General features: G+C 69.1%; 59 protein-coding genes and 1 riboswitch (1 of these 60 only partly in view). Of the genes, 24 read left to right on the top strand and 35 right to left on the bottom strand.

Annotated elements, in window-relative coordinates; all coding sequences use genetic code 11:
• Both ACQ7HM_RS06575 and ACQ7HM_RS06570 read left to right on the top strand, forming a co-directional pair.
• A protein-coding gene (locus ACQ7HM_RS06575; protein WP_434215403.1) for an FAD-dependent oxidoreductase crosses the window boundary here: on the top strand, positions 1–781 show its final stretch. Its footprint begins 842 nt before the window's first position; 781 of the gene's 1,623 nt are visible here — the last part of the coding sequence; its start codon lies off the left edge, out of view; the stop codon is at positions 779–781.
• A 41-nt stretch (positions 782–822) separates the two neighbouring features.
• Positions 823–1,611, top strand: a complete 789-nt coding sequence (locus tag ACQ7HM_RS06570) for an SDR family NAD(P)-dependent oxidoreductase (protein ID WP_434215402.1) — start codon at positions 823–825, stop codon at positions 1,609–1,611.
• 53 nt (positions 1,612–1,664) lie between these two features.
• Here the strand turns inward: ACQ7HM_RS06570 and ACQ7HM_RS06565 are convergent, their stop codons facing one another.
• The 6 genes from ACQ7HM_RS06565 to ACQ7HM_RS06540 are packed head-to-tail and all read right to left on the bottom strand — an operon-like array spanning position 1,665 to position 5,982.
• A complete protein-coding gene (locus tag ACQ7HM_RS06565) occupies positions 1,665–2,609 on the bottom strand; it encodes a Ku protein (RefSeq protein ID WP_434215401.1) in 945 nt (314 codons plus the stop codon).
• Positions 2,610–2,660: 51 nt separating this feature from the next.
• A complete protein-coding gene (locus tag ACQ7HM_RS06560) occupies positions 2,661–2,903 on the bottom strand; it encodes a ferredoxin (protein WP_434215400.1) in 243 nt (80 codons plus the stop codon).
• Positions 2,900–4,156, bottom strand: a complete 1,257-nt coding sequence (locus ACQ7HM_RS06555; RefSeq protein WP_434215399.1) for an NADH-ubiquinone oxidoreductase-F iron-sulfur binding region domain-containing protein — start codon at positions 4,154–4,156, stop codon at positions 2,900–2,902. The genes ACQ7HM_RS06560 and ACQ7HM_RS06555 overlap by 4 nt, the downstream gene beginning before the upstream one ends.
• Complete coding sequence (locus tag ACQ7HM_RS06550; protein WP_434215398.1) at positions 4,153–4,713, bottom strand: ferric reductase-like transmembrane domain-containing protein; 561 nt, start codon at positions 4,711–4,713, stop codon at positions 4,153–4,155. Before ACQ7HM_RS06550 ends, ACQ7HM_RS06555 begins: the two co-directional genes overlap by 4 nt.
• Complete coding sequence (locus ACQ7HM_RS06545) at positions 4,710–5,657, bottom strand: FAD:protein FMN transferase (RefSeq protein WP_434215397.1); 948 nt, start codon at positions 5,655–5,657, stop codon at positions 4,710–4,712. Before ACQ7HM_RS06545 ends, ACQ7HM_RS06550 begins: the two co-directional genes overlap by 4 nt.
• A 1-nt stretch (position 5,658) precedes the next feature.
• Positions 5,659–5,982 (bottom strand): hypothetical protein, encoded by a 324-nt coding sequence (locus ACQ7HM_RS06540; RefSeq protein ID WP_434215396.1) that lies wholly within the window; start codon positions 5,980–5,982, stop codon positions 5,659–5,661.
• A 188-nt stretch (positions 5,983–6,170) separates the two neighbouring features.
• Between ACQ7HM_RS06540 and ACQ7HM_RS06535 the strand changes: the two genes are divergently transcribed.
• The 3 genes from ACQ7HM_RS06535 (at position 6,171) to ACQ7HM_RS06525 (ending at position 8,511) form a co-directional block, all read left to right on the top strand.
• Complete coding sequence (locus ACQ7HM_RS06535) at positions 6,171–7,202, top strand: NADP-dependent oxidoreductase (protein WP_434215395.1); 1,032 nt, start codon at positions 6,171–6,173, stop codon at positions 7,200–7,202.
• 68 nt (positions 7,203–7,270) lie between these two features.
• Complete coding sequence (locus ACQ7HM_RS06530) at positions 7,271–7,993, top strand: VIT1/CCC1 transporter family protein (protein WP_434215394.1); 723 nt, start codon at positions 7,271–7,273, stop codon at positions 7,991–7,993.
• A 35-nt stretch (positions 7,994–8,028) separates the two neighbouring features.
• Positions 8,029–8,511, top strand: a complete 483-nt coding sequence (locus tag ACQ7HM_RS06525) for an SRPBCC family protein (protein WP_434215393.1) — start codon at positions 8,029–8,031, stop codon at positions 8,509–8,511.
• A gap of 17 nt (positions 8,512–8,528) precedes the next feature.
• Here ACQ7HM_RS06525 and ACQ7HM_RS06520 read toward each other — a convergent pair whose 3' ends face one another.
• A complete protein-coding gene (locus tag ACQ7HM_RS06520; RefSeq protein WP_434215392.1) occupies positions 8,529–8,768 on the bottom strand; it encodes a DUF6480 family protein in 240 nt (79 codons plus the stop codon).
• 261 nt (positions 8,769–9,029) lie between these two features.
• Here ACQ7HM_RS06520 and ACQ7HM_RS06515 point away from each other — a divergent pair, with 261 nt between their 5' ends.
• Complete coding sequence (locus ACQ7HM_RS06515) at positions 9,030–11,498, top strand: cytochrome P450/oxidoreductase (RefSeq protein ID WP_434215391.1); 2,469 nt, start codon at positions 9,030–9,032, stop codon at positions 11,496–11,498.
• A gap of 10 nt (positions 11,499–11,508) precedes the next feature.
• On the opposite strand, the gene ACQ7HM_RS06510 is transcribed toward ACQ7HM_RS06515, so the two are convergent.
• The 6 genes from ACQ7HM_RS06510 to ACQ7HM_RS06485 all read right to left on the bottom strand — a co-directional run bounded on the left by ACQ7HM_RS06510 (position 11,509) and on the right by ACQ7HM_RS06485 (position 16,825).
• The gene (locus ACQ7HM_RS06510; protein ID WP_434215390.1) at positions 11,509–12,066 is read right to left on the bottom strand and encodes a TetR family transcriptional regulator; all 558 of its coding nucleotides are present in this window, start codon (positions 12,064–12,066) and stop codon (positions 11,509–11,511) included.
• Between the two features lie 82 nt (positions 12,067–12,148).
• Positions 12,149–12,418 (bottom strand): metal-sensitive transcriptional regulator, encoded by a 270-nt coding sequence (locus ACQ7HM_RS06505; RefSeq protein WP_434215389.1) that lies wholly within the window; start codon positions 12,416–12,418, stop codon positions 12,149–12,151.
• A 73-nt stretch (positions 12,419–12,491) separates the two neighbouring features.
• On the bottom strand, positions 12,492–12,902 hold the full coding sequence (locus tag ACQ7HM_RS06500) for a DUF302 domain-containing protein (RefSeq protein ID WP_434215388.1): 411 nt from the start codon (positions 12,900–12,902) through the stop codon (positions 12,492–12,494).
• Positions 12,903–12,951: 49 nt separating this feature from the next.
• Positions 12,952–15,111 (bottom strand): MMPL family transporter, encoded by a 2,160-nt coding sequence (locus ACQ7HM_RS06495; RefSeq protein ID WP_434215387.1) that lies wholly within the window; start codon positions 15,109–15,111, stop codon positions 12,952–12,954.
• Positions 15,112–15,278: 167 nt separating this feature from the next.
• Entirely contained in the window at positions 15,279–15,893 is a 615-nt protein-coding gene (locus ACQ7HM_RS06490) for a mycothiol-dependent nitroreductase Rv2466c family protein (RefSeq protein ID WP_434215386.1), read from the bottom strand.
• A gap of 245 nt (positions 15,894–16,138) precedes the next feature.
• Positions 16,139–16,825, bottom strand: coding sequence for a phosphatase PAP2 family protein (locus ACQ7HM_RS06485; RefSeq protein WP_434215385.1), 687 nt, complete (start codon positions 16,823–16,825; stop codon positions 16,139–16,141).
• Between the two features lie 85 nt (positions 16,826–16,910).
• On the opposite strand from ACQ7HM_RS06485, the gene ACQ7HM_RS06480 reads away from it, so the two are divergent.
• The gene (locus ACQ7HM_RS06480; protein WP_434215384.1) at positions 16,911–18,425 is read left to right on the top strand and encodes an ATP-binding protein; all 1,515 of its coding nucleotides are present in this window, start codon (positions 16,911–16,913) and stop codon (positions 18,423–18,425) included.
• Here the strand turns inward: ACQ7HM_RS06480 and ACQ7HM_RS06475 are convergent.
• The gene (locus ACQ7HM_RS06475; RefSeq protein WP_434215383.1) at positions 18,401–19,075 is read right to left on the bottom strand and encodes a response regulator transcription factor; all 675 of its coding nucleotides are present in this window, start codon (positions 19,073–19,075) and stop codon (positions 18,401–18,403) included. The genes ACQ7HM_RS06480 and ACQ7HM_RS06475 overlap by 25 nt on opposite strands.
• Before the next feature lie 73 nt (positions 19,076–19,148).
• On the opposite strand from ACQ7HM_RS06475, the gene ACQ7HM_RS06470 reads away from it, so the two are divergent.
• From ACQ7HM_RS06470 to ACQ7HM_RS06455, 4 genes are read left to right on the top strand one after another with little or no spacing between them, the layout of a single operon-like run.
• Positions 19,149–19,619, top strand: a complete 471-nt coding sequence (locus tag ACQ7HM_RS06470; RefSeq protein ID WP_434215382.1) for a DUF2231 domain-containing protein — start codon at positions 19,149–19,151, stop codon at positions 19,617–19,619.
• Between the two features lie 53 nt (positions 19,620–19,672).
• On the top strand, positions 19,673–22,060 hold the full coding sequence (locus ACQ7HM_RS06465) for an ATP-dependent DNA ligase (protein WP_434215381.1): 2,388 nt from the start codon (positions 19,673–19,675) through the stop codon (positions 22,058–22,060).
• 11 nt (positions 22,061–22,071) lie between these two features.
• Entirely contained in the window at positions 22,072–22,815 is a 744-nt protein-coding gene (locus tag ACQ7HM_RS06460) for a metallophosphoesterase (RefSeq protein WP_434215380.1), read from the top strand.
• A 1-nt stretch (position 22,816) separates the two neighbouring features.
• On the top strand, positions 22,817–23,602 hold the full coding sequence (locus tag ACQ7HM_RS06455; RefSeq protein WP_434215379.1) for an MBL fold metallo-hydrolase: 786 nt from the start codon (positions 22,817–22,819) through the stop codon (positions 23,600–23,602).
• Between the two features lie 18 nt (positions 23,603–23,620).
• Here the strand turns inward: ACQ7HM_RS06455 and ACQ7HM_RS06450 are convergent, their stop codons facing one another.
• On the bottom strand, positions 23,621–25,006 hold the full coding sequence (locus ACQ7HM_RS06450; protein ID WP_434215378.1) for a DUF2252 domain-containing protein: 1,386 nt from the start codon (positions 25,004–25,006) through the stop codon (positions 23,621–23,623).
• Between the two features lie 107 nt (positions 25,007–25,113).
• A riboswitch (cobalamin riboswitch) is annotated at positions 25,114–25,293 on the top strand.
• A 186-nt stretch (positions 25,294–25,479) separates the two neighbouring features.
• Between ACQ7HM_RS06450 and metE the strand changes: the two genes are divergently transcribed.
• On the top strand, positions 25,480–27,747 hold the full coding sequence (metE, locus tag ACQ7HM_RS06445) for a 5-methyltetrahydropteroyltriglutamate--homocysteine S-methyltransferase (RefSeq protein ID WP_434215377.1): 2,268 nt from the start codon (positions 25,480–25,482) through the stop codon (positions 27,745–27,747).
• Between the two features lie 93 nt (positions 27,748–27,840).
• Here metE and ACQ7HM_RS06440 read toward each other — a convergent pair whose 3' ends face one another.
• A complete protein-coding gene (locus tag ACQ7HM_RS06440) occupies positions 27,841–28,269 on the bottom strand; it encodes a hypothetical protein (RefSeq protein ID WP_434215376.1) in 429 nt (142 codons plus the stop codon).
• 127 nt (positions 28,270–28,396) lie between these two features.
• Here ACQ7HM_RS06440 and ACQ7HM_RS06435 point away from each other — a divergent pair, with 127 nt between their 5' ends.
• Positions 28,397–28,771, top strand: a complete 375-nt coding sequence (locus ACQ7HM_RS06435) for a VOC family protein (RefSeq protein ID WP_434215375.1) — start codon at positions 28,397–28,399, stop codon at positions 28,769–28,771.
• A gap of 82 nt (positions 28,772–28,853) precedes the next feature.
• Entirely contained in the window at positions 28,854–29,270 is a 417-nt protein-coding gene (locus ACQ7HM_RS06430) for a hypothetical protein (protein ID WP_434215374.1), read from the top strand.
• Positions 29,271–29,340: 70 nt separating this feature from the next.
• Here ACQ7HM_RS06430 and ACQ7HM_RS06425 read toward each other — a convergent pair whose 3' ends face one another.
• The 6 genes from ACQ7HM_RS06425 to ACQ7HM_RS06400 form a co-directional block, all read right to left on the bottom strand.
• Positions 29,341–30,867, bottom strand: coding sequence for an NAD(P)(+) transhydrogenase (Re/Si-specific) subunit beta (locus tag ACQ7HM_RS06425; RefSeq protein ID WP_434215373.1), 1,527 nt, complete (start codon positions 30,865–30,867; stop codon positions 29,341–29,343).
• Positions 30,864–31,169 carry an NAD(P) transhydrogenase subunit alpha gene (locus tag ACQ7HM_RS06420; RefSeq protein ID WP_055784778.1) on the bottom strand — a complete coding sequence of 102 codons (306 nt, stop codon included), beginning with the start codon at positions 31,167–31,169 and terminating at the stop codon, positions 30,864–30,866. The genes ACQ7HM_RS06425 and ACQ7HM_RS06420 overlap by 4 nt, the downstream gene beginning before the upstream one ends.
• Complete coding sequence (locus ACQ7HM_RS06415; protein WP_434215372.1) at positions 31,169–32,251, bottom strand: Re/Si-specific NAD(P)(+) transhydrogenase subunit alpha; 1,083 nt, start codon at positions 32,249–32,251, stop codon at positions 31,169–31,171. Before ACQ7HM_RS06415 ends, ACQ7HM_RS06420 begins: the two co-directional genes overlap by 1 nt.
• Positions 32,252–32,486: 235 nt before the next feature.
• A complete protein-coding gene (locus ACQ7HM_RS06410) occupies positions 32,487–33,353 on the bottom strand; it encodes an anti-sigma factor domain-containing protein (protein WP_434215371.1) in 867 nt (288 codons plus the stop codon).
• Positions 33,343–33,918, bottom strand: coding sequence for an ECF RNA polymerase sigma factor SigK (gene sigK / locus ACQ7HM_RS06405; RefSeq protein ID WP_434215370.1), 576 nt, complete (start codon positions 33,916–33,918; stop codon positions 33,343–33,345). Before sigK ends, ACQ7HM_RS06410 begins: the two co-directional genes overlap by 11 nt.
• 32 nt (positions 33,919–33,950) lie before the next feature.
• A complete protein-coding gene (locus ACQ7HM_RS06400; RefSeq protein WP_434215369.1) occupies positions 33,951–35,477 on the bottom strand; it encodes a molybdopterin-dependent oxidoreductase in 1,527 nt (508 codons plus the stop codon).
• A gap of 289 nt (positions 35,478–35,766) precedes the next feature.
• Between ACQ7HM_RS06400 and ACQ7HM_RS06395 the strand changes: the two genes are divergently transcribed.
• Entirely contained in the window at positions 35,767–36,444 is a 678-nt protein-coding gene (locus ACQ7HM_RS06395) for a fasciclin domain-containing protein (RefSeq protein WP_434215368.1), read from the top strand.
• Positions 36,445–36,615: 171 nt separating this feature from the next.
• On the opposite strand, the gene ACQ7HM_RS06390 is transcribed toward ACQ7HM_RS06395, so the two are convergent.
• From ACQ7HM_RS06390 to ACQ7HM_RS06380, 3 genes are all read right to left on the bottom strand, one after another.
• Positions 36,616–38,070 (bottom strand): FAD-binding protein, encoded by a 1,455-nt coding sequence (locus ACQ7HM_RS06390; RefSeq protein WP_434215367.1) that lies wholly within the window; start codon positions 38,068–38,070, stop codon positions 36,616–36,618.
• Positions 38,071–38,146: 76 nt separating this feature from the next.
• On the bottom strand, positions 38,147–38,617 hold the full coding sequence (locus tag ACQ7HM_RS06385) for a hypothetical protein (RefSeq protein ID WP_434215366.1): 471 nt from the start codon (positions 38,615–38,617) through the stop codon (positions 38,147–38,149).
• Positions 38,599–39,399 (bottom strand): RNA polymerase sigma factor, encoded by an 801-nt coding sequence (locus tag ACQ7HM_RS06380; RefSeq protein ID WP_434215365.1) that lies wholly within the window; start codon positions 39,397–39,399, stop codon positions 38,599–38,601. Before ACQ7HM_RS06380 ends, ACQ7HM_RS06385 begins: the two co-directional genes overlap by 19 nt.
• 206 nt (positions 39,400–39,605) lie before the next feature.
• Between ACQ7HM_RS06380 and ACQ7HM_RS06375 the strand changes: the two genes are divergently transcribed.
• From ACQ7HM_RS06375 to ACQ7HM_RS06345, 7 genes are all read left to right on the top strand, one after another.
• Complete coding sequence (locus ACQ7HM_RS06375; RefSeq protein ID WP_434215364.1) at positions 39,606–40,088, top strand: Asp23/Gls24 family envelope stress response protein; 483 nt, start codon at positions 39,606–39,608, stop codon at positions 40,086–40,088.
• Entirely contained in the window at positions 40,085–40,450 is a 366-nt protein-coding gene (locus ACQ7HM_RS06370) for a hypothetical protein (protein ID WP_434215363.1), read from the top strand. The genes ACQ7HM_RS06375 and ACQ7HM_RS06370 overlap by 4 nt, the downstream gene beginning before the upstream one ends.
• A gap of 4 nt (positions 40,451–40,454) precedes the next feature.
• On the top strand, positions 40,455–40,772 hold the full coding sequence (locus ACQ7HM_RS06365) for a hypothetical protein (RefSeq protein WP_434215362.1): 318 nt from the start codon (positions 40,455–40,457) through the stop codon (positions 40,770–40,772).
• A gap of 86 nt (positions 40,773–40,858) precedes the next feature.
• A complete protein-coding gene (locus tag ACQ7HM_RS06360) occupies positions 40,859–41,041 on the top strand; it encodes a DUF2273 domain-containing protein (RefSeq protein WP_434215361.1) in 183 nt (60 codons plus the stop codon).
• Positions 41,034–41,420 (top strand): Asp23/Gls24 family envelope stress response protein, encoded by a 387-nt coding sequence (locus tag ACQ7HM_RS06355; protein WP_434215360.1) that lies wholly within the window; start codon positions 41,034–41,036, stop codon positions 41,418–41,420. The genes ACQ7HM_RS06360 and ACQ7HM_RS06355 overlap by 8 nt, the downstream gene beginning before the upstream one ends.
• Positions 41,417–42,154, top strand: a complete 738-nt coding sequence (locus ACQ7HM_RS06350) for a DUF6286 domain-containing protein (RefSeq protein ID WP_434215359.1) — start codon at positions 41,417–41,419, stop codon at positions 42,152–42,154. Before ACQ7HM_RS06355 ends, ACQ7HM_RS06350 begins: the two co-directional genes overlap by 4 nt.
• Positions 42,151–42,723 (top strand): hypothetical protein, encoded by a 573-nt coding sequence (locus ACQ7HM_RS06345; RefSeq protein ID WP_434215358.1) that lies wholly within the window; start codon positions 42,151–42,153, stop codon positions 42,721–42,723. Before ACQ7HM_RS06350 ends, ACQ7HM_RS06345 begins: the two co-directional genes overlap by 4 nt.
• Before the next feature lie 87 nt (positions 42,724–42,810).
• On the opposite strand, the gene ACQ7HM_RS06340 is transcribed toward ACQ7HM_RS06345, so the two are convergent.
• The 5 genes from ACQ7HM_RS06340 to ACQ7HM_RS06320 all read right to left on the bottom strand — a co-directional run bounded on the left by ACQ7HM_RS06340 (position 42,811) and on the right by ACQ7HM_RS06320 (position 47,894).
• Positions 42,811–45,117 (bottom strand): heavy metal translocating P-type ATPase, encoded by a 2,307-nt coding sequence (locus tag ACQ7HM_RS06340; RefSeq protein ID WP_434215357.1) that lies wholly within the window; start codon positions 45,115–45,117, stop codon positions 42,811–42,813.
• Positions 45,114–45,332 (bottom strand): heavy-metal-associated domain-containing protein, encoded by a 219-nt coding sequence (locus ACQ7HM_RS06335; protein WP_434215356.1) that lies wholly within the window; start codon positions 45,330–45,332, stop codon positions 45,114–45,116. The genes ACQ7HM_RS06340 and ACQ7HM_RS06335 overlap by 4 nt, the downstream gene beginning before the upstream one ends.
• A gap of 47 nt (positions 45,333–45,379) precedes the next feature.
• Positions 45,380–45,673 (bottom strand): metal-sensitive transcriptional regulator, encoded by a 294-nt coding sequence (locus ACQ7HM_RS06330; RefSeq protein WP_045821124.1) that lies wholly within the window; start codon positions 45,671–45,673, stop codon positions 45,380–45,382.
• Between the two features lie 119 nt (positions 45,674–45,792).
• Positions 45,793–46,539: a hypothetical protein gene (locus tag ACQ7HM_RS06325; protein ID WP_434215355.1), complete on the bottom strand. Its 747-nt coding sequence runs from the start codon at positions 46,537–46,539 to the stop codon at positions 45,793–45,795.
• 212 nt (positions 46,540–46,751) lie between these two features.
• Complete coding sequence (locus ACQ7HM_RS06320; RefSeq protein WP_434215354.1) at positions 46,752–47,894, bottom strand: acyl-CoA dehydrogenase family protein; 1,143 nt, start codon at positions 47,892–47,894, stop codon at positions 46,752–46,754.
• Positions 47,895–48,198: 304 nt separating this feature from the next.
• Between ACQ7HM_RS06320 and ACQ7HM_RS06315 the strand changes: the two genes are divergently transcribed.
• Positions 48,199–49,059, top strand: coding sequence for an alpha/beta fold hydrolase (locus ACQ7HM_RS06315; RefSeq protein WP_434215353.1), 861 nt, complete (start codon positions 48,199–48,201; stop codon positions 49,057–49,059).
• Between the two features lie 14 nt (positions 49,060–49,073).
• Here the strand turns inward: ACQ7HM_RS06315 and nadB are convergent, their stop codons facing one another.
• From nadB to ACQ7HM_RS06290, 5 genes are all read right to left on the bottom strand, one after another.
• Positions 49,074–50,681 carry an L-aspartate oxidase gene (gene nadB / locus ACQ7HM_RS06310; RefSeq protein ID WP_434215352.1) on the bottom strand — a complete coding sequence of 536 codons (1,608 nt, stop codon included), beginning with the start codon at positions 50,679–50,681 and terminating at the stop codon, positions 49,074–49,076.
• An 89-nt stretch (positions 50,682–50,770) separates the two neighbouring features.
• Positions 50,771–51,850, bottom strand: a complete 1,080-nt coding sequence (locus ACQ7HM_RS06305) for a 2Fe-2S iron-sulfur cluster-binding protein (RefSeq protein ID WP_434215351.1) — start codon at positions 51,848–51,850, stop codon at positions 50,771–50,773.
• Complete coding sequence (locus ACQ7HM_RS06300) at positions 51,847–52,680, bottom strand: SDR family NAD(P)-dependent oxidoreductase (protein ID WP_434215350.1); 834 nt, start codon at positions 52,678–52,680, stop codon at positions 51,847–51,849. Before ACQ7HM_RS06300 ends, ACQ7HM_RS06305 begins: the two co-directional genes overlap by 4 nt.
• 106 nt (positions 52,681–52,786) lie before the next feature.
• Positions 52,787–53,773, bottom strand: a complete 987-nt coding sequence (locus ACQ7HM_RS06295) for an AurF N-oxygenase family protein (RefSeq protein WP_434215349.1) — start codon at positions 53,771–53,773, stop codon at positions 52,787–52,789.
• Between the two features lie 112 nt (positions 53,774–53,885).
• Entirely contained in the window at positions 53,886–54,893 is a 1,008-nt protein-coding gene (locus ACQ7HM_RS06290; RefSeq protein ID WP_434215348.1) for a diiron oxygenase, read from the bottom strand.
• A gap of 134 nt (positions 54,894–55,027) precedes the next feature.
• Here ACQ7HM_RS06290 and ACQ7HM_RS06285 point away from each other — a divergent pair, with 134 nt between their 5' ends.
• Positions 55,028–55,393 carry a DUF4873 domain-containing protein gene (locus tag ACQ7HM_RS06285; RefSeq protein ID WP_434215347.1) on the top strand — a complete coding sequence of 122 codons (366 nt, stop codon included), beginning with the start codon at positions 55,028–55,030 and terminating at the stop codon, positions 55,391–55,393.
• The last annotated feature ends 22 nt before the right edge of the window (positions 55,394–55,415 follow it).

The following is a 55,415-nucleotide window of genomic DNA, read 5'->3' as shown; positions in this document are numbered from 1 at the left end:
GCGCGACCGCGGGAGCCTGCCCCGACTGAGTGACCGGTTGGGCCACCTCGTGCGCACCAACAGCGAGGCCATCGTCGCGGTCACGTCGAACGACCCGAAGGCCGACCTGCGCAGCGACATCGCCATCACCACGAGCATCCATCCCGACGAGCACACGCACTTCACCAACAACACCTACGGCCTCGGCGGGAACGCCATGGGCCTCACGTTCGGTCCGCTCACCGGCGGTCGCCTGCGGGTGGGACAGTTCGTGCTCGCGATGCTCACCCGTCCGCTGCGCTGGCTGAGCCCCACGCGACTGTCGGGGTGGTCGAAGCGGTCGGTCGTGTTCACCATCATGCAGAGCACCGACACCGCGCTCCGACTGCGACGACGGAACCGGTTCAGCCGCATCGACACCGCGGTCGGAGACGGCGACCCTCCGCTCGGCGACCTCCCGATCGCCCGCACGATCGCTGCGTCGGCGGTCCGCCACATCGGCGGCGGCGGATACGGTTCCACCGCCGTCACCGAATCGCTGCTGGCACGCCCAACCACCGCCCACATCCTGGGTGGCGCCGTCATCGCCGACTCACCCGCACGCGGTGTCGTGGACCGCCACCGCCGCGCCTTCGGCTACGAGAACCTGCTCATCACCGACGGCTCGACCGTGCCCGCGAACGCGGGTGTGAACCCCAGCCTCACCATCACCGCGATGGCCGAGGAGGCGATGTCACATGTGCCGCAGAAGAATCCGACTGGTTCCTCGGCCTCCCGCCCCACCGCGATGACCACGAGATGAGTGGCCGCGGGTCCTGGATACGTGCGGGCCGGCACGCGGTGGTGACCGGTGGATCTTCGGGTCTGGGACTCGAGATCAGCCGCCAGTTGGTCGAACGCGGTGTCGGGGTCACCATCCTCGCGCGCGACGAGGCGAAGTTGGCGGCGGCGGCGGAGACCCTGCGCGCCGAGGTCACCGACGCCGCCGTGCGCACCCTGTCGGTCGACGTCTCCGATCCCGACGCGCTCGTGGAGGCCTTCGGCCGCCTCGCCGCCGATCATCCGATCGACGTGGTGATCAACTCCGCGGGCATCATGCGCGAGGGCTACTTCGAGACACTGCCCGCCTCGGCGTTCACCGATGTCATGGACATCAACTTCTTCGGCACCGTGAACACCATTCGAGCTGTGCTGCCACATCTCCCGCATCCCGGCGGGCGGATCGTGAACATCGCCTCCCTGGCGGGCCTCACCGGCGTCTTCGGGTACACGCCGTACTGCGCCGCGAAGCATGCGCTCGTCGGTTTCACGAACGCGCTCCGATTCGAGATGGAACCGCAGGGTATCGGGGTCCACCTGATCTGCCCCGGCGAGTTCGACTCCCCTCTCGTGGAGGCACTCGACGCCACCCGGACGCCCGAGAACCGTGCGCACACGTTGACGATTCCGAAGGTGCCGGTGGAGACGATCGCGCGGGAGACGTTGGCGGCGTTGGACTCCGGGCGTGATCAGGTCATCCCGGGACGACTGCCCGCACTGGTCTCCGCCGGTCAACGGCTGCTCCCCGCCGCCGGCAAACTGGTGGGTAGACGCAAGGTGGCGCAGGTCTACCGAGGTCCCGAACGCCACTAGTCAGCGGAGTTTCCCGCCCAGCGGGAACACCTGCCGACTCCGCGGCGCAACGCTCAGGCCGACTTCTTGGCCGCGGCCTTCTTGGCGGGCGCCTTCTTCGCAGGTGCCTTCTTCGCGGCGGCCTTGCGGGGCGCGGCTTTCTTGGCCGGGGCCTTCTTCGCGGGCGCCTTCTCGTCGGAACCCGCATCGTCGGCCGACGAATCATCCGAGCCACCACGGTTCTTCACCGACGCGCGCAACGCGGCGAGCAGATCGGCCACCTCGGAGTCGTCATCGCCGGTGTCGTCGGACTCGGTGGCCGGGAACGCCTCGGTGCCCTCGGCTTTCGCCTCGATCAGCTTGCTGAGCTCGAGTTGGTAGGTGTCCTCGTACTCCGACGGCTCGAAATCGCCTGCCATGGTGTCGATCAACGACTGCGCCATCTCGAGTTCCTGCGGGCGGATCGTCGGTTCGTCCTCGAGCGCCGGGAAATCGGCCTTGCGGACCTCGTCGGGCCACAGCAGCGTCTGCAGGGTCATCACGTTGTCGACCACCCGGAGTGCCGCGAGCCGGGTCCGGTTGCGCAACGTGAACGTCACGACGGCGACGCGATCGCTGTCGGCGAGCGCCTGCCGCAGCAGCACGTACGCCTTCGGCGACTTCGACGCCGGCTCCAGGTAGTAGGGCTTGTCGTAGTAGATGGGGTCGATCTGCTCGCGCGGCACGAATCCGGTGATCGAGATCTCGGGGCTCTTCTGTACCGGCAACTCGGCGAGGTCGGATTTGGTGAGGATCACCGTCTCGCCGCTGTCGCTCTCGTAGGCGTTGGCGATGTCGGAGAACTCGACCTCGGTGTCGGTGCCCTCGCGGACCTTGCGGTAGCGGATGCGGGTGCCGTCCTTCGCGTCGACCTGGTGCGACGTGCGATCGTGCGACTCCGTGGCCGAGTACACCTTGACCGGTACGTTGACCAGGCCAAAGCTCAGATCGCCTTTCCAGATCGAGCGCATGGGGATCATTGTGCCGACCTCGGGGGCCGTGCGCAGCCCCCTGGCCCGTGTCGATGCAGATCAGTGACCCGACGAGGCGGCCGTCGGTTCGGACCCGACGTCGCTGTCGACCAGGGACAGCGCCAGTCGCGGGCAGGCCCTCACCGCTCGCCGTGCCCGGCCAGAGGCGTCGCGCGGCACCTCCGGTCGACCGTCGCGCCCCACCGGGAATCCCCATTCGTCGCGGTCGAACACCTCGGGCACCAGTTCGGCACACAGTCCCCGCCCGTCGCAGGCGGTCCAGTCGATGTGGAATGCGGTCATGAGCGGTGTCCTCCCGTTGTGCCAGTCGCGCTCCCGTCTGGGCCGATCTCGTCTCGGAACACCGCGAGCGCGGACCGCACCATGTGGGCGGTGCCGTCGGGGTGGCTGCACGCCCCGCGACCGTCGATGGTGTCGGCGAGGGTGATCGCGCGGCGTGCTGCGTGCGCTCCCGCACCGGCGGCGACGGCCGTCATCGCCTCGGCCAGGGCGGGCATCCCGAACCGGCACGGCCCGCACTGCCCCGCACTCTCCTGCGCGAGGTGGCAGACGATGTCGGCGACGACGGGCAGACCACGCTCGCCGCGCAGCAGGTACGAGAACACCCCGGCGCCGGGTGTCGCGCCGGCGTCCGACAGCGACCGGGCCGACAGGGCCAGGCGTGGCACCGCCCGACCGTCGACCCAGGTGCCGTGGAAGCCACCGATCAGGACCGCACGCAGATCGGTGGGGTCGACGGCGACCCTGCGCAACAGCACCGCGAGTGGGGTGCCCAGATCGGTCTCGACGACACCGTCGATCCCGGCGCGACTCGACAGCGTGACCAGGGCGGTCCCGGGTTCGGCGGCGGTGCCGCGGCCCCGGAACCAGGCGGCGCCGTTGCGGGCGACGAGCGCGACGTGGGCGAGGGTCTCCACGTTCTGCACCAGCGTGGGGAGGCCGCCGACGCCGCGCACCGCGCTCGGGACCACCCGGTGGCGGGGCAGTCCCGGACCGCCGGAGAGCAGGTCGACGATGGCCGTGGTCTCACCGTCGACGAAGCGTCCTGCGGTCGCGGTCACGGTGACGGGTGTGCGATCCCACCCCGCGGCGGCGCGGTCGCCGACGATCGCCGCGAGTTCGTCGACCCGGTGTGCGGGTACACACAGATGAGCGGCCTGCGCGCCGACCGCCTCGGCGACCGCGGCGAGACCGTCGAGCACCAGGTGCGGCGACTGGTGCAGCAGTACCGCGTCCTTTCCGCTGAGCGGCTCACCCTCCGCGCCGTTGGCGACGACGATCGGGCGGTGACGACGCCGGGCGGCCTGCGCGGTGGCCGCGATCTTGCGGGCCACCGGGAACGCCGCGCCGCCACGGCCGGTGAGGCCGGCTGCGTCGATCATGCCGATGAGGTCGTGGCCGACCAGTGCCCTGGGCCCGTAGATCTCGTGATGGCGCTCGAGTGAACCCCCGGCGCCGGTCAGCACCCTGTCGCCGGAACGGTCGGGCCCTGCCGGTCCGTGTCGCGACGGACGGTTCTCGGTGATCGCGGTCATGTGGTCGCCACCTCTCGTGGTCGGGAGAAATCGGTGAAACGGGGATGACGTCGCATGCCCACGGCGACGAGTACGGCGGCGACACAGCACCCGGTGATGACCCACATCCACGGCGCGCCGCTGTCGCTGCCGGCGCCCAGTCCGTGCACGACGGCGATCGGCCACAGTCCGTAGGCCACCCAGTGGATGGCACGGAATGCTCTCTGCCCGATACGATGTCGCACCAGAGCGCTGACGACCAGCACCATTGTGAGGTCGAGGGTCAGCGTGCCCAGTCCCACCCAGAACCACTCGTACGCGCCTCCGAAGGGGACGACCACGTCGACGAGATCGAGCTGTGCGTACGGGTCGACGACGAGAGTCGTGACATGCACCGCGATGAGCGATGTCGCGGCGAGGGAGGCGAACTGGTGCAGCGACATCACCCCGAATCGGGGCAGCCCGGCGACGCCGCGGCCCGACCGCGTCGCGATGCCGAGCACCATCGACACCGTCAGCATCATCAGGGCGGTGACACCGGTCCCCCGGCCCAGCGCCCAGAGGGCCTCGTCGGTCACGCCGCCATCTCCGCGTCCCGCGGCCAGCCACCCGTTCCGATGACGGTCCCGTCGGCGGCGACGAGACGTGCGGGCAGTCCGGTCGATTCGATCCACCGCTGTCCCGCAGCGCCTTTGACGATCGCGCCGGTGGACAGGGTGTTCGCGTCGACGCATCGTCGGGCGACGACGGTGACCGTGCGCCACTGCCCCGAGGCCGGTTGGCCCGTGCTGGGGTCGACGATGTGGTGGACGGTGCGGCCACGGTGGTTCCACTGGCGCCGCAGCGTGCTGGAGGTGGCGACGGCGCAGTCGCCGACGAGTCCGATCTGCGTGGCGGGTTCGGATCCCCCCGCTACGGGGAGGTCCTGGACCAGGATCTGCCACCCGCCGGCCGGCGCCTGTCCGCGTGCGCTGATGTCGCCGCCGAGGTTCACCATGGCGCCACAACCGATCTCGTCGGCGATGACGTCCGCGGCGAGATCGGCGGCCACCGCCTTGGCCGTCGCCCCGAGGTCGAGGAGCACACCCTCGGGAACGGTGAGGGTGTCGGCGTGGCGGCGGATCATCGTGTGATCGGCCTCGTGCACAGCCACGCTGGGTCCCGCGGTCAGACCGCTCGCGCGGTCGGCGAGGACGTCGGCGAAGTCGCGGTCGTACCCGAGCGCGATCAGGCGGCGGCCGATGGTGGGGTCGACGGCGCCGTCGGAGGCGCGGGCGGCGTCGAGCGCGGCGTCGACGAGGGTCGCGAGCACCGGGGTGATCCGGGTCGGGCGTCCGCGCCGGATCGATCGTCCGTAGAGCTCGGCGTCGGGACGGAAGCGGCTGCAGGCGGCGTCGACATCGGCGAGCACCGCGTCGACGATCGCGCGGGCCTCGCCCAGACGGGCGGGGTCGGTGACGACCAGCGACGCCTCGAGCCCCCACACCGGCCAGGTCGAGGTCGCCGTCTCGGAGGTTGTCATGTCAGGACCCATTCGTCTGGCCGTGGGTGTCACCCGAGCCGGCGGTGACCGTGGGTGCCGTGTCGTAGGACGAGCTGCCGGAGGAGTCCGTCCCCGTCGAATCCGATCCGGTCGAGTCGGTGGTGCCCGTCGTCGATCCGGTCGAGGTCGTGTCCGTCGTGCCGGTGTCGGTCGTCGTCGAGGTCGTGCTGGTCGTCGAGGTGGTGGTCGACCCCGTGTCGGCGTAGGCCAGACCCGAGGTGATGCCGACGGCGGCGAGTGCGCTCGCCGCGAGGGCTCCGGCCGCCCATCGTGCTCGTCGGATCCCGCGTTGCGGTGTGTTCACGGCTGACTCCTTCACGTCTCGCGGCGAGGTGTCTCATCGGTCACCTCGCCGGTGTGATGACCAGCATCGGAGTCGAACCTGGGAGGTCGCTGCGACCGCGCTGCGAAAGGCGTCGGAACAACGGGCGGGTGGGGGTCGTTGCCCCACACAGCAGTTTTGTCCACGAAATCTCAAGGAGCTTCACCGTCATGACCTCGCAGCAGTCCGCCCGACGCATCGTTCTCGCCGCCCGCCCCCACGGCGAGCCGAAGGACTCCGACGTTCGATTCGAGGAGTTCACGCTGCCGGAGCTGCGTGAGGGCCAGGTGCTGCTGCAGACACTCGACCTCTCGCTCGACCCCTACATGCGCGGTCGTATGAGTGCGGCGAAGTCATACGCACCGCCGGTCGAGATCGACGCCCCGATGGTCGGCGCGACCGTCTCGCGGGTGCTGGCATCGCGCGATTCCGGAGTGGCCGAGGGCGACGTCGTCCTCGGCTACGGGGGATGGCAGACCCATTCGGTCGAATTCGCCAAGCATCTCCGCACGCTCGACAAGGATTCGACGATCCCCCACACCACCGCCCTCGGCGTGCTCGGCATGCCCGGCTTCACCGCCTACTCGGGTCTGCTGACCATCGGCCGCCCGCAGCCCGGCGAGACCGTCGTCGTCGCTGCCGCCACCGGGCCCGTGGGTTCCGCGGTCGGCCAGATCGCGAAGATCAAGGGCGCCCGCGCCGTCGGCATCGCGGGCGGGCCCGACAAGGTCGCCTACCTGCGCGACGAACTCGGCTTCGACGCCGCGATCGACCACCGCGCCGATGATTTCGCCGATCAGCTGGCGGCGGCGACGGGTGACGGCATCGACGTCTACTTCGAGAACGTGGGCGGCAAGGTGTTCGACGCCGTCCTTCCCCGCATGAACACCTACGGCCGAATCCCGTTGTGTGGCTTGGTCGCCAACTACAACCTCACCTCGCTCCCCGAGGGTCCCGACCGCAGCGGCGCACTGATGGGCTCCATCCTCACCAAGAGCCTCGACGTTCGCGGCTTCATCCAGACCGAGTTCGTCGCCGACCAGCAGGAGACGTTCCTGCGCGAGGCATCGCAGTGGGTCGCCGACGGTTCACTGAAGTACCTCGAGCATGTCGTCGACGGCTTCGACAACACCCTCGACGCGTTCCGCGACATGTTGGCGGGCCGCAGCTTCGGCAAGACCGTGGTCCACGTCACCGACTGACGCCCTGACGGGTCAGGCTTGCCTGCACTTGCTGGAAATCCCTGCGCGCGAACGGTTCAATAGCCCGCATGTCGGAGACAGAACCGGTTCAGCACAGCGCCGAGCCACACGCTGCGGGTACCGGCGGCAAGCTCAACTGGTTGCGCGCAGGGGTGTTGGGGGCCAACGACGGCATCGTGTCGACCGCGGGCATCGTCATCGGTGTCGCCGCGGCGACCGCCGAGCGTGAACCCATCTTCACCGCCGGCGTGGCCGGTCTGGCCGCGGGCGCGGTGTCCATGGCGCTCGGCGAGTACGTGTCGGTGAGCACCCAACGCGACACGGAGAAGGCACTTCTCGACAAGGAGCGCGACGAACTGGCCGAGCAGCCGCAGGAGGAACTCGAGGAGCTCGCGGCGATCTACGAGGCGAAGGGACTCACGGCCGAGACCGCGTGGCAGGTCGCGACCGAGCTCACCGAGAACGACGCCTTCGCCGCGCACGTCGACGCCGAACTCGGTATCGATCCCGACGATCTCACCAGTCCGTGGCAGGCGGCGATCTCGTCGGCCATCTCGTTCACCACGGGTGCGGTGCTGCCGCTGCTGGCGATCCTGCTGACGCCGGCACATCTGCGGATCCCCGTCACGTTCCTCGTGGTGGCCGCGGCGCTCGCGCTGGCCGGGTTCATCAGCGCGACGATCGGTGAGGCGCACCGCTCACGGGCGATCCTGCGGGTGACCGTCGGCGGCATCATCGCCATGGTGGTGACGTACGCGATCGGACGACTCGTCGGCGGCGTCGTCGTCTGAGCGGAGTCCTCGGGTTCTTCGTTAGGTTGGGTCACATGAGCTACGAGCACGCCGACACCATCGACATCGACGCCTCCCCCGACACCGTCTACGCGGTGGTGTCCGACGTGACCCGGACGGGCGAGTGGAGCCCGATCTGCACCGGGTGCTGGTGGGACAGCGGCGACGAGCCCGGCCCCGACGGTCCTCGCGTGGGTGCGTGGTTCACCGGCCGCAACCAGACGTCGACGCGTACCTGGGACACCCGCTCGCTGGTCGACGTGGCCGAGCCCGGACGCGAGTTCGCCTGGCTCGTGAGCGGGAAGTTGGTCCGGTGGTCGTACTCGCTGGAGCCCGTGGGTGCGGGTACGCGCCTCACCGAGTCGTGGCAGTTCCGTGACGACGGCATCGCCTACTTCCACGAGAAGTACGGCGACGAGGCGCAGGCGCAGATCACCGACCGTGTCGAGGCCGCCAACTCCGGCATCCCCGTGACCCTCGAGAGGATCAAGGCCGTCATCGAGGCCGCGAAGGCCTGATCACGCGTTCCGGATGCTCAGAAGTACTGGGTCGAATCGACGATCACGGCGATGAGTCCGGCTATCGCCACGATGACGATGATCGTGGTGATGACCAGCACGACCACGGTCGTCGGTGAGAAACGACGCGGCGTCTCCTGCCGCTTGTCGGACCCCAGCGAGGTGGACTCGTAGGCCGGCGGCGTCGCACCGGGATCGACGCCACCACCATCCTGCAGGTCGGAATCGGGACGGCGTGCGGGTTCGGTGTCGGACATCGACAACTCCTCGGGTGACGGGCGGTTCGTCGGACTCCGCCGACGGTTCTTCGACACTCGCCCCGAGCTGGACGCGCACCTCCCAGTCTCCACGTTTTCCGCCGGAGGGGCGGTGACGACCGGGTCACAGCGGTCCCTCGGCGCCATCGACGACCACCCCGAATCCACGGATGCGACAAAAACGTACATATTGTCATCGCTAGAGACGTATGGTTCTGTGATGTCACCCCGACATGGATTTCAGCGAAGGCGGTTGTCGTCATGAGTGTTCTCGACCAGGTGATCACCAGAGCCCAGGCCAAGGCCCAGGCAGTGGTGCCGATGGAGCGTCAGATCCAGGCACTGCACCTGTTCCAGCGCGCGAAGAAGCGTGTGGTCGGCGACGACCAGCCGCACTTCACCGAGTCCGAGATCCCCGATGTGGCGGATCTCGACCTGACCCAGATCGACGTCGGCAACCCGTTCCTGTGGCGCCAGCAGCAGTGGCAGCCGTACTTCGCGCGACTGCGCGACGAGGCGCCGGTGCACTACCAGGCGAACAGCGAGTTCGGCCCCTACTGGTCGGTCACCCGGTACGACGACATCGTGCAGGTCGACAAGGACTTCGAGACCTTCTCCGCCGAACCGCAGATCATCCTCGGCTCTCCACCCGAGGGACTCGACATCGAGATGTTCATCGCGATGGATCCCCCGCGCCACGACCAACAGCGCGGTGCCGTGCAGGGCGTCGTCGCCCCGCAGAACCTCGAGGAGATGGAGGCGCTGATCCGGGAGCGGGTCCAGGAGGTCCTCGACGAGCTGCCGACCGACGAGCCCTTCGACTGGGTCGACCGGGTCAGCATCGAGCTGACCTCGCGCATGCTCGCGACGCTGCTGGACTTCCCCTACGACGAGCGTCGCAAGCTCGTGGAGTGGACCGATCTGGTCGCCGCCAGCGCGTCGGCGACCGGCGGGTCCACCGACACCGACGCCGCGTACCGGGCGGCGGCCGAGGCGGCGAAGAGCTTCAGCGCCCTCTGGCACGACAAGGCGGCCCGCCGCAACGCCGGCGAGAAGCCCGGGTACGACCTCATCACGCTGATGCAGATGTCCGAGGACACCAAGGACCTCATCGAGCGCCCGATGGAGTTCCTCGGCAACATCGTGCTCCTCGTCATCGGCGGCAACGACACGACGCGTAACTCCATGACCGGTGGACTGTTGGCGCTCAACCAGTTCCCCGAGCAGTTCGACCGCCTCCGGCAGGATCCCGGGCTCGTCCCCAAGATGGTCCACGAGATCCTGCGGTGGCAGACGCCGCTGGCCTACATGCGTCGGATCGCCACGCGCGACACCGTCCTGAACGGCCAGTTCATCCGCAAGGGCGACAAGGTCGTGATGTGGTACGCCTCGGCGAACCGGGACGAGCGGACGTTCGCCGATCCCGACGACTTCATCATCGATCGCCGGAATGCCCGTCACCACTTGGCATTCGGCATCGGTACGCACCGCTGCATGGGCAGCCGACTGGCCGAGCTGCAACTGCGGATCCTGTGGGAGGAGCTGCTCGCCCGATTCGACGACATCGAGGTGCTCGCCGAACCCGAACGCGTGCAGTCGAACTTCGTGCGCGGGTACAGCTCCATGATGGTGACCGTCACCCCGAAGGGCGGCGAGCGACGCGAGCACGGCACCTACCGTGCGGAGCACCTGGAGCGCCGCCGGCGCGAGGCGGCCACCCCCCGGGTTGCAGCCGGCCCCGCCCCGACCGCACCGTCACGTCCGTCCGGCGCACGGCGCACCGCGGTGACGACGCTCGATCTCCAGGTGGCGCACCGACGCACGGCCGCCGACGGCGTCGTCGAGCTCACCCTCACCGACCCCACGGGCGGTCCGTTACCCGAATGGGCTCCCGGCGCGCACGCCGAACTCCTGCTGCGGTCGGGACTGACCAGGCACTACTCGCTCTGCGGCGACGCCGCCGACCGGTCGTCGTGGAAGGTCGCGGTCCTGCGCGAACCGGACGGCCGTGGCGGATCGGCCTACGTCCACGACGAGCTCGCCGAGGGGGCGACCCTCAAGGTGAAGGGTCCGAACAACCACTTCGCGCTGGTGGACTCACCGCGGTACCTGTTCGTCGCCGGCGGCATCGGCATCACCCCGATCCGCACCATGATCGCCGCCGCGCAGGCGCAGGGGGCGACGTGGGAACTGGTCTACGTCGGCAAGTCCCGCTCGACGATGGCGTTCCTCGACGAGTTCGACGGCAAGGACCGGGTGACGGTGTGGGCCAAGGACGAACGCGGCGAGCGCTTCGACCTCGACGCGCTTCTCGGTGAGCCCCGGCCCGACACCCTCGTCTACTGCTGCGGCCCCGACGTACTCCTGGACGCCGTCGAGGAGAGGTGCGCCGTCTGGCCTGCCGAGAGCCTGCACCTGGAACGGTTCGCACCCAAGGCGGTCGAGGCCCCCGAGGGTGCACTCGACTCCTTCGAGGTCGAATGCGTCGACTCCGGTGTGACGGTCACCGTGCCCGCGGGGACGTCCATGTTCGAGGCGGTGGAGGAGGCAGGTGTCGACGTGATGGGGTCGTGCATGGAGGGCATCTGTGGCACCTGTCAGGCCGAGGTCCTCGACGGGAACCCGGATCATCGCGACTCCGTGTTGACGCGGGCCGAACGGGAACGCGGGGACTCGGTGATGCTCTGCGTCTCGAGGTCCCTGTCGTCGAAGCTCGTGCTCGACCTGTAGCCGGATCGCCTCAGGCGAACCCGCGGACCACCAGGTCGATGCGGCGTACCGCCTCGTCCACGTCGACCGTGGGTTGCAGGAGGTGGCTCATCGTCAGTCGCACCACGGAATCGACCAGGCCTTCGGGCACCGTGTCGCCCAGGAGCGACTCGAGGGCGCTGGTCGCCTGACCGAGCACGGCGTCGGGGTTGACGGTGAGCAGTGCGAGCAGGCCGGAGTCGTGCCCCGGCCGGAGGACGGCTGCGAGTGCGGCATTGGACCGACCGTGTTCCAGGACATTCCGCACCGCCGCGGACACCCCGTTCTCGAAGTCGTCGGGATGCGCCGCGAGGCCGGCGGACACGCGCTCCAGGAAGCGATCGACCTCTCGGTGCACCACCGCGTTGCCGAGCTCTTCTCTGGTCCCCACCTCTTTGTAGAGGCTCTGCCTCGGGACGCCGGAGCGCTTGGCGACCGCGGTCATACTCAGGCTGTCCCAGCCCTGATCGGTGATGATCTCCACCGAGGCGTCGAGCACCCGCTCGAGACGCAGAGCACGCATCTCGGCGTAGAAATCGGGCGCGCTCACGGACCGAGCCTAGAGCAGGCCGTGACCCGGGCGCGTCACGGACGGGACGGGCGGGACACACGATGGTGTCGTGTGCGGCGTTCTACGCCAGCGCGAGGAACAACTTCTCGAGTTGCGCCTCGGTCATCGGCTCACGGACGCCGTCGGCGTTGTCCGTCATGCACTCCCGCAGTCCGGTGGCCACGATCTTGAATCCCGCGCGGTCGAGGGCCTTGGAGACCGCGGCGAGCTGAGTCACCACGTCCTTGCAGTCGCGTCCGTCCTCGATCATGGCGATCACGCCGCCCAACTGCCCCTGGGCACGCCGTAAACGGTTCAGTACCTGCGCGATTGCGTCGTCGTCGCCGATCATGGGAGTCCTTCCGGTCGAAGAGACCAGCCTACCCCCGGGGGCATGATGCACCCGGGGACGGGACGGTCGGGGTTCAGGCGGTTCCGAGGGCGGCGATGGCCTTGCCGAGCAGCTCGGCGGCCTCCGAGGCGACCGGTTCGAGGCCGTCCTCACCGGTGACCGACACCATGAGGTCGGGGTTCATGGCCTCGACGATCATCGTGCGGCCCGACTCGTCGGCCGTGTCGACGCGGACGACGACGTTGCAGGGCAACAACATCCCGATCTGCGGCTGCACGCCGAGCGCTCGATGGGCGAGCGTCGGGTTGCAGGCACCGAGGATCGTGTACTGCTCCATGTCCTCGTCGAGCTTCTTCTTCATCGTCGCCTGCACGTCGATCTCGGTGAGGACGCCGAATCCCTGATCGGCCAGCGCTGCGGTCACCTTCTCGCGGGCGGTGGCGAAGTCGATGTCGGTGAGGGTGGTCGTGAGTCCGAGTTCCATGATCGTCTCCTTCGTTGACGTGTTCGTCGGTGGTCGAGCCGGGGTGAGGTCAGTGGTGGGCGAAGCTGATGGACGGCAGCACACGTCGCAGCCATGCCGGTGACCACCAGCCGGCGTGACCGGTGATCCGGAGCAGCACCGGCAGCAGGATCAGCCGGATCAGCACCGCGTCGAGCAGGACCGCCACCCCCAGGATGATGCCCATCTCCTTCGGCGGGAGCGGATCGGCGAGGGCGAAGCTGAAGAACACCGCCACCATCACCGCGGCCGCCGCGAAGATGACCCGACCCGAGTGGGCCATGCCGTCGATCTGCGCCGTGTGCGAGTCGCCGGTCTTCTCGTAGTGCTCCTTGGCCGTGGCCAACAGGAACACGGTGTAGTCCATCGCGATGGCGAAGATCATCGCGAAGAAGAACACCGGACCCCATCCGTCGAGGAACCCCTGCGGGGTGAATCCCAACAGCGAGGCCCCGTGCCCGTCCTGGAAGACGAGCTTCGCGACGCCGAAAGCCGCACCGGTCGAGAGCAGGCTCACCACCGTTCCCATCAGCGCGATGAGCGGCGCCTGCAACGCGACGAGCAGCAACAGGAATCCCATGATCAGGATGACGCCGACGATGATCGGCAGGTAGTCGTTCAGGGCCGTCTGCAGGTCGAGGTTCTCCGCGGGTGCACCCCCGACGAGAGCGTCGGCCGGGAGCCGGTCGCGCAGCGTGTCGAGGATCGATCCCATCTGCGAGCTCGACGGGTCCACGGTCGGGATCGCCTCCATCAGTGCGTATCCCGAGCCGTCACGTGCCATCTGGAGTGGGGTGACCATCGCGATACCCGGGCTCGACGCCGCCGCAGTGGCTGCAGCTTGCGCGTCGGCGACCGGGGCGATGACCTGCAGGGCGCCCGGCGCACCCGGACCGAACTGCTCCTGGACCAGCGCGTACCCCTGCCGCGCCGGCGCGTCCTCGGGAACGACCGAGATCGACGGCATCGCGACCTTCAGCCCGAACACCGGCAGTGCCAGCAACACCAGGATCCCCAGCGAGACCACGGCGAACGGCCACGGGTGCCGGTGGAGCAGCGACCCCCACCGATGGAACACCGGTGAGCGGAGTTCCTGCTTCCTCGCGTAGGGCAACGACACTGCGTCGACCTTCGGCCCGAGGGCACCGAGAACGGTCGGCAGGAGCGTCAGCGTCGCGAGGAGGACGAAGACGACGGCGAGCATGATCCCGACCGCCATGGTGCGGACCGCGGGCGCGGGGACGAGCAGCACGGCCGACAGACTCACCAGGACGGTGAGTCCCGAGAGGAACACGGCCTTGCCCGCGGTGTCCATGGTGTCGACGACAGCCTGCCGACGATCACCGCGCTGTTTCAGTGCGTCCCGGAACCGGGAGACGACGAACAGCGCGTAGTCGATGCCGAGTGCGAGGGCGAACATCATCGCGAAGTTCATCGCCCACACCGAGATCGGGGTGACCTGGTTCAGCAGCACGAGGCCGCCGGCGGACGCGACGAGGCCCGCGATGGTCAGCAGCAGCGGCAGGCCGGCGGCGACCAGCGACCCGAACGCCAGCACCATGATCGCGAGGGTGACCGGCCACGAGAACAACTCGGCTGTGATCATGGCGTCGTGGTTGGCCTTGGTGAATTCCGCCCACAGCGCCGACGCCCCGGTCGGGTAGACCTCGATCCCGTTGCGGGACAGTGCGGTCAGTGCCGACCTGTGGTCGTCGACGGCCTTCACCATCTCGTCGGTCGACGCGTTCGCACCGGCGATGAGGATGCCGGTGTGGCCGTCGCGGCTGATCGTCATCCCGGGCTGGGGGGCGACGATCTCGCCGAAGCGGGGGTCCGACCCGAGCTCGCGTCCGATCTGGGTGAACACCGCCTGCATCGACGGGTCGGACACGGTCGCAGAGTTAGAGTGGACGACGACCTGGACCGCCGAGGAGGCGTTCCCACCGAAGTGCTTCTGCGCGAGTTCGCGGACCGCGACGGACTCGGAACCGTTCGCCTGCCATCCGGCGCCCGCGAGGGACGAGAACACCGACGGCGCGAACGCACCGAGGACGACGATCGCCGCGAGCCAGGCGCCGAACACCATCCTGCGGTGGTCGCTCCCCCAGCCGCCGACGCGGCCGAGGACACCCGGCCGGCTCGACGAGGTCTCCGAGTCCGGTTCGGCGCGAGGTGTCGCTGTCGTGGTCACTTCTTCCGTCCTGTCAGTCGCGTGAAGATCGATCCGCGCTGCGTGTCGGCGTGGCCGTCACACCACTGGGCGTCGGGTACCCGTCGCTTGACGGATTCGACGTGTCGGCCGCACCCGGCCCACGTCGTCTTGCCGCATGTCCGGCATGTCACCGCGTGGCACATGGGTCAGTCCTCCTGCGTCGTCGCGAGGGTGGGCGGACCCGAGCGGGGCCGCTGGAGTTGGGCGAACGCGGGTGTCCGGGCGACGACGGCCAGTGCGTCGAGCAGATCGTCGGCCGCCGCGCCCATGGGGATCTCGGTGATGACCGGTCCGAAGAAGGTGCGCCCGTCGACCGTGACGAGTGGTGTCCCCGACGGCTCGCCGTAGGCGGCGACGGCTTCCGCGTGGGCGTCGGCGACCGCGGCGTCATGGGCCGGATCGTCGATGGCGCGCGCGAGGTCTGGGTCGAGTCCGCACTCGGTGAGGGCGGCCCGGGCGACGTCGGAGGTCACCTCCGCGTGATCGAGGTGGATCCGACGACCCAGTGCCGCATACAGATCGGCGAACGCCTCGCCCGGCACTGCGGCGAGCAGTCGCCCGCCGGCGCGCGAGACCTCCATGTGGTGCGCCATGCCGGGATCCATGTCGCCGGCGGCGATCGCGTCGGCGTTGAGCACCGCGAGGCTCATCTGTCGCAGCGTGAGCGTGACGTCGTCACGGCGGCCGGCCACGTCGGCGAGCCAGCGGGACGTGGCCCACGCGAAGGGGCACGCCGGGTCGATGTGGCAGTCGATGTGCACGGAGGCCGTCCTCTCATATACTCCCGGGGGTATCAATCCGGCGCTGGGTCAGCGCTGGGGGGCGACCGGGGATGAGTCCTTTGTATACCCATGGGGGTATACAAATCAAGAGGCGCCACTCCCCGACGGAGTCGACGGACGGGGTGGAGGTCAGCGCCGGCGAGACGGTGCCGCAGCTCTCGACGTTCAGCGCTGCGGGTGTCGCTCCTCTGCGACCGCGACGTCGGCCGGTCTCAGCGCATCCGTCAGCGAGCGGCCTCGGCGGGGACGTCGACCATCGACCGGATACGGATGGGCAGGTGCGGGCGGATCGCCGTCAGGACCGCCTCGGTCATGAGCGGCGCGACGATCACTGCGGCGACCGCGACAGCCACGGATGCGACGACGTCGGTGAGCCAGTGGGCACCCAGGTACAGCCTCGACGCACCGACCGCGACCGTGACCACCCCGGCGACCGTGAACGCCGCGATCCGGGCGCGTCGTCCGGCGACCACGGCCGACGCGATCGCGACGACCAGCGCACAGGTTCCGGTGACATGGCCCGACGGGAACGACATCGCCGCCTCCGGCGCCCCCACCTGATCGACCAGCGGCGGACGGAGACGATCCACGGCCACCTTGAACACCTCGGCGAGCGCCCCCGCCGATGCGACCGCGACCAGGACACGACCACCTCGATCCAGCCTGCGGTCGCGCCGGATCAGGACGCCCGCGACGACGACCGCGGCGACGGCCACCCAGGTCGGGGCGAGGACGGTGCTCAGAGCGGTCGCGAGGTCCGTCACCCACGACGTGCGGTGGTCGAGAACCCATCGCAGGGTCGACCCGTCGGCCCCCGCCGCCGGATCGTGGTGCAGGACGATCGCCAGACCGAGACCGAGGACGGCGAGCACCAGGACGACGGGCGTCACGACGCGCGAACGGGAGGACATGGGAGCCACCGTGCACCCTCCCCGCTGAGAGGACGCTGAAACGAGCGCGGCGTGGCAGACGCGGCACCGCGCCTACGCTGCTGTGATGCCCACCCTGGCCCGCAACGCCCTCGCGCGGTCGCGCGCGACGATGGCGAGTGTCCGCGTGCGCCTCACCGTCGTGGCGACCGTGCTGATGGCCGTCGGTCTCGCCGTGGCCGCGGCGATCATGCTGTTGATCCTGCACCGCTCCCTGCTCGACACCGCCGACGGAGCCACGCGTGCCCGTGTCGACGAGGTCGCCGCGGCGGTCCGCTCGCTCCCACCGTCGGCGGTCGACCCCACCCTTCTCGCCCGGACGACCGGCATCGATCTCGTCCAGGTCATCGACGCCGGTGGCACGGTCGTCGCGTCCTCGCCGGGCGCCCGGGTGGCGCTCACCGGTCCGATGGCCGGGGGTCGCTCGGAGACGCTCGACGACGCCCGTGCCCCCCGCGGTGTCGATCCCGACAGGGGTGACCCCGACAGGGGTGGCGCCGACAGGAACGATGACGACGGGGCCAAGTACCGGGCGACGGCCCGCGCGGTGTCGACGCCCACCGGGACGCTGACGATCGTGGTGGGCGCGGCCGAGGGCCCCATCGACGATGTCGTGCTGACGGTGGCGCTGTTGCTCGCCGCGGTGTTCCCCGTCGTTCTCGCGCTGCTCGCGGGAGCCACCTACGTGCTCAGCGGCCGGACCCTGGCACCGGTGGAGCGCATCCGGTCGCAGGTCGCCGATCTCGGTGGTCGCGACCTCGGCCGTAGGATCCCCGTTCCCGCGACCCGCGACGAGATCGCCCGGCTCGCCGACACCATGAACGCGATGCTCGAACGTCTCGACACGGCCCAGCGACGACAGGTGCAGTTCGTCGGCGATGCATCACACGAGCTGCGCAGTCCGCTCGTCACCCTCCTCGGACTCATGGAACTGGCGGCCGCACAGCACGAATCGATCGATCCCGAGACGGTGTCGGGGGTGCTGCTGCCGGAGACGCGGCGCCTCCACACCATGATCGACGATCTCCTGCTGCTCGCGCGATCCGACGAGCAGGGGTTGTCGGTGCGGCACCACGACGTCGATCTCGACGACGTGGTCGACACCGATCTCCGACGTCTGCGCGCGACAACGGATCTCGAGATCTCCGGCGAGGTCGTCGCGGCCCGCGTCGCCGGGGACCGCGACGCACTCGCCCGCGCGCTGCGCAACATCACCGACAACGCCGTGCGCCACGCACGTCTCGCCGTGCGGGTGTCGATGACCCGCGCCCCGTCGGGAACGGTGCTCGTCCACGTCGACGACGACGGCCCGGGCATCCCGCCGCAGGATCGCGGACGGGTGGTCGAGCGGTTCGTCCGCCTCGACGACGCCCGCGCCCGCGGGGATCGCCACGGCAGCGGACTCGGCCTGGCGATCGTCAGCGAGATCGTCGCCGCGCACGGCGGGGTGCTGACCCTGGACGAGTCACCGCTGCACGGGACACGCGCGACGATCGCGCTGGCGACCGGGGGCTCGTCGGCGGGCGATCAGTCGACCGGGATTCAGTCGACGGGGACTCAGTCGACCGGGACGAGGCGGTAGCCGACACCCCGGACGGTCTCGATGGACGCACAGTCGAACGGCCGGTCGATGCGGCGGCGCAGGTACCCGATGTAGACCTCCACGACGTTGTCGTCCCCGTCGAAGTGGTCGTCCCACACCGCCCGCAGGATCTGCGCCTTGCTGACCGCCACACCGACGTTGCGCATCAGGAACTCCAACACCGCGAACTCTCTCGGCGTCGGGGAGAGGGTCGTCCCGCGTCGGGTCACGACGTGGGCGGCGGGATCGAGGGACAGCGATCCGGCGGTCAGCACCACCGGGCGCTCCGGGGCCCCGCGCCGGATGAGTGCACGCAACCGTGCGACGAGAAGCTGCACCGAGACCGGTTTCACCAGGTAGTCGTCGGCGCCCAGATCGAACGCGTCGATCTGATCGACGTCGCCGTCCTTCGCGGTCAGCATCACGACGGGTGTCCACACGCCCTCGCGGCGCAGCGAGCGGACGACCTCGTAGCCGCTCATCCCGGGCATCATGATGTCGAGGACGATCGCCTCGTAGTCACCGTGCGTCGCCCGCGCGAGTCCGCCGAGACCGTCATGGGCGAGATCGACCACCCACCGCTGGGCGACCAGCGCCCGCCGCAGTGTCTCGGCGGCGTTCCTGTCATCGTCGACGACCAGAACACGCATCGGTGGTCACCTCTCTCAGGTGTGCCTCACCTGTCTCAGCGATCTCTCAACCGCGCTCTGCTTGCATGCGCGTATGGATTCCATCAACGGCATACCCGCGCATCCGCTGTTCGTCCATCTCGCGGTGGTCGCCATCCCGTTGCTGGCAGTGCTCGGCATCCTCACCGTCGTGTGGCCGGCCGCGCGCCGCAAGCTGGGGATCATCGTCCCACTCGTCGGCCTCGTGGCGGTCGTGATCACGCCGCTGACCACCTCGGCCGGTGAGTCGCTGGAGAAGGCGACCCGGCCCAATCCCGTCCTCGAGCGGCACACCGAGCTCGGCGGCCAGATGATCTATTTCGTGGCACCGCTGTTCGTCGCGGTGGTGCTCTACTGGGCGCTCCACAGTGCCCTGGTGATGGACCGCCTCCCGTCCGCGCCGGCGGGCGCGCTCCGTGTCGGTTCCGTCGTCCTCGCCGTCGCGACGGTGATCCTCGCGATCGGGGCGATCATCTGGGTGTATCGCATCGGCGACACGGGCGCGGAGAGCGTCTGGTTGCACTGACCGCGGTCGCGGGGCGCCCGCGGACCGTCGCACGACCTGAAACACTGGGGTGCATGGCGGACACGCTCGACGTCGACGGCCGGACGGTCGCGGTCACACACCTCGACAAGGTGCTCTATCCCGCCACCGGTACCCGCAAGGCCGAGGTCATCGACTACTACAACCGGGTGGCCGAGGTGATGCTCCCGCACCTCTGGCGTCGTCCCATCACCCGCAAACGCTGGCCCGACGGCGTCGCCGCGCAACCGTTCTTCGAGAAGAACCTGCCCTCGAGCGCCCCGGGGTGGCTCGAGCGCCGGATCATCGAGCACAGCGACCGCGACGCGGTCTATCCCGTCGCGACCTCGCGGGCCGACCTCGTGTGGTTCGGGCAGCAGGCCGCGCTGGAACTCCACGTACCGCAGTGGACGTTCCCGCCCGACTCCGACGCCCCCGTCGCCAAGCCCGACCGCCGCGCCAACCGCCTCGTGCTCGATCTCGACCCCGGCCCGGGCGTCAGCCTCGCCCACTGCGCCGAGATCGCCCTGATGGTGCGCGAGCTGCTCGCCGGCGCCGGCCTGGACTCGTATCCGGTGACCAGCGGCAGCAAGGGGATCCACGTCTACGCACCGCTGCCCAGCGCGGTGTCGAGCGACGGGGCACGCACCGTGGCCAAGCAGATCGCGACAGCGCTGGCCACCGAACGCCCCGACGACGTGACCGCCGTGATGGCCAAGGCGGTGCGTCCGGGCAAGGTGTTCATCGACTGGAGCCAGAACAGCAGCGCCAAGACCACTCTGGCGCCCTACTCGCTGCGCGGCCGCGACCAGCCGTGGGCCGCCGCACCGCGATTCTGGGAGGAGCTGTCCGATTCCGACATCGCACAGCTCGACTTCTCCGAGGTGCTCGACCGCGTCGCCGACCACGGTGACATCCTCGCCGGACTCGACGACGCGATCGCGGCGCCCGCCGCCGCACCCACCGACCGGGATCCGGCCCCCTCGCCCGCGGTGATCAGTCTCAGCGAGTACCGGCGCAAACGCGACGAGTCGAAGACCCCCGAGCCGTTCGGCGACGAGTCGCACCGCGCGGCAGCGCGATCCGACGACACCGAGGACGTCGAGACCGTCGAGGACGGCCCGGGGCTGCCGATCTTCGTCATCCAGGAGCACCACGCCCGACGGCTGCACTACGACTTCCGCCTCGAACGCGACGGCGTCCTGGTGTCGTGGGCGGTGCCGAAGAACCTCCCCACCGACAGCGATCAGAACCGTCTCGCGGTCCACACCGAGGACCACCCGATGGACTACGCCGACTTCTCCGGCGACATCCCCGCCGGTGAGTACGGCGGTGGGCACGTGGAGATCTGGGACCACGGCACCTACGAGACCGAGAAGTGGCGCGATGACGAGGTGATCGTGCGATTGCACGGTGACCGCATCCAGGGCCGCTACGCGCTGATCAAGACCGGCGAGAAGAACTGGCTCGCGCACCTGATGTCCGACGAGCCGCGACCGATCGTCCCCGACAGCCTGCGTGACCCCCGACCCATGCTCGCCACCGACGAGACCATCGAGTCGCTGACCGCCGACACATGGGCCTTCGAGGGCAAATGGGACGGCTACCGGATCATCGCGCGCTACGTCGGGGGCGAGCTGCGACTGACCAGTCGTGCCGGCATCGACATGACCGCCGACTTCCCCCAGTTGCGTTCCCTGGCCGACGATCTGGGCCTGATCGACGCCGTCCTCGACGGCGAGGTCGTCGCCGTCGACGCGACCGGCAGGACCAACTTCACGTTGCTGGCCAGCCGCGACTCCACCGCCGAGCCCTTCACGCTGAAGCTGATGCTCTTCGACATCCTCTACCTCAACGGGTCGTCGCTGCTGCGGATGACGTGGGAGCAGCGTCGCTCCCTGCTCGACGAGATCGCGCCGGTCTTCGCCCACGACCCCGCGATCAAGGTGCCGCCACTGCTGGAGGGTTCGGGTGCCGAGGCCATGGACCACAGCCGCGACAAGGGCTGGGAGGGTGTGATCGCGAAACGGCGCGACTCGATCTACCAGCAGGGCCGCCGGTCACGCACCTGGCTCAAACAGAAGAACTGGCGCGACATCGAGGTCGTCGTCGGCGGGTGGCGTCCCGGCAAGGGCAATCGCTCGAACACGATCGGTTCGCTGCTCGTCGGACTGCCCGAACACACCGGCCTGCGCTACATCGGCAGGGTCGGGACGGGGTTCACCGACAAACAGCTCACTGCGCTGGCCGAGGAACTGGCACCGCTGCGGCGCACGACCTCCCCGTTCGTGGAGCGACTCGACCGGCCCGTGGAACACGACGCGGTGTGGGTGCTGCCGAAGGTCGTGGCCGAGGTGCGCTTCATGGACTGGACCAGCACCGGCCATCTGAGACATCCGAGCTGGCGGGGCATCCGCAGGGACAAGCTTCCCGGCGATCTGTGATCATGAATCGCATGCTGACCGTCGCCCACATCAGCGACCTCCACTTCAGCGGGGAGGCCGACCACCGCGCGCGGGTGGAGGCGGTGCTCGCCCACATCTCCGCACGCGCCGACGGCATCGACGTGCTCGTCGTCACCGGCGACATCACCGACGACGGTTCGCCGACCCAGTACGAGGAGGCCGCCGCGGTTCTCCGCGGTGTCCCGTTGCCGACCACGCTGCTGATCCCCGGCAACCACGATCGTCGCGACGAGTTCGGCTTCGGCCTGTTCAAGCGGCACACCCACGACATGCCGCTCAACCGCGCGGCGGTGATCGCCGGCGCGCTGTTCCTCATGTGCGACAGCACCATCCCCGGTCGCAACGACGGATTCCTGTCCGACGACACGATCGCCTGGATGGACCGCGAGATCACCGCCGTCGGCGCCGGCGTGCCGGTGATCGTGTGCTTCCACCATCCCCCGGTGGTGTTGGGCATGCCGTTCATGGACTCCATCCGGCAGACCGGTGAGGACCGCCTGGTGCGGCTCGTCGAGAAGCACCCGGGCGTCGTCGGATTCCTGTGCGGGCACGCGCACACCGGCGCGGTCACCAGCTTCGCCGGTCGTCCGGTGTGCCTCGCCCCCGGCGTCTCGTCGACTCTCAACCTGTCCTTCGAGGGCACCGACATCGTCGACGCCTCGCAGCCGCCGGGGCTGGCCTTCCACCAACTCGACGGGTGGCGCCTCATCACCCATTTCCGCGCGGTGGTCTGACGTGCGCGTCCATCACCTGAACTGCGGCACGATGCCCGTCCCGGGCGATTCGCTGGTGTGCCACGTGCTGCTGATCGAGACCGACGACGGCCTCGTCCTGGTCGACTCCGGTTACGGCCTTGCCGACTGTGCCTCCCCCGCACGACGTCTGGGCCCGCTGCGTCATGTGATCCGTCCCGTGCTCGACCCCGACGAGACCGCGGCCCGCCAGATCGAGCGCCTCGGACACTCCACCGACGACGTCCGCCACATCGTGGTCACCCACTTCGACCTCGACCACGTCGGCGGTATCGCCGATTTCCCGGGGGCGACGATCCATGCGACCGCCACCGAGGTCACCTCCGCCCAACGCCCGCGCACCACACTCGAACACGGTCGCTACCGACGTCGCCAGTGGGCGCACGGGCCCACCCTCGCCACCCACGAACCCGTCGGCGAGGCCTGGCGTGGGTTCGACGCGGCGCAGGAACTGACCGACATCTCCCCCGGCATCGTCCTCATCTCCCTACCGGGGCACACCCGTGGGCATGCGGCGGTCGCCGTCGACGCCGGTGACCGGTGGGTCCTGCACTGCGGGGACGCCTTCCACCACCGCGGGGCGATCGAGGACGGGACCTCGGAACCGTGGACGATGCGGGTCGCCGAGACCGCGCTCGCGATGGATCGCGCGCAGTTGCGGCGCAATCAGGAACGCATCGCGGAACTGCGCCGCCGCGCCGACCCCGATCTGATCATCGTCAACGCCCACGACCGCACGCTGTTCGACCGCGCGGTCGCCTCGGCCTGATCTCCACGCGGTCCGGCCTCAGATGGTCCCGTCGGCCGCCGCGGCGAGGAACTGCGCATGGTCACGATCGACCTGATCGGCGTAGTCGACCGCCCACCGGGCGATGGCGGTGTCGGCCGTCGCCTTCTTCCCCAGGTAACCGGCGATCTGCGCGAATGCCGGGCTCTGGCTGTGTGATCGGGCCAGCAGCCGCGCACAGAGCTCGCTGTACCGGCGCAGTTCCCGCGCCTTGAGGTCGGTGGCGTCGATCGACCCCTTCATGTCGCGGAACTGTCGCCAGTAGAACGCGCCCTCCCGCGACGCCGTCCATCCGAGGAACGGGTCGGAGTTCGCCTGCAGCACATGCGCACTGGCCACCACCCGGACGGCGTCACGGGCCTCGGTCGGCGTCTGCTCGGTCTCGGGGATCACCGAGGTGAGACCGCCGTTGGTCTCGAGCACCGACGGTGCGGCCTGCTTGAGCTGCAGCACCATCGGCTCGTCCGACGGGCCGCGGAGCAGCACGATCAGCGCGACGTTGCCGACCGAACCCACCCCCACCACCCGTCGTGCCACGTCGACGATCTCGAACTGCGACAGCAGCAGCGCCACATCGGTCCGCACCGACGCGAGGTAGTGGTCGAAGATCTCGTCGACGCGCTGGCCTGCGAGCTCGATGCGCTCGGGGTGCTGCGCCGACAGCGGCACCACGATGGGCGGGTCCGGGGTGATGCGACGCCGGCCGTCGGGGCCGATCTCGGTGATCTTGTCGACGATGCTGTCGGCCGTCCGGCGCCGGGCCTTGGCCAACGCGGCGTCGATGACGTCGGCCACCACACCACCGGCGTTGTCGGCCAACACCTCTGCGTCGACCGAGGTGTAGTAGCGGTCGATCACCGATTGCGAACCCGCCACCCTCAGGGCACGGCGGTAGGCCTGCGCGACGTCGGCGGCGAGCTCGGCCTGATCGTCGCGGTCGGCGCCGTCGGCGCGGGCACACAGCACCGCACTGGTCACGAGACGTTTGACGTCCCACTCCCAGGGGCCGACGCCGGACTCGTCGAAATCGTTGAGGTCGAACAGGATACGACGTTCGGGGCTCGCGTAGAAGCCGAAGTTGCCGATGTGGGCGTCGCCGCTGATCACCACATCGACACCCGTCACCGGGATCGACGACAGGTCGGTGGCCATGATGTCGGCGGTCGCACGGAAGAACGCGAAGGGCGAGGAGCTCATCCGCGCGATCCGCAGCGGGATCAGCTCGGCGATACGACCCTCGTGCTGACGGCGCACGAGATCGATCAGATCGCGGTGACCGGAGGGCGCCTGTGCCAGCGTCGACCGTCCACGGGTCTCGCGCATCGCCTTGCCCAACTCGAACGACTCGTCGTGATCGTGGCGTTCGAGAAAACGATGAAAGGGCATACCGCGATGCTAACGGGGCACACCGGCGCGTACTGTCGCGATCGCAGCTGGTCTGCCGTACGACTGACGCCCAGGAGCCCCTGAGTCCGTCGTGCGGCATCGAGCACGGTCATCGTCCAAACGGTGATCGGGCGAGAGGGAACCCGGTGAGAATCCGGGACTGTCCCGCAGCGGTGAGTGGGAACGACCGCCGACAATCAGCACTGGCGGGTCCGCGAGAGCGGACCTGCTGGGAAGCGTCGGCCAGTAGGCCGCGAGTGTCACGCCCACGAGTCCGAAGACCTGCCAACTGTGCCGGGTGCGCCGCACCCGGCGGATCATCGCCTCGTGGACTGGGCGTGTGACCGCTGGAGTCGTGCCGTGCCCTCCCGGGGCCACGGCTGTTCGTCGCGTGCCGTGGGCACCCGACCGGCTCGTCGGTACCACGTTCTTTGGTGATGACCATCCGCACGCACCGAAGGATCGTCACGCACATGACTGGTACACCTTTCACCGCAACAACTCTGGGCTCGGCTCGCATCGGGCCGAATCGGCAGCTCAAACGGGCCGTCGAGTCCTATTGGGCCGGACGCACCGACCAGACGCAGCTACGAGCCCTGGCCGCCGATCTGCGCCGCGCGGCCCTACGGAGTCTGCGCGCAGCCGGACTCGACTCGATCCCGGTCAACACCTTCTCGTTCTACGACCAGATGCTCGACACCGCAGCACTTCTCGGCGCATTACCGCCGCGGGTCGCCGACATCGACGACGAGCTCGATCGGTACTTCGCCGCGGCACGCGGCACCGGGAAGGTCGCCCCGCTGGAGATGACGAAGTGGTTCGACACCAACTACCACTACCTCGTCCCGGAGATCTCGGCGTCGACGACGTTCGCGCTGCACCCGGGCAAGATCCTCGACGAACTGGCCGAGGCGGTGTCACTGGACATCCCGGCGCGCCCGGTCGTCATCGGACCGATCACCTTCCTGCTGCTGAGCAAGGGAATCGACGGCACCACCCCTGTCGAACGACTCCACGAGCTGATCCCGCTGTACCGCACCCTGTTGTCGACGCTGCGCGAGGCGGGCGCGGAATGGGTGCAGATCGACGAACCGGCGCTGGTCACCGACCTCCACGCTGATCCGGCAGGCCTCGCCACGCAGGTGTACGGGGACCTGGCCGCAGGGACCGACCGTCCCGCGATCCTCGTCGCGAGCTACTTCGGCGATCTCGGAGACGCACTGCCCGCGCTCGCCGCCACCGACATCGAGGCCCTCGCCGTCGATCTGGTGCGTGGCAGCGCCGACGCGGTGGCCGCGGTACCGACCCTGAGGTCGAAGCTCCTAGTGGCGGGGGTCGTCGACGGACGCAACATCTGGCGCAACGACCTGTCGGCCTCGCTCGCGACCCTGGCGACGCTGCTGGGCTCGGCCGCCTCGGTGGCGGTCTCGACGTCGTGCTCGACACTGCACGTGCCCCACGGTCTCGGGTCGGAGTCCCGACTCGACGACACGCTGCGGAGTTGGCTGGCATTCGGTGAGGAGAAGGTCGCCGAGGTGGTCACGCTGGCCACGGCACTCCGCGACGGACGCGACGCCGTCGGAGACGCTCTGGACGACTGCGCGCGGTCGTTGGCCGCACGCCGCTCGGATCCCCGCGTACACGACGACGCCGTCCGCCGGCATGTGGCGGCCGCGGTCGCCGAGGGGATCACCCGCGGCCCCGCGGCGCAACGCCGTGCCACCCAGGACGACCGGCTCGGACTACCGGTCGTGCCCGCGACGACGATCGGGTCCTACCCGCAGACGTCGGCTATCCGTCGCGCACGGGCGGCGCTGCGCGCGGACGAGATCGGTGTCGACGAGTACGAACGGCAGATGCGTGACGAGGTGGCGAGTGTCATCGCGCTGCAGGAGGATCTCGGACTGGACGTACTGGTGCACGGCGAGCCCGAGCGCAACGACATGGTGCAGTACTTCGCCGAACAACTCGACGGGTTCTTCGCCACCGAGAACGGGTGGGTGCAGTCCTACGGCACCCGGTGTGTGCGGCCCCCGATCCTGTACGGCGACGTGCGTCGGCGGTACCCGATGACGGTGACGTGGATCGACTACGCCCAATCGCTCACCGATCGACCCGTGAAGGGCATGCTGACCGGGCCGGTCACCATCCTCGCGTGGTCGTTCGTGCGCGACGATCAACCGTTGTCGGACAGCGCGAACCAGATCGCGGTGGCGATCCGCGACGAGACCGTCGATCTCGAGGACGCCGGCGTCGGGATCATCCAGGTCGACGAACCCGCGCTGCGGGAGTTGTTACCTCTGCGCTCGGAGGATCAGGCGGCGTACCTGCGCTGGGCGGTCGATGCGTTCCGGTTGTCCACCTCGGGTGTGGCGGATGCGACGCAGATCCACACCCACCTCTGTTACTCGGAGTTCGGTGCGGTGATCGGTGCCATCTCCGATCTCGACGCCGATGTCACCTCGATCGAGGCAGCGCGTTCGCACATGGAGGTTCTCGACGATCTGAACGCCATCGGGTACGCGAACAGCGTGGGACCGGGTGTCTACGACATCCATTCGCCGCGTGTCCCGGAGGTCGGCGAGATCGTGGCGTCACTGCGCGCCGCGCTGGATGCGGTCCCGGCACAGCGACTCTGGATCAATCCCGACTGCGGACTGAAGACGCGCTCGGCCGAGGAGGTGGAGGCGTCGTTGCGCAACCTCGTCACCGCGGCGCACATCGTGCGCGCCGAGTTGTGACCGGGTGAGGTGGTCGGGTGGGATCGGGGGTCTCGATCCCACCCGACCTGCCCACGCCCGGGGGGAGGCGGGGCACGCTGGGAGGTGACGGTGTCAGCGAGGAGGGCGCAGTGTCTCGAAGCTGAACGAATAGTTGTTGAGCGGCTGCGGGTCTCGCCCGTCGCAGTAGACCGCGGACGCAACGATGCCGGTGAAAGGGGCTGCACCGATCGTGCCGACCGGCGTTCGCACCGACTTCCCGGGGTCGATGCCGTCGATCAGTTTCGTGCCGCCGAAGGTGTTGGGGATGGAGTTGATGTAGGCGACGATGCCGGTGGCACGCTCGGTTCCCACGTTGCTGATGACCACGGAGATCTCGCCGCGGGTGGCCGGGTCGGTCGACACCTGGGGACGGGAGATGGTGACGTCGGGGGCGCCGGTCGGTGGGGGAGTCTGCTCCGGCGCCGCGCCGGAGCTCGGGGCGACGGCGAGCGACAGTGCGGCGACTGCGCTCGCGACTACTGCGATGCGGCGTGTTCTCATCGACGACCTCCTGGTGGAACGGATGCGTACCAATTGACTGCCATCATGCTTACCGGCGCGAAGGATGTCCAGTCCCCGATACGCAATCGCAACCTGGCCCACGTACGGCGGTCGTAAGGTTGCCGCCATGACCAGCAGAATCGACGTCATCGCCATCGACTGCCACGACATCCGACTCGTCGCCGACTTCTGGACCGCGGTCCTCGGATGGCAGGTCACCGAGGTCGAGGGCGACGACTACCTCAGCATCGGTCCGGCCGACGGGTCGACGCCGAGCATCGACTTCCTCCGCGTCCCCGAGGCCAAGACGATCAAGAACCGTCTCCACCTGGATCTTCGCGCCGACGGGATGTCCACCGCAGACGAGATCGCCCGGGTCGAGTCGCTCGGCGCCACGCGCGTCGACATCGGTCAGGACCCCTCGGTCACCTGGACCGTTCTGGCCGATCCCGAGGGCAACGAGTTCTGCATCCTCGGTCAGACGCGGCAGGAGACCCACTGAGGGACGTCTTCGGCAATGCGGACTCCTGCGTCGCGGCGCGTCTGGTACAGCTGTACGAGCACCCGCCGACAACAGGAGACCCATGCGCCGCTGGAGCCGCCCCCTCACCACCGTCCTCGCCACGGCCTGTGCCGCGGCCGCACTCCTGACGGGGGTCTCGTCGGCGTCGGCCGCACCGGCGCGCCCCGACCTGGTGGTGTCGCTACCCGAGCTGGGCCCCCGGAACTTCCCGGCGCAGGCTCCGTTCGTGATCCGGATCGCCAACCGTGGCACCGCCACCGCGACGAACATCGCGGTGGCGGTGTCCGGCATCCCGCCGACCGCGAGCGACGGCTTCACGATCGAGGCGATCCGCCCCGGTCAGACGATGACCGTGCACACCCGCAGCCTGCTGGGCCGCTTCTACATCGGCCAGTCGACGGTCACCGCGCGCGAGACCGAGAGAGACGCGAACCCGGCGAACAACTCGATCACCGGCTTCCGCTTCCTGATCGGCTGAGACGAGAACAGACGAGGCGATTCTTCCCGGTGAGCGGGAAGGATCGCCTCATCTGCCGGCGGTTCGTGGTCTACAGCGCCTTGAGTTCCTCGATGACCTGACCGACGGACTTCTTGGCGTCGCCGAAGAGCATCGACGTCCCCGACGCCCCGAACAGCGGGTTGTCGATACCGGCGTAGCCCGACGACATCGACCGCTTGAGCACGATCACCGATCGCGCCTCGTCGACGTTGAGGATCGGCATGCCGTGGATCGGCGAGCTGGGATCGTTGCGTGCCGCGGGGTTGGTGACGTCGTTGGCGCCGATGACGATCGCGACATCGGTACGGCTGAACTCGCCGTTGATGTCGTCCATCTCCTTCATCGCGTCGTACTCGACGTCGGCCTCGGCCAGCAGCACGTTCATGTGCCCGGGCATACGACCGGCCACCGGGTGGATCGCGTACTTGACCTCGACGCCCTTGCCCTCGAGCAGCGTCGCCATCTCCTTCACCGCGTGCTGCGCCTGGGCGACCGCGAGGCCGTACCCCGGGACGACGATGACCTGGTTGGCGTAGGCCATCTGGATCGCGGCGTCGGCGGCCGAGGTGGCCTTCACCGTGCCGCCGTCGCCGGCCGGACCGGCCGCGGCACCGTCGGCGCCACCACCGAACGAGCCGAAGACGATCGCGGGGATCGACCGGTTCATGGCCTTGGCCATGAGGTTGGTGAGGATGGAACCCGATGCGCCGACGATCATGCCCGCGACGATGAGTGCGGTGTTGTCGAGCGCGATACCCGCTGCGGCAGCGGACAAGCCGGTCATCGCGTTGAGCAGCGAGATGACGACGGGCATGTCGGCGCCACCGATGGGCAGCACCACGAACAGACCCATCACGCCGGCCGCGATGAGCAGACCGACGATCCACCAGACGCTGGCGCCGCCACCGCTGGTGGCCTGCACCCCGAGGAAGACCGCGATCGCGATCGATCCCACGAGCAGCACCATGTTCGCTAGCTGGAACAGCTTGGCGTTGCCGACGAAGAACTTCTCGACGCCCTTGGGCAGGATCTCCTGCAGCTTGGAGAACGCGATCAGCGAGCCCCAGAACGAGATCGAGCCGATGATCGCCGCGATGAGCGAGCCGACGACGAGCGGCGACGCGGGCTGCTTGTCACCGAACTCGGCGAAGCCGGAGGTCTCGATGAACTCCGACCAGGCGATGAGTGCGACGGTGCCACCACCGACACCGTTGAACAGCGCGACCAGCTGCGGCATCGCCGTCATCTTGGTCTTCAACGCGGGCGGGATGCCCAGTGCGACACCGATGATGAGGCCGACGGCGATGAGGATCCAGTTGATCGTCGGCACCTCGACGCGGCCGGGTCCCTCGTTCGCCCGGGCGCCCTCGTTCCACACGTAGAGCAGGGTCGCGGCGACGGCGATGCCCATGCCGACGGCGGCGATCCAGTTGCCGCGCACGGCGGTCTTCGGGCCGGTCAGGCCCGACAGGCCGTAGATGAACAGACCGAACGCGAGGATGTAGAGCGCGGTGACCGCGTACGAGACACCCTGGTTGGGCACATGGCCCGCGACGAACGACAGATCGACGGTCACTTCTCGACCTCCTTCTTGCCCTTGAACATCCCGAGCATGCGGTCGGTGACGGCGAAGCCGCCGATGACGTTGAGCGTGCCGAACACCAGCGCGACGAACGCGATGATGCGCACGCCCCAGTTCGCGTCGGCGGGCAGCGCGCCGAGCACGACGAGCGCGCCGAGCACGACGATGCCGTGGATGGCGTTGGTGCCCGACATGAGCGGGGTGTGCAGGGTGTTGGGCACCTTGGAGATGACGGCGAAGCCCACGAATCCGGCGAGCACCAGGATCGCGAGGTTGGCCAGGAGTCCGGTGTACATCAGGCGTCGCCTGCCTCTCGGGTCACGCACGACTTCTCGAGCACCTCATCGGAGAAATCCGGTGCTATCGAGCCGTTCTCGTCGAGCATCAGCTCGATGAGGGCGAGGAGATTCTTGGAGTAGAGCTCGCTGGCATGCTCGGGCATACCGGCGGGGAGGTTGAGCGGCGAGCAGATCGTCACGCCGTGCTTCACGACGTTCTCGCCCGGCTCGGTGAGTTCGCAGTTGCCGCCGGTCTCGCCGGCGAGGTCGACGATGACGCTGCCGGGCTTCATGCCCTCGACCGCGGCGGCGGTGACCAGTCGTGGGGCGGGACGGCCCGGGACGAGAGCGGTCGTGATGACCACGTCGAAGCCCTTGATCGCGTCCTCGAGCGCCTTCTGCTGCTGCGCGCGCTCGTCCTCGGTGAGCTCACGGGCGTAACCGCCCTCACCGGCAGCGTCGATGCCGAGGTCGAGCCACTGCGCACCGACGGACTTGACCTGCTCCGCCACCTCGGGGCGGACGTCGTAACCGGTGGTGCGGGCACCGAGCCGCTTGGCGGTCGCGAGTGCCTGCAGGCCCGCGACCCCGACGCCGAGGATCAGCGCGGTGGCCGGCTTCACCGTGCCGGCGGCGGTGGTCAGCATCGGGAAGTAGCGGGTCGACGTCGAGGCGGCGAGGATCACGGCCTTGTAGCCCGACACGTTGCCCTGCGAGCTGAGCGCGTCCATCGCCTGCGCGCGGCTGATGCGTGGGATGGCCTCGACGGCGAACGCCTGCACGCCCGCCGACTTCAGCGCACCGATCTGGTTCTCCTGGTTGCGCGGGGCGAGAAAGCCGATCAACGTCTGACCGGAGTGGAGCTTCGCGACCTCGTCGTCGGTCGGGGCGACGACCTTCACGACCAGATCCGCCGACCACGGGTCACCGATCGTGGCCCCGGCGTCGGTGTAGAGGGAGTCGGGGATGAGGGCACCGAGGCCCGCCCCCGATTCGACGATCACGTCGACCTTCTTGTTCACCAACGACGCGACCACCTTGGGTACCAGCGCGACGCGCCGTTCCCCCTCCGCGATCTCGCGCACGACACCGACGCTCATATACCCACCTGTCTCACACTGCTGCTGCACACGTGTTCACGACGGCGTCACGACGACACCGCGTGAGGCCGCGTCCGAGGGGTCACCGACGCAGGCACTTCGAAGAGCAATCGGTCACGATCGGCGACCGAAGGTTGAACGAAACATAGCACCGGACATCGACGGGCGACGTGCCCACCCGAGGGCACCTCAGATGACGACTGTCAGCGAAAACAGCTGTTCGAACCAAACGCTGTCAGATGGAAACAGCCGCGAGCACATCGCCGGTCGGCTGGGGCGATCCACCACGGGGCTCCATGGTCATGCCGACCGTCCGGGACTGATCGAGGCCGTGGACGATCACCGGCGTCGACGCCGACGCGTCGGTGATCAGGCCCGCCGACTTCGGCGCATGGGCGTTCCCGATGAGCCACAGCTGATAGGTCTGCGCGTTCGCCGGTACCGGTGCGCTGTCGAGCAACACCACCGCGGTGTCCATCGACCGCGACGAGGCGACCACGACGGTGCCGGGCATGCCGGTCAGCTGCGTGCGGTGCATCTCGGCGTCCTGCGCACTCATCACCGCGCGCAGTTGCTCCAGCTCGACCGAACCGGCCGCGACGGCGGGCGTGGACGGCTCCGGGGTCGACACCGACGACCGTCCGATGACGACACCACCGATGACGAGCAGAAGAGCCGCGGCGGCAGACGCCACCGACATCGCGAGTCGACGCCGACGGGTACGGCGCGCGCTCAGCTCGTCCGCAGCGTTCACGAGAGGCGGTTCGTCGACGGAGATGGCGGGGATGTCCTGCGACACCGGGCCGACGGGATCCGACGGCACCGACCGCAGCGGCCGCACCGCCCCGAGACGCTCCGACGCGACGGCGTCGAGCAGCGCCCGCCGCACCGCCACCGGCGGGATGACGGTGTGCTCGGCGGCCATGCGCGCGACGGCGTCGTGGGTGCGACGGATCTCGGTGACCGCGGCGATGCGGCGTTCTTCGTCGACCGCCGACAACGCGGCCTCGAACGACGCTCGCTCGCCGCGATCGAGCGCGTCGATCGCGTAGAGCTCGAGCAGGTCGTCGACGAGCTCGCGAGGATCTCGATCAGGCCTCATCGCTGGACTCCAGGCAGGACTTGAGTCGACGCAGTCCGTCCCGGATGCGCGACTTCACGGTGGGCAGTGCCGCCCCGAGCTTCTCGGCCACCTGCGGATAGCTCAGCCCGCCGTAGTACGACAGCTCGATGCTCTCCCGCTGGGTGTCGGTGAGGGTGCCCAGGCACGCGATGACCGCGCGACGGTCCTCGCGGGTCACCACCGATTCGACGACCTCGTCGACCTCGGTCATCGCGTTCGAGACCGTGTACTGCGTCCCCCGTCGCGATGACGCCTCCTCCGAGCGGACGCGATCGACCGCACGACGATGTCCGATCGTCAGCATCCAGGACACGACCGACCCCATGTCGGGCCGATAGTTCGAGGCATTCTGCCAGATCTGCAGGTAGACCTCCTGCAACGTCTCCTCGGCGTAACCGGGGTCGCGCAGCACCCGCAGGATCAGTCCGTACACCCGGGGACTCGTCGCGTCGTAGAGCGCCGCGAAGGCAGCCCGGTCGCGCGCAGCCGTCCGCTCCAACAGGTCTGCCAGCTCCGGCAGACGCGCGAGAGAACGGTCGGTCACAGGACCGACAGTAGCTTGTCTGATTCATCGCCCTACGCAATCGTGAGTACACGGTTGTGCCAGCCTGTGGCGCCACCCGGGATGGGGGGCGTGCGTTCCTCGGTCTGCAGTTGACCGGTCTTGTCGGTGGCCCGGCAGTACACGGTGTGCTGGCCCGGCGTCGCCTGCCAGCGGTACGACCACTGCCGCCAGGTGTCGATCGAGTACTCCTCGGTGAGGTCGGCGACCTCCCAGGGACCGTTGTCGATGCGGACCTCGACCTTCTCGATACCGCGGTGCTGGGCCCATGCGGTGCCCGCGAGGATCACCTCGCCGGCCGGAGAGCTGGAGAAGGGTTCGGGGCGATCGATGCGCGAGGCGGTCTTGATCGGTCCCTGCGCACCCCACCCGCGCTTGGTCCAGTAGGCCTCGGCCTTGTCGAATCGGGTGATCTCCCAGTCGACGACCCACTTGCAGGCCGAGACGAAGCCGTAGAGACCCGGCACCACCTGACGGACCGGGTAGCCGTGCTCGAGGGGCAGGGGCTGTCCGTTCATGGCGACGGCGAGGATCGCGTCGCGGCCGTCGGTGAGCGCCGAGATCGGGGTGCCCGAGGTCCAGCCGTCGACGCTGGTGGAGAACAACATGTCCGCGTCGCCCTTGACCCCGGCGCGCTCGAGGATGGACTTGATCGGGTAGCCGATCCAGGTGGCGTTGCCGGCGAGGATGCCACCGACCTGGTTCGAGACGCAGGTGAGGGTGATGACCTTCTCCTCGGCCTGCATCCCCATGAGGTCCTCCCACGTGAGGGTCATCTCGTTCTCGACCATGCCGTGGATGCGCAGCTGCCAGTCGCCGGTCTTCAGGTTCGGGACCTGCAGCGCGGTGTCGATGCGATAGAAGTCGGAGTTGCGCGTCACGAACGACGTCGCGCCGGGGACCTTGAGATCGGCGCCCGCGGGGATCGGCGCCGCCTTGGTGACCGGTGTCGGCAGCTTCAGCTTGCGGCGCTCGGCGATCGCGTCACCGGCCTCGGCGATCTTCTTGCCCGCGAACGCCACGGCACCGGCGACGACGGCCACCGTCACCGCCGAGGAGAAGAAGAGGCGTCGGGACAGACCGTTCTGCTCCGGCGCCGCGGCATTGGTCTTACCGAAGAAGCCGAGCAGTGCACGCAGGACGAGGATGCCGACGACCGCGGCGACGATCGACGGGATCGAATAGCTCGCGTCCGCGGTGGGGCGGGCCATCGCCGCGAACACCCCGAAGGCACCGAACAGCACGATGAGCACCGAGCCGATGGGGCGCGTACGCCGTTCGACGAGTCCTGCGACGACGGCCAGCACCGCGATGCCGACGGCCATGCCGGTCAGCAGGGCGATCTTGTCGCTCGTGCCGAACTGTCGGATCGCGAACTCACGGACGGGTGCGGGCGCGTTGTCGACGAGATAGGAGCCGACCGCGAAATACGGAGACGCATACGACGAGACCGCGACGGAGATGATCTCGCCGGCCGCCAGGGCGGACCCGACGGCCACGAGCCCGGCGAGGGCGCCGCGTGCGGTCTTCTCGAAGCGCATGTGATGCCTCTCGGTTGGAGATCGGTTGTGACGCAGGGCCGTACCGCGCCGAGCGGAAGGTCTGCCCTACCCGGCGAAATGCATGTGGCAAAGGTTCATATAGCTATTCGTCGCCGGTGGCGAGGCGGATGCCTGGCGGAGCCGACCTATTTGAGACGCCGTTACCGCGCCGTGACCGTCGCGATACGTATTGACGAATTCGAGACAGAAAGTTTTGGTCATGACCCATCCGCCCCGTCGTAGGGTCCGAATGGCAAGTGACCGACAACACCAAAAGATTGGATAGGCAATGGCCCTCAAGAGGACCCAACGATTCGCCGTAGCAGTTGCAAGCCTGGGCATGGCAGTCGGCCTGGTCGCCGGTTGCTCCAGCGACGACAGCTCCGACTCCGCATCGTCCAGCACCGCCGCCACCTCGACCGCCGCGTCGTCGGCCGCCGAGAGCTCGGCCGCCAGCGCCGATCCGGCCGCCGATCTCGTGGGCTCGGGCTGCGCCTCCTACGCCGAGGCCAACGCCAGCGGCCCCGGCTCGGTCGGTGGCATGGCATTGGACCCGGTTGCTACCGCAGCCTCGAACAACCCGCTGCTCAAGACCCTGACCCAGGCCGTCTCCGGACAGCTGAACCCCAAGGTCAACCTGGTCGACACCCTGAACAGCAGCCAGTTCACCGTCTTCGCGCCGGTCGACGATGCGTTCGCCAAGATCCCGGCGGCCACCATCGACACCCTGAAGACCGATGACGCCCTGCTGACCAAGATCCTGACCTACCACGTCATCCCGGGTCAGCTCTCGCCGCAGCAGATCGCCGGCACCCACAAGACCGTCGAGGGCCAGGACGTCACCGTCAACGGCAGCGGCAACGACCTCACCGTCGGCGCCGGTAACGCACCGGTCATCTGTGGTGGCGTCAAGACCGCCAACGCGACCGTGTACCTCATCGGCGACGTGCTCATGCCTCCGGCCTGATCATCTGATCACTGATGTACCAGCTGTGAACTGACGTCGGCGGGCCCTCGGGTCCGTCGACGTCACCCACGGACAACGGACCGAAGCCATCTGCCCCATGGCTTCGGTCCGTTTTCGTGTGTTCACCCCTCGACAGGCACCCCGGCGAAGGTCGTGGCGGGGGGCCGGGCGTCAGGCCCGACCGGCCGCGTGCCGACCCGCACGGCGGCCGAAGTACGAGCCCTCACCGAGTTGGGTGCCACTCGCGTAGCCCTTGCCGTCCTGGGCGATGTTGGCCGCACCCGCGCCCGCGGCGTAGAGCCCCACGATCGGGGTGCCCGCCTCGGTCAGCACCTCACCGTCGACGCTCGTCGCCAACCCGCCCATGGTGAAGCCGGCGTAGAGGGCCTTGCCCAGTGTGAGATCGAAGGCCGCCCAGGGGCCCTCGGTCTGCGGCGCCAACCACTCGGCGCGCTTGTGGAAGTCCGGGTCCTCACCCTGTGCGGCGTGCGTGTTGTAACGCTCCATCGTCGCGACGAGTCGCCCGGTCGGGATCTTCAGGGCGGCCTCCATCTCCTCGATGGTCTCCCACCCGTCGATGAACGAGATCAGCGGGAACGACGGCCGCTCCAGGTGCGCCTCGTCGACGATCAGGTAGGCCGCGGCGCCCGGCTGCTCCATCACGAACCCCGAGGTGCGCGAGTGATAGGAGTCCTCGGCCACGAAGCGGTCGCCGTTCGTGTTCACGATGAGACCGGTGATCAGCACCGACGGCGGGTACACCGGCGCGGTCACGAACGTCTGGTCCATGTGTTTGAGCGCAGCTCCGACCGACGCGCCGAGACGGATCCCCAGACCGTCGTCGAAGGTGTTGCCGAGCGTGTACGGCTTCTCGGCCAGCGACGGCACGAACTCGTCGACCATCGACTCGTTCATCACGAACCCGCCGGCGGCGATCACTACGCTGCGGGCCCGGATCGCCCCGGTCTCGCCGAGCCGTTTCCACGCGACACCGACCACGGCACCCGCATCGTCGACCACGAGGTGTCGGGCGCCGGTGTCGTAGCGGATCTCGACGTCGAGATCGGCCAGGCGCTTCACGAGCAGGTCGATGACCATGCCCGCGCCGCCGGTGTCACCGGGCACCGGGACCTTGTGTCCACGCGGGGCGGGGACGGCGAGATCGCAGAAGGGCCAGACCTTCTCGTTACCGGTGAACATGAGCCCCTCGGTACCGGGCTGGATCACGGCCTTCTTGTCGTAGAAGCTGCGCTCGAAGTGGAAGCCCAGGGCCTCGAGCCAGTCGAAGTGCTCGACGCTGTCGCGGCAGTAGGCGTGGATCTTGTCGGGTTCGGGATCGCGGCTGACCGCGGTGATGTACTTCTCCATCTCCTCGGCCGAGTCGTCGTGACCGGTCGCCTGCTGCACGGCGGTCCCGCCACCGAGATAGAAGTGGCCGCCCGCCAACGAGGTGGTGCCGCCGGCGACACCGGCGCGCTCGAGGAGGAGGACCGACGCACCGGCCGTGGCCGCCTCGACCGCGGCGCACCCACCCGAGATGCCGCACCCGACGACGAGGACGTCGACCTCGTCGGACCAGTCGGTGATGTCGGTGTGACGGATGACCTCGGGGAGTTCGGCGCGCACCACATGTCCTCTCGCTCGTGACCCGGCCGGTCGAACCGTCCGGTGACTTCACAGTAGCGAGATACTAGAACAGGTTCTAGTTTTTGCCCTCGGTCGAAGGCGGTCTCCAGTCGAGGTCCATCCAGTCGACGTCGACGCGACTCGCCGCACGCGCACCCCGCTCGTCACCGAGGGTGGCCGCGAGGACCTCCGCGGTCACCCCGCGGGCCCGGTCGGCGAGTTCGCCGAGATCGTCGTCGTACCGACACATCAGACCGAGCCGGACGCCGGTCACCTCACGCTCCTCTGACGTCACCGCGACCTCCAGCACCGGTCGCGCCAGCCGACGGCGGATCTCGATCATGATGACCCGACGCACCACGCGGTCGGTCACGACAACCGACGTGCGGTCGGTCGCCAACTCCGATCGCGAGTGCGACAACCTGCGCGCCGAGTCGATGACCTTGGCGGTCAGCCGCTCGACATCGGACGCCGGTGGGTCCAGTTCACGACCCGCCTCGACGATCCACTTCTCCGACCCCTGCTCGCTCACGTCCGTGACTGCCATGTGGTCTCCGATGTCGGTGGATCCGGCGTGCTCGGTGGATCGGTGGTGGTCGGTGGTCGGTGGTGCGGACGCCGCTGCGGTGGTTCGGTACCTGCCGGGGGATCGGGTCGGACCGGGGGACGGTCGCCGCCGGCCGGGTCCCCGCCGGGCCGCCACGGCGCCATCCGCTCGGCGAGCCGCGCCCGCGTCCGCTGCAGATGGCCGCGCACCGAGTTCGGTGTGATGTCGAGGACGCGTGCGATCTCCGGATGCGACAACCCCTCCATCTCCCGCAACCACCACGTGGCGCGCGAGAGATAGGGCAGTTCGGCGAGCTCGCGTTCGAGGGCGTCGCGTAGAGAGGTACCCATCGCGTCGTCCAGGGGTGTCGGTGACGAGGACGGGATGGCGGTCAGGAACTCGTCGTCGGCCGCCGTCTCGCTGCGACGGCGTCGGAGGTCGATGATCTTGCGGTGCGCGATCGAGAACACCCAGGTCCGGAAGCTGCTCTGGAAACCGAACCGCGGCAGACCCTTCCAGGCCGCCAGCAGCGCCTCCTGCACGACGTCCTCGGCGTTCCCGGCATCGGAGACCATGCGTCGCGCGTAGCGCAACAGCATGGGGAGGGTTCGCCGGACGAGTTCGTCGAAGGCGGCGCGGTCGCCGACCGCGGCGGCCCGCGCCAGGGTCTCGTCGGACTCCTCGGCGATGTCGGTCTCGGTGAGTTCGACGCCGGGGGTGTCGACACCGTCGAGATTGCCTGGGGCGGGATCGGCCGGAGCCACCGGATCCTCGGTCTGCACGTCTCTGGGCCTCTCGCCGAAGGTGTGGGCCACGTCACGTCTCACCCCGCGTGCAGAACCGGCGCGGCCACCGACTCAACCATTACACCGGAACGCACCCGCGTCCATGACAGGACGTTCGATCCGATCCGGTGCACGACGTTCGATCCAATCGAGTCCGGTCTGTCGAAAAGACCGCTCTCATGTGTTGACATGAAGGAGTGCAGATGACCACACCGTCCACCACCACGACCTCTTCGGCCGCAGCGAAGGTCTCCCCCGGCAAGGAGATCTCCGAGGGACACCGCGACCTCGTCGGCCAGCACGGCCGCACCACCATCGCCGACCAGGTCGTCTCGAAGATCGCCGGCATCGCCGCGCGTGAGATCGAGGGCGTCTACGACCTCGGCGGCCAGGCCGCCCGCATCGTCGGCCGCGTCCGCGAGGCCATCCCGGTCGGCGGCGGCCAGAGCATCACCCAGGGCATCTCGGTCGAGGTCGGCGAGAAGCAGGCCGCAGTCGACCTGGGCCTCGTCGCCAACTACGGCGTCGCGATCCACGATCTCGCCGCCGCAGTGCGCTCCAACGTCATCAACTCGATCGAGCAGATGACGAGCCTCGAGGTGACCGAGGTCAACATCGCCATCCACGACATCCACTTCGAGGACGACGAGACCACCGGCGAGACCGCGGAGCCCCGGGTCCAGTGAGTTCCGACGCCGAGGTCGCCGACGCGGTGGTCGCCGCCACCACGTCGGTGCCCGGCGTGACCGGCCTGAACGCGGGCCGGTTCGGCGAGGTGGCCACCTACGCGACCGGTCGTCGTATCACCGGTGTCCGCCTCCACGAGTTCAGCGGCGAGGTGCACATCGAGGTCGATCTGTCGCGCAACGTGATGGACACGGCCGAGGCCGTACGCGCTGCGGCCGAGAAGGCGTCCGGACGGACCATGACGGTCATCGTCGAGGACGTCACGGTCGCCGACCCGCCGCCCGGCGCACCCGCCGGAGACGATGTCGTCCCCGGCGTGCCCGACCCGGCGGAACCCACCGCGGCCGACGGTGATCGCTGACCCGATGCCTCCGCCCTCGGACTACGCCGCCCGACGTCGGGCCGTGATACGTCAGTACCACCCCGACGTCGGCGGCGATCCGCAGGCGCTGCACCGTGAACTGGCCCGTCTCGACCGGGAGTTCGGGCGCACGACCGGTGTCGACCCCGGCACCCCCCGGTCGGCCGGAACCGCCGCCCGCCCGTCGACGTCGCCCCGCCCCCGCGTCCGACCCACGTCGCGGATACGCCGCATCCGGCGCTCCACGGTCAGGACCATCGAGGCCGTGCGGGCCAGGCTCCCCCGCTCGGTCCCCGGCGCCAAGCGATACTTCGAGATCTGATCCGCCGGAACCGATTCGCCTCGGCGAGTCCAGCCGGCCCCGATCACCCACCATCCACCGTCACACCGACCCATCAGGGGAACCACATGAACAACAACGCGACCATCGGTCTCATCGTCGGCCTGCTGCTGGCCATCGCCGCCACCACCGGCGGATTCGGTGGCTTCATCCTCGCCGTCCTGCTCGGCGCGGTCGGTCTCGCCGTCGGCCTGCACCGCGACGGCACCATCGATCTCTCCGGGCTCCTGCGGAGCCGCAACCGTGGCTGACCCGACCACCGAGGCCGCCCCACGCGTCGCCGACGGCGGCGGTCCCGGCACCACCACGATCCACGATCGGGTCGGCGAGCAGATCGGCCGCGCGGCCGCGCTGTCCATCGAGGGCGTTCTGCGCCATCGCGGTTCACTCGGGATGTTCACCGGCGGTGAGCATCCGAAGGTCTCGATCGACATGTCGCGTCCGCACCCGGACGTCACGGTCGACATCGCCGTCCACTGGCCCACCCAGGTCACCGCCCTCTGCCAGGAGGTGCGGGCCCTGGTCCACACCGAGCTGGCGCGATTCACCGGCGTCACACCCCATCGGGTCGATGTCACGATCGCCGACGTGATCGTCGGCGAGACGAGCTCGGAGAGGAGAGTGCGATGACCACGCCCCAGTCGCAGGGCACGCCCGAGGCCGGCCCCGCTCCCCGTCTCAAGAAGATCGTCCCGCCGACCGCCACACCCGGTGCCGTCTGGCTGACGTCGCTGTTCGCCGTCGCGCTCATCGCCCTCGGCGGTGTCGCCATCCGTGACATCTGCGTCGACCAGAAGTGGATCAGCGGCTCCGGCTGGATCGCCGCGGCCTCGCGCTGGATCGGCGACCTGTCGTGGCAGGCCTGGTTCTGGGCCGTCGCGATCGCGCTCATCGTCGTCGGGTTGTTCTTCGTGTGGACCGCGATCCGGCCCCGGTCGAAGACGCACATCGCGCTCGACGGAGCCGGCACGGTCGACGGCTACTCGCCGAGCACGTGGACCCGGAAGGTCGACGTCGCCCGGCGCGCGAGTGCCGTGGCACGTCAGCACGCCGGTGTCACCCGGGCCGACAGCACCGTGAAGCGACGCAAGGTCGTCACACGCATCACCACCACCGACGAGGCACCCGCTGACACCGACGCGGTCCGTGCCGCCATCGCCGAGTCCATCGCGACGGTCCTGCCGAAGCACTCGGTGAAGGTCAAGACCGTCACGCTCAAGACCCCGAAGTCGCAGACGCCGCCCCCGGCGGCCGGTCGGCCGAGCCTGCCGGAACCGATCGTCGAGAGCGACACAGACGACGAGACGGGACCCACCGAGGCGTCCGGCTCCACCGTCTCGACCACCAAGGAGGTGCACTCGTGAACGTGTTGCCCGCCGGTGTGAACCGGCTCATCACGCTGCTCCTCGGACTGGTGTTCATCGCCGTCGGCGCGATCGCCATCGCGTGGCAGCTCAAGGTCGAGCAGGTCCGCGATCAGCTCGACAAGATCGACCTGTCATGGTTCGACCGCGCGCCCGACGAGAGCTGGTGGCTCTACGTCCTCATCGGGATCGCCGTGGGTGGCATCGTCATCGGACTGCTGCTGCTGTCGATGAACAGCCGCCCCCGCAAAACCGGGACGGTGATCCTCCCCGGCAGCGACGGGTCGGGCACCCTGGCGCTCAACCCGAGCAAGATCGCTCACGCCGTCGCCGATGATCTGGCACGACACCGGCTGATCACCTCGACGCGCTCACGGGCGATCGACGACCGCAAGCGGGTCATGCTCGAGATCACCGTCGAGGCCGAGTCGAACCGGGACTTCGCCGACGTCACCGAGATCGTCGGTCGGGCCGAACAGCAGATCGCCGCAGCCCTGCCGGGCAGCGAGGTCCGTCCGCGCTTCCTGGTCCACATGTCGACCCCGAAGAAGGTCACGCGCGTCGACTGAGCGCGGTGCGATCACACGCGAGGGGCCCGAGGCATCACGCCTCGGGCCCCTCGTCGTCGCCGCTGTCGTCGTCGCTGCCGAGAACTGCTAACGCCGCCCGAAACTGCGCAACCGCAGGCTGTTCGCCACCACGAACACCGACGAGAACGCCATCGCCGCCCCTGCGAACATCGGGTTGAGCAGTCCCGACGCGGCCAGCGGCAGGGCGGCCACGTTGTACCCGAACGCCCAGAACAGGTTCGCCCGGATCGTCGACAGGGTCCTGCGGGACAGCGTGATCGCGTCGACCGCGACACGCAGGTCACCCGACATGAGGGTCAGGTCGGACGCCTCGATGGCGACGTCGGTGCCGGTTCCCATGGACAGACCGAGATCGGCCTGGGCCAGGGCGGCCGCGTCGTTGACGCCGTCGCCGACCATCGCGACACGGGCACCGCCGGCCTGCAGGTCCCGCACGATCGACACCTTCTGCTCGGGTACGACACCGGCGTGGACCACGTCGATGCCGACCTGGGCCGCCACCGATCGCGCGGCGCCCTCGTTGTCACCGGTCAGCAGCACAGGCGTGAGACCGAGTTCCCGCAACCGGGTGATCGCCTCGGTGGCACCGGGTTTCACCTCGTCGGACACCACCACCGCGCCGCGGACGGCGTCGCCCCATCCGACCGCGATGGCGGTGGCACCGGCGCCCTCGGCCGCCTCGATCCGCGACCGCAGGTCGTCGTCGATGTCGCCGCCGGTCTCCTGCGCGACCCACGCGACACGTCCGGCGACGACCTCGACACCGTGCACACGGCCCCGCACGCCGTGACCGGCGACATTGTCGAAATCGCTTGCCTGCGTGAGGTTGCGGAAGCTCGTGCGCCCCGCCGCGGCGATGGCGCGCGCGATGGGGTGTTCGGAGAGGCTCTCGACCGACGCGGCGACCTCGAGAACCCGGTCGGCATCGGCACCGAGGGAGCCGACGACGTCGGTGACGGTCATGACCCCGGTGGTGACGGTGCCTGTCTTGTCGAGCACGATCGTGTCGACGCGTCCGGCGCGTTCGAGCACCTGGGGTCCCCGGATGAGGATGCCCATCTGCGCGCCGCGGCCGGTGCCGGCCATCAACGCGGTCGGCGTGGCCAACCCCAGGGCGCACGGGCACGCGATGATGAGCACGGCGACCGCGGCGGTGAACGCCGCCGACAGCCCGCCCCCGGCGAGGAGCCATGCGGCGAAGGTGACGACGGCCAGGGCGAGGACCACCGGCACGAACCACGCCGAGATGGCGTCGGCGAGACGCGCGATGGCGGCCTTGCCGTTCTGCGCATCCTCCACCAACCGCGCGATCTGCGCGATCTGGGTGTCGGCACCGACGGTGGTGGCCCGGACGGTGATGCTGCCCGAGGTGTTGACGGTCGCGCCGACCACCCTGGCGCCCGGACCGACATCGACGGGAACCGATTCACCGGTGATCACCGACGCGTCGATCGCCGACGTCCCCGACACGACCTCACCGTCGGTCGCGATCTTCTCCCCGGGTCGCACGACGAAGCGGTCACCGACGACGAGATCCGCGGTGTCGACGGTCTTCTCGACCGGTCCGTCGGGCCCGTCGACGAGGATCGTCGCCTGTTTCGCGCCGAGTTCGGCGAGGGAACGCATCGCGGCGCCGGCCTGCCGTGTCGAACGGGCCTCGAGGAAACGCCCCGCCAACAGGAACGTCGTGACGCCCGCGGCGACCTCGAGGTAGATGTTCGCCGAGGCGTCACCGCGTTCGAGGGTGAACGAGAAGCCGTGGCGCATACCGGTCATGCCGGCCGAACCGAAGAAGAGGGCGTAGAGCGACCACCCGAACGCGGCGAGGATGCCGATCGACACGAGGGTGTCCATCGTGGTGGCGCCGTGGCGCGCGTTGGTCCACGTGGCGCGGTGGAACGGCCAGGCGCCCCACACCACGACCGGCGCGGCCAGGGTGAGCGAGAGCCACTGCCAGTTGTCGAACTGGATCGCCGGGATCATCGCCAACGCGACCACCGGGATGCTCAGCGCCGCACTGATGATCAGCCGCTGCCGCAGAGCCGCGGCGTCCCCGCCGTGGTCCATGTGATCGGCGTGATCACCGCCGTGCTCGTCCTCGGTGTCGTCGTGGCGGGCGTGCGGAGGTCGTCGTGTCGACGCCGAATAGCCGGCGGCGGCAACGACACCGGTGAGATCGGACGTGCTGACCGATTCCGGATGATGCACCTGTGCGGTCTCGGTCGCGAAGTTCACCGTCGCGTGTACGCCGTCGACCTTGTTGAGTTTGCGTTCGATGCGCGAGGCGCAGGAGGCACAGGTCATGCCTGAGATGTCGAAGACGGCCACCGAACGATCGTCGGTGTCGGCGACCGTCTCGCCGGGGGCGGTCACGATGCGACCAGCTCGTACCCGGCCTCGGTCACCGCCGCGGCGATCGCCGCGTCGTCGATCGGTCCGGAACCGCGCACCGTCACCGCGCCCGAGGCCAGGTCGACGGCGACCTCGCTCACGCCGGGCACCTCGGAGACCTCCTCGGTCACCGAGGCAACGCAGTGTTCGCAGGTCATCCCGCGCACGGTGTAGGTCGTGGTCGTGTCGTCGTTCATGATGTCTCCCTTCGGGACGTGGCTGGTACTCAGGACGTGGCTCGTACTCAGGACTTGACGAGGCGGGTGATGGCGTCCATCGCCTCACGCACCTTCACCTGGCCGAGGTCGTCGCTCTCCTGAGCGGCGTTGATCACGCAGTGGTTCATGTGTTCTTCGAGCAGACCGAGGCTGACCGCCTGCAGCGCCTTCGTCATCGCGGTGACCTGAGTCAGGATGTCGATGCAGTAGGCCTCCTCGTCGACCATCCGCTGCAGTCCGCGTGCCTGGCCCTCGATCCTGCGCAGACGCTTGAGGTAGTCGTCCTTGCGCTGGATGTAGCCGTGCTGTGCACCGTCCATACCGCGATCCCTTTCACCGGCGTGATACCCCCATCAGGTATACACCCGAAGGGTTGGTTACGGTACCCCCCTACCGTATGCGGCAGAGCAGCGGGAGCGAGCGACGCTGCGTGCGCCGGTCAGCGGTCGGTGCGACCCTCGGGTCGGGAGCGTTCGAGGCGCACGGCCTCGGCGAGACGCGACAGCGCCGCCACGACCTCGTCGAGCGCATCGGCCACCGACGGGCCGGCGGGGACGTCGCGGTGGGCATCGACGTCCGGGGTGGTCCGGACGGCGCGACTGCGCAGGTTGGGGATGTCCCCGGTCGGGTGGTCGCCCGTCGGGATGTCGCCACTGGGGAAGGGCCGTCCGGGGGCGTCGCCCGACGGCGCCGCGGGGCGGGGCGCCTCGAGGCGAGGCGGGTCGAACAGGGGATCTGCGGGCGCCGGCGGCTCGGGGTGGGCGAAACGGGCGACGGTGGTGGTCGAGCCGTGGCCGTTGGTGTCGGCGCGGATGTCGGGGCCGGAGGTGTCGAGACCGGGGGCGTTCGGGCCGCCGACGTGGCGACGCCCTCCACCGACCGACGGTGCGTGGCCGTTGACGGGGGCGAACCAGTGGTCGCCGCCGTGACCCTCGAACAACATGCACCGGCCCGGCGCGGAGCACGGGTTGCGGTCGATGAGGGACTGGGCGTGCTGGTCGCGGTCGTTCCACTCGAGCCAGAGCCGGCGGTCGAAGCGCGGCACGACCTCGGCGTCGGTCGCATGATCGCCGCGGTGGCCGATGCTGAGGCGACACCCCAGCACCCAGCCGGTGTCGGTGGTGTCACCGAGTGCCGAGCGCTCCGCGCCGGTACAGATCACCGTCGACCAACATCCATCGTGCATTGCCGCTACCCCCAGACCCACATCACCGCGGCTCGCCTGTTCTGGGCCGCGAACGGACACCGGAGCAGGGCGCCACCACGGTCCCCTGCCGCACAGACTAGTGCGAACAGACCACATCCGGGGCCGTCGGTGTCGCATTCGTTCGACGGCCGGTCGAAAGATCAATCGATCGGCTGAGGTCTGTCACCGCGTCCGACGGGTCGGGGATCGCCTCAGAAGCCGAGGTCGCGACCGATGATGTCCTTCATGATCTCGGTGGTGCCGCCGTAGATGGTCTCGATCCGCACGTCGGTGTACGCCCGCGAGATGGAGTACTCGGCCATGTAGCCGTAGCCGCCGTGCAGCTGCAGGCAGGTGTCGACGATGCGCTTGGCGAGTTCGGTGCACCACCACTTCGCCTTCGAGGCGTCGACTGCGGTGAGCTCACCGTCGACCGCGCCCTGGATGCAGCGGTCGACGAACGCCTGCGCGATGTCGAGTTCGGTGGCGATCTCGGCGATCTTGTGGCGGTTGGCCTGGAACGACCCGATGGACTGGCCGAACGCCTTGCGCTCGGCGACGTAGGTGAGTGTGTCCTCGAACGCCTTGCGGGCGCCGGCGACGGCGCCGACCCCGATGGCCAGTCGCTCCGAGGGCAGGTTGTGCATCAGGTGATAGAAGCCCTTGTTCACCTCGCCGACGACGTTGGCGACCGGCACCCGCACGTCGGTGAAGCTCAGCTCCGCGGTGTCCTGGGCATGCTGGCCCATCTTGTCGAGGTTGCGACCGCGCTCGAAACCCTCCATGCCGCGCTCGACGGCGAGCAGGGTGAAGCCCTTGTGTCCGGCCTCGGGGTCGGTGCGGGTGACCACGATGACGAGGTCGGCGTTGATGCCGCACGAGATGAAGGTCTTGGCACCGTTGAGCACCCAGTGATCGCCGTCGAGGACCGCCGAGGTCTTGATGCCGGCGAGGTCGCTGCCGGCGCCCGGCTCGGTCATCGCGATGGCGCCGATGATCTCGCCCGAGGCGAAGCCGGGGATCCAGCGCTGCTTCTGCTCGTCGGTGCACAGCTTCTTGAAGTAGGGCCCGATCACGTCGTTCTGCAGCGTGAACGCCGGGGCACGCGAACCGAACTTCGCCATCTCCTCGATCACGACCGCGTTGAAACGGAAGTCGTCGATGTCGGAGCCGCCGTACTCCTCGGGCATGTAGAAGCCGACGAGACCGGACTCGCCGGCCTTCTTGAACACCTCGCGGTCGATGATGCCGTCGCGTTCCCACTGCTCGGCGTAGGGCGCGATCTCACGGTCGACGAAAGCCTTCGCCGACGCGCGCAGCTGATCGTGTTCGGATTCGAAGATGAGGCGCTTCATGTGGGGTGTCCCTCGGTCGCGGTGAATCGATCGGTACGAGAACTCGGTTGCGGGAACCGATACCGGGCGGCTCGGGGGCACAGCACATTGGCAGCCCACCGAGCGAACGCTCGTGAAACCGAGGTTACGCCACCCCTGAGCTTTCTGACAATCGATTCAGTTCGGCTGCGACAGGGACACACGAGGTGTGCACCGGCGACGCGGTGACCTGCCCCGTCGTCGCCCGCGGGGGTGGAATACCGTTCGATCCGACACCGGTCTGTCGGGGACGGGCCGGACACCACTGGAGAACGAGGGGGTGGCGGTGAACGCGACCGCGACATCGGAAACCGTCCACTTCACCGCGGCCGACGGTGTGCGCCTGTGCGGCACGCGCTGGGAACCCTCCGGACCCGCCTCGGGCACCGCGGTGATGCTGCACGGCGGCGGTCAGACACGGTGGTCGTGGAAGGCGACGGGCGAACTGCTCGCCGCCGCGGGCATGCGCGTGGTGACCCTCGACTGTCGCGGACACGGGGACAGCGAATGGTCGCCCGACGGTTTCTACAGCATCGAGATGTTCGCCGACGACGTCCACACGGTCATCGCCGAGATCGGTGGACCGGTCACGCTGATCGGTGCCAGCGTCGGGGGTCTCACCGGTATCACCGTGGCCGACCGGTTCGGGCCCGACGTGGTCTCCGCCCTCGTCCTCGTCGATGTCGTGCCGCGCTACGACCGCGCCGGCAGCGCACGGATACGACACTTCATGCGCTCGGGGATGGAGGGCTTCGACTCCCTCGAGGCGGCCGCCGACGCGGTCGCGGGGTACCTGCCGCACCGCGAACGGCCGCGCAGCACAGCCGGTCTCACGCGCAACCTGCGCAGACGTCCCGACGGCCGCTGGTACTGGCACTGGGACCCGCGGGTCATCGATCAGGAGACCCTCGACCGGATCCCCACCGACTACCTCGACGACGCCGCAGCCGGGCTCGACATCCCGATCATGGTGGTGCGCGGCAAGCTCTCCGACGTGGTGCCCGAGGAGGTGCTGCGGGCGTTCCTCGAACGGGTGCCCCACGCCCGGGTCGCCGAACTGCGCGACGCCGGGCACACCGCGGCCGGCGACGACAACGACGCGTTCACCGCCGCCGTCGTCGACTTCGTGGGCGACCTGCGCGACTGACGGCGCGCGCCGACTCAGGCGACGACCGGGCTCCCGACCGGATCTGCTGCATCCCATCGCATCCCGACCGGTTCGTCGATGCGCGCCCACTCGAGACGGGACACCGGATCGGTGAGCGGACGGTCGGCACGGCGATGACATCCGCGCGACTCGTCCCGCCGCAGTGCCGCCGCGACCACCGCACCCGCGACCATCGTCGCCGCGGCGTCGGCGACATCGGAGAACGAGCGCAACGGTCGGACCTTCGCCGCCGCGACCAGGTCCGCGACCGCGGTCAGACCCGCGGCGTCACGCGTCACGCCGGCACCGGCCGACATCGCGTCCTGCAGAGTCGTCCGGTCGCATCGTGCTGCGCGGGTGAGCATCTCGACGTCGGTCGGGGTGATCGGGGTGCCGGCGCGATCGGCTGCCGCCCGCGCGACGCGGCGACCCATCACCAGGCCCTCGAGCAGACTGTTCGACGCCAGCCGGTTCGCTCCGTGCAGCCCGGTACGTGCGACCTCGCCCGCGGCGAACAATCCCTCGACGGTGGTGTCGCCGCGATCGCCGGTGGCCACGCCACCGCAGAGGTAATGCGCCCCCGGCACGACGGGGATCGGATCGACCGCGGGGTCGAGGCCGATGGCCCGGACGCCGGCGGTCACCGTCGGGAACCGTTGTGCGACATCGGGTACATCGCGGGCGTCGAGGAACATGCAATCCCGACCCGAGGCCACCATCGCGGTGTGCACGGCGTGCGCGACGACGTCGCGGGGGGCGAGATCGCCGAGCGGGTGGACGCCCTCGGTGATCGAGACGCCGTCGGCGTCGACGAGACGGGCGCCCTCACCACGGACGGCCTCGCTGATGAGCGTGCGACGGCCCCGCGCGCCCGGTGTGTGGAGCATCGTCGGGTGGAACTGCACGAACTCGAGGTCGGCGACCGCGGCTCCGGCCCGCAGCGCCAGCGCGACACCGTCGCCCATCGATCCCTCGGGATTGGTGGTGGCCGCGTAGATCTGGCCGATGCCGCCGGTCGCGAGGAGCACGGTCGGCGCGCGGAGGGCCACCGCGCGGCCCGTCCCGTCGCGTGCGGTCACCCCGATCGCGCGTCCGTCGAGGTCGGTGTCGACGGCGATGACCATGGTCTCGGCGCGGACACCCACGCGTCCGGACACCATGTGCGGGCGCAGCGCCTCCCACAGGGCGCGCTCCACCTCGGCGCCGGTGGCGTCACCGCCGGCGTGGATGATCCGCCGGACCCCGTGTCCGCCTTCGCGGGTGCGGCGCAGCATGCCGTCGGCGTGGGCGTCGAACCGCGCCCCCCAGGCGATCAACGCCGCGACGGCGTCGGGTCCGTCGGCGAGGATCGACCGGGCGGCGAGAGGATCGGTGTGCCCGGCACCGGCGGACAGGGTGTCGGTCAGGTGCACGTCGATCGAGTCGGCCGGATCGGTGGGGTCGACGACGGCGATCCCGCCCTGGGCGTACCGCGTCGAGGTGTCCGCCCCGGGAGTGCGTCGCGATCCCTTCGTCGTCACGATCACCGTGAGGCCGAGTTCGGCGGCGTGGATCGCGGCGGTGAGACCTGCGACGCCGGCGCCGACGACCACCAGGTCGGCGCGATCCCCGTCGTGTGTCATGGCGCCTCCCGGCTGCATCGTCCGCAGTTTTCGACTGTGAGTCGAAAACCATGGCTTCACGCTACGCCGGTGTCGGGGATCCGGGTGACTCAGGTGTCGAAGGTGACGGTGACCTCGTCGGAGACGGGCACCGCCTGGCAGGCCAGGGTGAGTCCCATCGCGAGATCGGAGTCGACGAGGGTGTCGTTCTTGCGCATGTGGACCTCGCCGCTGACCACGCGGCAGGCACACGAACTGCACTCCCCCTCACGGCACGAGAACGGGGCGTCGTGCCCCGCGGCGAGCAGCACGTCGAGCAGCGTCGCCGACCGCGGCCAGGCGAGGTCGATCGAGTTCCCCGCCAGCGTCACCGCGACCGACGCGTCGTCGTCGCCGCTGGAGACCGACACCTCGATCTCGCTGAACGGGTCGCCCGAGAGAGAGATGTAGCGCTCGGTGTGGGTGAGCGCGGCCGGGATGCCGATCTGCTCGGCGGTCTCCTCGACCACCGCCATGAACGGCGGCGGCCCACAGATGAACAACTCCCGATCGGCCATGTCACGCATGAGGTCGGCCATCGCCGCGGAGTCGGGCAGACCGCGCTCGGTCTCGAGCCAGTGCGTGACGGCGAATCGGTCGGGGAACTCGGCGACCATCTCGTCGATCTCGGCGGAGAAGATCGCGGAATCGGCGTCGCGGTTGGCGTAGATGAGGTGCACCGACGACAGACCGCCGATGAGGGTCGACTTCGCGATCGACATCAGCGGGGTGATGCCGCTGCCCGCGCCCACGAGCAGGAGGTCGTTGGCGTAGGAGCGCGGGTAGAACGACCCCGACGGGCTGAGCACGGTGATCCGTTCGCCGACGGTGACGTTGTCGCACAGCCATCCCGAGGCCACGCCGCCGTCGACCCGCTTGACCGTCACGATGAGGTCGTCGTCGAGATGTGGCGAGCTCGACATCGAATAGCACCGCGCGACAGCGGTTCCCGAGCCGTCGGCACCGGGGATCTTCAGGGTGAGGAACTGCCCGGGGTGGTACCGGAACCGGCTGAGGATGCGGTCGGGGACCTCGAAGACGATGGAGACCGAGTCGGGGGTCTCGCGGATGACGTCGACGACCTCGAGTTCGTGGGCGCGGCTCTCGAGCCGGCTCGCCGCCGCCTGCTCCGGCGTGTCGGACGCGCTCACTGGCCGATGCGCTGGCCTGCGGCCATCGGTCGGGCCATCACGTCCTGGTAGCGGCCGCCGAGCAGTCGCGGGAGGGCGTCGAACAGTCGCGCGTCGGGGCCGATGAGCACCTTCGGCTTGTTCTTCTCGATGCCCCTGATGATCTTCCTCGCCGCGGTCTGCGGTCGGGTGAAGGCGATCTTCTGGAAGTTGTCGTCCTTGACCTTGAGGTCCTGGGCGAACTCGCCGCTCTGCCGTCCGTTGCGGACGATGCCGGTCTTGATGCCACCCGGGTGTACGCACGTCACACCCACGTTGTGTCCGGCGCTGATCATCTCCTGCCGGAGCGACCCGGTGAACCCGCGGACGGCGAACTTGGCTGCGTTGTAGGCGCTCTGAGCCGGGATCGACATGAGGCCGAACACCGACGACACGTTCACCACGTGACCGTCACCGGAGGCGATGAGGTCGGGCAGGAACGCCTTCGTGCCGTGTGCGACACCCCAGAAGTCGATGCCCATGATCCAGTCGAAGTCCTCCCACGTCATGTCGACGATGGAGGCGCTCAGCGAGACGCCGGCGTTGTTGATGATGACGTTCGCGCCACCGAAGCGGCTGCGCACGTCCTCGGCATGGGCGTACATCGCATCGCGGTCGGCGACGTCGACGGCGAACGGTGCTGCCTCGGCGCCGGCCTTCTCGCACAACGCCACCGTCTCCGACACCGCGTCGAGGTCGACGTCGGACAGGGCCAGGCGCGCACCCTTGTCCGCGAGTTGGAGGGCCAGGTTCCGACCGATCCCCGACCCGGCGCCGGTCACGACCACGGTCTTGCCCACAAGTGTCTTCAACGCAGTGTCATGCTTTCTCGTAGAACCGATCTCGTTCCGCTGCCGGACGGCAGACAAGAGTGACCGGACGGGTCACCCCGCACGGATGTGTTGTCGCCAGGGCCGATCAGCGACGGCGGCGACGGCCCTCGAGCTCGGCGAGCACCTCGTCGGGCAGCGACCGCGACATCTTGTAGATCTTCGTGGTCAGCCGTCCCTTGATGAGACCGGCCTCGTAGAAGAACGTCAGCATGGGTCCGCACATGAAGGTGGCGTTCTCGCGGTAGCGCGGCGACCGCTGCGCCGCCTTCCACCCGGCGAGCTGACCGATGCCGACCGACCGGTAGGCCTGCGAGTCGACGAGGGTCGGCATCACGAACAGGGTCAGCAGCGCGATCAGGACACGGTTGACGGCGAGGGCGAACGGGCCGCACTTGGCGGTGGCCTGGATCAGCTCGTTGCGCGCGAAGGTGATGTGCCGCGCCTCCTCGAGGACGTGGATCTTCATCAGCTGACGCACGTGCGGCTGGATGGTCTCGTCGGCCATCGACTCACGCTGCACACGGTCGAGCACCTCCTCGACGAGCAGCGTGCCGGCGTAGACCAGCGGGCCGTGGGGGATGAAGCCGATGAACCGCAGCGGCATCGACAGCAGCTTCGGGCGGCGGTAGGGCTCCATCTCGGTCTTGTTGATGAGGCGACCGAACATGGTCGAGTGCCGGGTCTCCTCGGCGATCTCGGTGAGCGAGTACAGGGTGTGCTCGTCGGCGAGGTTGTCGTTGGTGAACACCCCGCGCAGCAGGTTGGTGCACAGACCGACCTCGGCGTTGATGCCGTAGGTGAGGATCGCGACGGCCTCGGCGCGGCTCAGCGTCAGCTTCTGCGCATCGTCGAGTCCCTCGTAGAGCTCGGTGCCGAAGAGCGTGCCGCGCTTCTCGGTCGACCAGGCCTTCTCGGGGTCGATGTCGGCGTCCCAGTCGATGTCGAGCTCACCGTCGTAGGCGCGATCCGCGGTCGAGCGCAGCAGACGCTCGGCGATCGCCATGCGCTCGTCGATCTCCGACTGCGTGGGCCCTGCGGGCGTGGTGGCGGGCGCGTAGTTGTCGACGGTCACGATGAGTTCCTCTCACACAGGGTTTGACGAGCTCGGACACCGCACGCGGCGCGTGGGCATGACAGATGTTGAGTAAACGGTACTGGGCTGAGAGAGGGTGTCAAGACGTGCATCAGCGATCCTCCGACCCCGGCAGCAGGGTCTCCGGACGCCGCGAGGCGGCGGGGACGATCCGCACCAGCCGACGGCTCAGACCGTCGCCGAACAGACCGTGCGCCCGGGCCAGATCCAGGTACTCGGCGAAGAACAGGTCCAGACGCGCGCCGCGACGGCTGCTGCGCCGCGCGGCCCACCGGCTGCGTCGCACCATGAGACCGGTCTCGCGGTAGGCCTCGGGCGCGATCAGGGTGCGGGCCACCATGCGGAGCACGAGACCCGACACCACCGAGTAGAAGAACGTGCGCAGCGGCCCCTTGCGATCCATCGAGGCCTCGAAGTCGAGACGCGCGAAATCACTGAGCCGACGCGTCGACCGTTCGTGCAGCGCGGCGACCTGGCGTACGTGCGGCTGCACCGACCGGTCGGCGGCCAACGTCGTGACCAGCGCACGGGTGCAGGACTCGGCCATGAGGTAGATCGACGCGGTCATCGCGCCCGCCGGGATCAGCAGTGTGTAGCGCTCGAGGAGCCACGCCAACCGGGGGTGCGGGTGCGGGGGCAGCCCCGTCACGGTGATGAGCCTGCCGAACATCGCGGTGTTCGTGGTCCGGACGTTGATGGTGGCGAAACCCCAGCGCGCGGTGTCGTCGGCGAGGGTCTGGTCCTCGCCGATGCGGCGGAACTCGAGCATCGACTGCGAGGTGTTCGCGAACACGCACAGCGTGAGCAGGTTCACCAGTTCCCGACGGGCGAGCTCGGTCCGCTTCGCGGCGGGCATGCGTTCCCAGAGGCGCGTTCCCGACACCGACACGAGGTGCTCGGGCAGCCAGGCGGCCGTCTCCGACGGTGCGGCCGACCAGTCGATGTCGAGGTCGGCGTCGAATCGCTCGTCGACGGTGGCGATGAGGAACCGCTGGGCGGCACGTTCGCGGTCTGCGATGGAGCGACGCCGGGGCCGTCGATCGGCATCGGGGGCCGTGTCGGCCGCGCCGACCCGGTCGAGTCCGATGTTCGAAGTCATCACAATCCCCATTCGCGAATCTGTTGCACGATATGACCCCGAATCCTACGTAATGCGGGGCTCATATGTAATTCAAGGCACATGCGGGCGGAAGTGAAAGCCGCATCACCGCAGTCTGGAGAGGGGACAGCGCCATGACCGAGGATCTGGGACGTGCCACGCCGCGCTCGCCGCACGATGATTCCGACTACCGCGGCGACGCGGCCATCGTGATCAAGGGGGTCGAGATCCCCGTGACGGTCGAGATGAAGGGGTACCGCGAACCCATCGACGGCATCTACCGGTGGATCGGGCGCGTGGGCAAGAACGAGCGCCTCACCGCCGCCGTCGGCGACGCCAAACGCATTCGGGTCATCGTGAGGACGCCGCACAGTGCCCAGGAGGCCTACCTGGGCGACCCCGACTTCTGGGACCGCTTCCGGATCAACGGCAAGTCGACACCGCCGTTCGCCGTCTCGACCGACATCGACGCCGACGAGTCGGACACCGCGACCGCCTGATCGCACCCGGTCGACACCCGCG

The sequence above is a fragment of the Williamsia sp. MIQD14 genome, assembly GCF_051025635.1.
Lineage (GTDB): Bacteria > Actinomycetota > Actinomycetes > Mycobacteriales > Mycobacteriaceae > Williamsia_A.
Note: the sequence above shows the minus strand (reverse complement) of the source record. Positions and strands in the feature narration are given on the sequence as shown.

Excerpts from the sequence above, each read along its gene's own strand:
- ACQ7HM_RS06565 (WP_434215401.1), bottom strand. The coding sequence starts at position 2,609 with ATGATCCCCATGCGCTCGATCTGGAAAGGCGATCTGAGCTTTGGCCTG.
- ACQ7HM_RS06560 (WP_434215400.1), bottom strand. The coding sequence starts at position 2,903 with ATGACCGCATTCCACATCGACTGGACCGCCTGCGACGGGCGGGGACTG.
- ACQ7HM_RS06555 (WP_434215399.1), bottom strand. The coding sequence starts at position 4,156 with ATGACCGCGATCACCGAGAACCGTCCGTCGCGACACGGACCGGCAGGG.
- ACQ7HM_RS06545 (WP_434215397.1), bottom strand. The coding sequence starts at position 5,657 with ATGACAACCTCCGAGACGGCGACCTCGACCTGGCCGGTGTGGGGGCTC.
- ACQ7HM_RS06535 (WP_434215395.1), top strand. The coding sequence starts at position 6,171 with ATGACCTCGCAGCAGTCCGCCCGACGCATCGTTCTCGCCGCCCGCCCC.
- ACQ7HM_RS06530 (WP_434215394.1), top strand. The coding sequence starts at position 7,271 with ATGTCGGAGACAGAACCGGTTCAGCACAGCGCCGAGCCACACGCTGCG.
- ACQ7HM_RS06525 (WP_434215393.1), top strand. The coding sequence starts at position 8,029 with ATGAGCTACGAGCACGCCGACACCATCGACATCGACGCCTCCCCCGAC.
- ACQ7HM_RS06520 (WP_434215392.1), bottom strand. The coding sequence starts at position 8,768 with ATGTCCGACACCGAACCCGCACGCCGTCCCGATTCCGACCTGCAGGAT.
- ACQ7HM_RS06515 (WP_434215391.1), top strand. The coding sequence starts at position 9,030 with ATGAGTGTTCTCGACCAGGTGATCACCAGAGCCCAGGCCAAGGCCCAG.
- ACQ7HM_RS06505 (WP_434215389.1), bottom strand. The coding sequence starts at position 12,418 with ATGATCGGCGACGACGACGCAATCGCGCAGGTACTGAACCGTTTACGG.
- ACQ7HM_RS06500 (WP_434215388.1), bottom strand. The coding sequence starts at position 12,902 with ATGGAACTCGGACTCACGACCACCCTCACCGACATCGACTTCGCCACC.
- ACQ7HM_RS06485 (WP_434215385.1), bottom strand. The coding sequence starts at position 16,825 with ATGTCCTCCCGTTCGCGCGTCGTGACGCCCGTCGTCCTGGTGCTCGCC.
- ACQ7HM_RS06480 (WP_434215384.1), top strand. The coding sequence starts at position 16,911 with ATGCCCACCCTGGCCCGCAACGCCCTCGCGCGGTCGCGCGCGACGATG.
- ACQ7HM_RS06475 (WP_434215383.1), bottom strand. The coding sequence starts at position 19,075 with ATGCGTGTTCTGGTCGTCGACGATGACAGGAACGCCGCCGAGACACTG.
- ACQ7HM_RS06470 (WP_434215382.1), top strand. The coding sequence starts at position 19,149 with ATGGATTCCATCAACGGCATACCCGCGCATCCGCTGTTCGTCCATCTC.
- ACQ7HM_RS06465 (WP_434215381.1), top strand. The coding sequence starts at position 19,673 with ATGGCGGACACGCTCGACGTCGACGGCCGGACGGTCGCGGTCACACAC.
- ACQ7HM_RS06460 (WP_434215380.1), top strand. The coding sequence starts at position 22,072 with ATGCTGACCGTCGCCCACATCAGCGACCTCCACTTCAGCGGGGAGGCC.
- ACQ7HM_RS06450 (WP_434215378.1), bottom strand. The coding sequence starts at position 25,006 with ATGCCCTTTCATCGTTTTCTCGAACGCCACGATCACGACGAGTCGTTC.
- metE (WP_434215377.1), top strand. The coding sequence starts at position 25,480 with ATGACTGGTACACCTTTCACCGCAACAACTCTGGGCTCGGCTCGCATC.
- ACQ7HM_RS06440 (WP_434215376.1), bottom strand. The coding sequence starts at position 28,269 with ATGAGAACACGCCGCATCGCAGTAGTCGCGAGCGCAGTCGCCGCACTG.
- ACQ7HM_RS06435 (WP_434215375.1), top strand. The coding sequence starts at position 28,397 with ATGACCAGCAGAATCGACGTCATCGCCATCGACTGCCACGACATCCGA.
- ACQ7HM_RS06430 (WP_434215374.1), top strand. The coding sequence starts at position 28,854 with ATGCGCCGCTGGAGCCGCCCCCTCACCACCGTCCTCGCCACGGCCTGT.
- ACQ7HM_RS06420 (WP_055784778.1), bottom strand. The coding sequence starts at position 31,169 with ATGTACACCGGACTCCTGGCCAACCTCGCGATCCTGGTGCTCGCCGGA.
- ACQ7HM_RS06415 (WP_434215372.1), bottom strand. The coding sequence starts at position 32,251 with ATGAGCGTCGGTGTCGTGCGCGAGATCGCGGAGGGGGAACGGCGCGTC.
- ACQ7HM_RS06410 (WP_434215371.1), bottom strand. The coding sequence starts at position 33,353 with ATGAGGCCTGATCGAGATCCTCGCGAGCTCGTCGACGACCTGCTCGAG.
- ACQ7HM_RS06400 (WP_434215369.1), bottom strand. The coding sequence starts at position 35,477 with ATGCGCTTCGAGAAGACCGCACGCGGCGCCCTCGCCGGGCTCGTGGCC.
- ACQ7HM_RS06395 (WP_434215368.1), top strand. The coding sequence starts at position 35,767 with ATGGCCCTCAAGAGGACCCAACGATTCGCCGTAGCAGTTGCAAGCCTG.
- ACQ7HM_RS06385 (WP_434215366.1), bottom strand. The coding sequence starts at position 38,617 with ATGGCAGTCACGGACGTGAGCGAGCAGGGGTCGGAGAAGTGGATCGTC.
- ACQ7HM_RS06375 (WP_434215364.1), top strand. The coding sequence starts at position 39,606 with ATGACCACACCGTCCACCACCACGACCTCTTCGGCCGCAGCGAAGGTC.
- ACQ7HM_RS06365 (WP_434215362.1), top strand. The coding sequence starts at position 40,455 with ATGCCTCCGCCCTCGGACTACGCCGCCCGACGTCGGGCCGTGATACGT.
- ACQ7HM_RS06360 (WP_434215361.1), top strand. The coding sequence starts at position 40,859 with ATGAACAACAACGCGACCATCGGTCTCATCGTCGGCCTGCTGCTGGCC.
- ACQ7HM_RS06350 (WP_434215359.1), top strand. The coding sequence starts at position 41,417 with ATGACCACGCCCCAGTCGCAGGGCACGCCCGAGGCCGGCCCCGCTCCC.
- ACQ7HM_RS06335 (WP_434215356.1), bottom strand. The coding sequence starts at position 45,332 with ATGAACGACGACACGACCACGACCTACACCGTGCGCGGGATGACCTGC.
- ACQ7HM_RS06330 (WP_045821124.1), bottom strand. The coding sequence starts at position 45,673 with ATGGACGGTGCACAGCACGGCTACATCCAGCGCAAGGACGACTACCTC.
- ACQ7HM_RS06325 (WP_434215355.1), bottom strand. The coding sequence starts at position 46,539 with ATGCACGATGGATGTTGGTCGACGGTGATCTGTACCGGCGCGGAGCGC.
- ACQ7HM_RS06320 (WP_434215354.1), bottom strand. The coding sequence starts at position 47,894 with ATGAAGCGCCTCATCTTCGAATCCGAACACGATCAGCTGCGCGCGTCG.
- nadB (WP_434215352.1), bottom strand. The coding sequence starts at position 50,681 with ATGACACACGACGGGGATCGCGCCGACCTGGTGGTCGTCGGCGCCGGC.
- ACQ7HM_RS06290 (WP_434215348.1), bottom strand. The coding sequence starts at position 54,893 with ATGACTTCGAACATCGGACTCGACCGGGTCGGCGCGGCCGACACGGCC.
- ACQ7HM_RS06285 (WP_434215347.1), top strand. The coding sequence starts at position 55,028 with ATGACCGAGGATCTGGGACGTGCCACGCCGCGCTCGCCGCACGATGAT.